The sequence below is a fragment of the Gimesia aquarii genome (assembly GCF_007748195.1).
Taxonomy (GTDB): domain Bacteria; phylum Planctomycetota; class Planctomycetia; order Planctomycetales; family Planctomycetaceae; genus Gimesia; species Gimesia aquarii.
In genome coordinates, this window is record NZ_CP037920.1 from 6,316,244 (window position 1) to 6,373,914 (window position 57,671).

Consider the following 57,671-nt stretch of genomic DNA (forward strand, 5'->3'; position numbering starts at 1 on the left):
TTCATATCAAAAACTCCTTTAGCTGAAATTAACGAATCATCACAACGATGAGTTTGGATTGCATGATTCTATAACCACTCGATCCAGCGGGCATGGCCATCGGTTTTCGCAAGGGGCAGATCAAGCAACTGACCATCACGATACGCTGACAGATGCAGGTGAGGTTGAGCAATATTATTAAAGAGATGGACTATATCGCGCTGTTTGCCAAGTCGTTGGATGGAACTCAAAAAGGCCTCCTGCTCCGTTTTCGAAATTTGATTTGCGACATGGGTGTGGTAGACGCAGAATAGAGATTCGGTAGGAATTTCTTCTGCGGTCTCGTCGAGCATGGCAAATCCGTCTCCCATCCTTAGATCGAGATCAGGCTGCATCTCGCCACGTTTTTCCAAAGCCGCATCCATGAGATCTCTTCTCTCATGATGTTCGGGCCACACGAGTGCACGCAGCCAGGCGACTTCGTCGGGATGCGATAAATCAATGATGTTTAAATCCGCGCCGATGCGGTGGGAAATCTCTGGGACAGGCTCAGAGAGAACGGAAGGCTTATTTCCACGAAATCTAGAACGGATCAAAACAGGCGACGAGGTGTCCCCATAAGTAGTGGAGTCACCATAGGAATACTGGTATTGATCCCAGAGAAGGTTCAATCCCGCGCTGGTCCCGATTTCAAGCAAGGCCAGAGGCTGGGGCTTGAATTGGCTGGCCGCAAATAAAAACGCCGGAAAAAGAAAAGCACATCGTCTCACTTCATTGGTTTGCACGAACCGTGATTGCAACAGGGAAACAATTATCTGACGATGAGAGTGCACAAAGTCTTTGAATTCTGGCCAGGCATCCAAAGAAGTTTCTACTTCTGGTGCGCAAGATGCATAAAACGCAGCCAGTGGATGCGAACTACCGGAAACCAAAAGATAATGCACGGCTGCAAAAAACAAATTCGGAACCGGCTGTCCCTTCTGAACCTGACCGGCAATCTCCAGAACATCGTTATCCTGTGCAATGGAATGTGATAAAATGTAATAGAGTGGGGAGGTTCCTTTGCACTCCCGCTCGGCAAAGTTTCGAAATTTCTCAGCAAGTCGGTGACTCATAATTTCCAAAATCGATGTAAGACACTCGCAAGAAAAGCAAATTACCGCATACGATCATGCATAAATTCAAACGCCTGTTGATAGGCAGCGACAATCAGTTTTGGATCGCCGCCTGCCAGACCATGTTCGCCGTTCGGGATTGTGACCAGTTCGTGCTCGACACCGTGCTTTTTGAATTGCTCTGCCATTAATGTCGACTGATTATAGGGAACGTCGGCGTCTTTAGTGCCATGTACCATGAGCGTTGGAGGATAATCTTTGGTCACATTCTTCAGCGTCATATATGGATAGAATTTTTCGGGCTCGCGATGGTGATCCCAGCCGGCGACTTCTTTCGGCCAGATGCCCTCTTGTCGACAGTATTGATAAAAGGCCCCACGATTTTTTTTGCTGTCCCGGGAATCCGCAATCGGTGGACCGCTGACCTGTTGATAGGCTTCTGTTTTTGTAAATTTGGTTTGATGACGATCATGAGGGCTCGGCTTTCCAATCCAGTCGCCGATCAGATCGCCATAACCCCAGAAAGGAACGAGTACGGTTGGTCGCGGCTTCGCACGATAGCCGGCTATCATGGTCAGGCACCCGCCTGCAGACCCGCCAGAAACTGCGACTTTGCTCGTATCAACATTGAACAACTCAGGGCCTTTTTGATGCAGCCAGGTAAATCCATCTTCCAGATCAGCGATAATTTCCGGCAGCTTAGTTTCGGGGGCCAAGCGATAATCAAACGAAACAACGGCATATCCGGCGTTCAACATATCTTTTAAGACACGACCACTCACACCACCTCGATGTCCAACGATGAGGGCACCGCCATGAAACCAGACCATCACAGGTCGGGTTTTATTATCATCGACCCGATGTACGTCCGCCTTGATTTCCAAATCGCCTACCGTCTTATAAGTAAATGTTTTGACTTTTGTTTTAGGCTGCCTGGCAGTAAGCATTGAAGGCAAACAGAAAGCAGACGCACCAGCGGCACAGACTCCCAACATCTCTCTGCGGTTCATCTTTGACAGCATGTTTCGCATTCTCCTGATGAAAAGATCTAAGTCTGATTACACAATATCAGAGAAGACCTCTTAGAAGCAAATATTATTGTATTATCGCGCGGAAAAGAGTTCCATTAGTACGATGAGAGAGATCAACAATACAAAAATTGTCCAGGCAGACTGGGCAGAAATTTGTTCTGGCTTTTGAATCAGTTCTTGAAAAGAGCCTAATTGATGCCACAAGAAAAAACCGGCAGGGATGGTCAATAAACCAAACAACCACATCATCCAGAGCGGTGTGCCTGAATGAAGCATCACCCCACAATCACCAATTCCTTCCCATGAACCGCCGGCAATATATGCACCATTGGCAATCAAGCAGAAGCCTGCAAAAAATTGAATGATCCTGAATTGAGACCAACCAAGTCCGCGTACAACAAAAAGCGATATTAAGGGAATCAAAACTCCCAGAAGTGGCCCTGCCCAAACGACAATCACCGGACAGGGATTATCAGTCAGATCAGTGCGAGAAATTGCCAATGGATGCAAAACCACTTGAGAAACTGAGCCGCCGGTTAAAATGGCACCGATCACGTGTCCCAATTCATGAATGCCCATCATCGCCAGCCAGAAAATCAGCGCTAAAGAAAGGTAAAACAGGAGCTGGTAAAATCGATTCACTGTTGGAGTTCTCACTAAAAAATATCCTGAAAACAAATAACATAAACTATTACATAATAAATACTTAAGAACATAATAATCGCAACCTATCGAATCCGTTTATAGAGACTGCATAAAAGTCACTTTTGTCGGATGACAGAGCCTTAAGTGGGTTGTTATGATGAAGAACCAGCCTTTTGTTAATTTCCTTTAGTTTTATCTACTAAGAAGTATCTCACAATGCTCAACAGAACCTTTCTGAAGCACACGCTCTATCTGTTCGCGTTCACCTGTGTCTGTGGATTTTCATTTCTATCGGTGACAGGCGAAGAAAAACAGCCTCCTTCGAAAGCCCAAACACCTGATGATCAACCCTTGATTGTATTTATGATTGGAGAGAAAGGGTACAAGACGTCTGAAAGTTTACCCGCCTTTGCAAAAGCGCACTTACAGCCTCTGGGATTTCGCACCGAGTTTATCTTTGCAGATAAAAAAGATTCGAATTCCTTCCCGGGGCTGGATGTCATTAAAGAAGCTGATTTACTGTTTCTGAGTGTCCGCCGGAAAACAATACCAACAGCTCAGATGAAATTAATTCGAGATTATCTTGCTGCAGGAAAGCCCCTGATGGCGTTGCGAACGTCGAGCCATGGATTTGCGCTTAGTAAAGGTGAACCAGCAAAAGGATACGTGGAATGGAAAGAATTTGATAAGGAGGTCCTGGGTGGTGAGTATGCAGGTGACTTCAACAACAAAACTCCGACTGATGTGACGACTCAATTACGAGCAGAACAGAACCCGATCATGGCCACAGTTCGCAATAAGTATTTTCGCAGCAAAGGTTCGATGTATAAAAGCATTAACCTCAAGGGTTCAACTAAAGTGTTGCTGCGTGGGCTCTCTCGCGTCGAAGGACAACCCGTACAGATGCCGGTTGCCTGGACGAACATGTATAAGAAATCACGTATTTTTTACACATCACTGGGCCATCCAGGCGATTTTAAAATCAATACCTTTACGCATACACTCGTCAATGCCGTCTACTGGTGTCTGAAAAAAGAGCCCCCACAAGTCGATGTTGCTGGAAAAATCAGCCGAGATCGATTCAAAAAAGATCTGGCTGGCAATGAACAAGTCGACAAAGTCATGAAATCATTTAAAGGTCGCGGTGAAGTCGGTGATGAATCTGATCCAACTCCACCCGAAGAAGCGGTGAAACTGTTTCAGGTTCACAAAGACTTTGTCATGGAAAGTATCGCGGCAGAACCGGAAGTGATGCAGCCACTCTATATGAGCTTCGACCATCGGGGGCGGATGTGGGTCGTGCAATATCTGCAGTATCCGTTTCCTGCTGGATTGAAAGTGGTCAAGTATGACCAGTATTTACGCGCTGTCTTTGATAAAGTTCCCCCACCGCCCCCAAATCATTTCAAAGGGGCGGACAAAATTTCGGTACTCGAAGATACCAACGGTGATGGTACATTTGACAAAGTGAAAGATGTCATTACAGGTTTGAATATTGTCTCTGCTGTCACAGTGGGCCGGGGTGGCATCTGGGTGTTGAATCCTCCTTACCTTTTGTTTTATCCCGATGCAAACAGCGATGATATTCCCGATGGCGATCCGGAAGTCCATCTCTCGGGTTTTGGGCTGGAAGATACACACTCTGTAGCCAACAGCTTAAAATGGGGACCGGACGGCTGGCTCTATGGAGCCAATGGCAGTACCACCACCGGTACAGTCAGTTCTGAAGCGACCAAACGTGTGCACTTCAAAGGACAGATGATCTGGCGCTACCACCCTGACAGCAAAGTCTTCGAAATTTTTGCGGAAGGGGGCGGCAATACATTCAGTGTCGAGATCGATTCCAAAGGGCGTGTCTTTTCCGGAACCAACAATGGTGGCACCCGGGGTATGCATTACGCGCAAGGTGGCTATGCCAAAAAGAACTGGGGGAAACATGGCCCACTGACGAACCCCTATGCCTTCGGTTTTTATGAGCATATGCGTCATAAAGGTTATCAGGAACGATTCAGCCAGACCTTTTCGATTTACGAAGGGGGCATATTTCCCGCCAAATACAATGGCGCCGTCTTTGCTGCCAACTCACTACATAATCGCGTGATGGCGAGCCAGTTGATTCCTGATACCTCTACTTACCGCACTGAAGATATGCCGCCGATCGTGTTAACACAAGATCGCTGGTTCCGTCCTGTCGACATCAAAGTGGGGCCTGATGGTTGTGTGTATCTGGCTGACTGGTATGACAGTCGTCTGACTCACGTCGACCCGCGTGACAATTGGCACAAAACCAGTGGCCGTATTTATCGACTCAAACCAACAAATTTTCAACCAATCAAACCATTTGATCTTGCGAAACAAACGAACACGAAACTCATCAAAACAATGGGGCATCCGAACAAATGGTTCCGTCAAAAAGCGGTTCAGGTGATTGGCGAACGCGGAGATCAGTCGATGATTCCCACACTGACAAAAATTGCGAAAAGCGAACAGGATGAACGCGCGCTGGAAGCGCTCTGGGCATTGAATTTACTTGGCGCCTTCAATGAACATCTCGCACTGGAATTATTAGGTCACCGTGATCAGCATATTCGTCGCTGGACCATCCGTCTGCTCGGCGATTCACATCAGATTTCGAAACAACTAACCAAAACATTGGTTGAACTGGCCAAGATCGAACCATATGCCGAAGTACGCTCACAACTGGCTTCTTCCGCCAAACGTTTTCCTGCGGAAGCGGGCCTGGAGATTACCTATCAACTATTAAAACGAGAAGAAGACCAAGCCGACTTGCATATTCCGTTGCTTCTGTGGTGGGCAATCGAGAGTAAAGCCACTTCCGACCGAAGTGCCGTTCTCACCCTATTCTCTAAACCAGATTTCTGGCAAGTGAAAATGGTACAAGATTACATTCTGGAACGGATCATGCAACGCTATGCCATGGCCGGCGGTCCGGAAAACTATGACATGTGTGCTAAGCTGCTCAAGCTGGCTCCTTCATCCGGGCATAAACAAAAATTGATGGTAGGTATGCTGGAAGCATTCCGGGGGCAGAAAATTGACAATCTCCCAAAAGAACTCAGCAAGGGTCTGGCCGAGTATCAAAAGACATTGGGCGAATCGGATCTTGCACTGGCATTACGTCTGGGAGACAAAGCGGCCACAACTCGCGCATTGAAAATCATTGCTGACAAAAATGCGGACCGCCCTACACGTTTAACTTATATGGAAATTTTTGGACAGCTAAAAACAAAACAGGCGATTGGCCCTCTGACGGCGATTCTCTCATCAAATGGGGCTGACACTCATTCTTTAAAACGAGTCGCGTTACAAGCATTGATGAATTTCGATAACCCCTCCATTGGCAAAAATATCCTGGCACGTTATCACAGTACGTTGCTCGATGAGCACGATGTTCGCAGCACTGCCCAACGTGTGCTTGCGAGTCGCAAAGCCTGGAGTAAGCAATTTCTGAATGAAGTGAATGCCTGGCGAATCAAAGCCAATACAATTCCTCTTGATGTTGTCCAACAGATGGCATTACACGATGACCCGGAGATCAAAGCCAGTATCAAAAAACACTGGGGTAAAGTGCGTGGATCCACACCTGCTGAGAAAAAACAAGAGATGTCGCGCGTCGCGAAATTGATCAAATCAAAAGAAGGCGATTTAGCATCTGGTAAGCTGCTGTTTAAAAAAACCTGTGCCGTCTGCCACACGCTCTTTGGTGAAGGTGGTAAGGCAGGACCTAAGCTAACCGGTTATGAACGTGATAATGTGGATTTCATGCTCCTTGCAGTCGTTGATCCGAGTGCCGCCATTCGTGAAGAGTTCACCAACTTTCTGGTGGTAACTGACGATGGTCGCACAGTGACAGGACTGATTGATGAACAGACCACGAAAACCCTCACATTGAAAGATGTGAAAGGTCAGTCTGTCCTCATCAATAAAGATGAGATCGAACTCCTCAAAGCATTGGATCTCTCATTAATGCCCGATGGGTTAACCAAAAACCTCAGTGATAAAGAGGTTCAAGACCTGTTCGCTTACTTAATGAGTCGTACGCCCAATCATGGGAAATAAATCGCAGGCTGGAACTCCACCAGCCTGCGTTTTTTACTTAATCGTATGTCTAAAGGTCTTGCCCTGAAGTTTTCTGCTGGTCAGCCCGCGCCTGTCTAAGCTGCGTCAACAAATCCACAATCGCGTTTTGGGCATGGTAGGTTTGGCTGATCACCAGTGATTTACTTTGCGGAAGCATCGAAATTGTGCCCCCATCATATTTGTAAGCATCCACTTTCACAGCACTCCCATAGGTCGTAATCGCAGGGCTGAGTCCAGAGATTCCACTCGGTTTCCATTCTGCTTCTGCCAAACGAGCATTTCGAATAACGGCCTCCAGCGCATTGTAGTCATCCGGAGTACTGCAAAAATCGCCTACGGGATAAACTCGTGTTTTCATCATCTCAGATGCTCGGTCTTTTGAAGTAATCAGAATCATCTCCCGATCCACAACAAATGTCAGCTCTAAGGGATCTAAAATTTGTAACAAAGCATTTTTTAAACTGATTTTGGAGAGTTCGACATCAACAGGCTCCTCAGCTGAGATACCTAAATTTTCCAGAGCTTTTGACTGAATTTTAATTGGTACATTATGCAAATCTGTAAAATAAGTCGTGACTTCTTTCAGCGGTATCTCCGGAAAATTAGCTTCGGTTTCTTGCTGTAAAGCACGCTGCAACTTCTCCTCTCGTTCGGTTAATGCAGGGTAAAATAACTGCCGGACCTTTTTGGTTTTAACCGATTTACTCGATTGATCACTTTTAGTAGCCGGCTTGTCTTCCGCATGAACCTGCGCTGTTATCCAATTTGCAGTTACAATCGAAACGGCAACTAGCACATATTTGCATCGATTAATATTACTCTGCATTGTCATATCCATCGTCGACTCCTTTATTTGTTTTTTATTATTTTAAATATACATAGATAACATCCAAACGAACTTTCATCGTATGTCAATAAAAACCATTAATCTAAGGCGCGTGCACGCCGGAGCTGTGTTAGTAATTCGACAATTGCAATGTGGTTGTGATAGGACGAGTTAACTACCAATGATTTACTTGAACTAATCAGAGAGATACTGTCGTCATAATACAAAACGGTTTTATGGATCATATCTATCAGTTCGAGATAGCCTTCGGGAGTGTTACCAAAATCACTTACTGGATAGACGCGCAGCATATATTCAAGCTCATCCTCTGCCTTGATTCGCGTGGTAATCTTAAGAACATCTTGATCGACTACATAAGTTAAATCGTTCGGTTCCAGCATCAGATCCAGCGCATTCTTGAGAGAGATTCCTTTGACGCTGAGACTGACTGGCTCATTCACGGTTAAACCTTCTTCCCCCAGATGATGAGGCATGACAAGAATCGTGATGCCATGTCGATCTGCTAGTAATTCCATTGCCTTAGAAAGGGGAGTCTCCGAAAAATCACAATCTGTTTCTGTATTGAGTGCCTCTTGAATTTTCAACTCGTGTTTCGTTAATTCAGGATAGGATATCGGCTTGATTTCATTCGCTGATCGTTTGGTTTCATCTGGTACTATCGATGGAGCTTGAACATTTTGATTTTTTTTGCTCTGCTTGTCCTCTGCATTGGCCGCCATCACCAACCAAACTGAAGTCAATACACAAACTGCAAGGATCATTTTTTTACGATCCCCAAACCTGCTTTTCGTTTTAGTTTCCATCATCGACTCCTGCTACCATTTTGTTCTTAAGAATATAGATCTTATACGAACGAAATTTGAATAATTGTCAAATAAATGTCATCAATCTAATGCGCGTATACGCCGAAGTTGTGTTAGTAATTCTACGATTTCATTGTGTGCATGATAGGTCTGACTGATCACCAAAGACTCACTGAGACGAACCAATGAGATGGTACCAGCATCTCTTTCTTCATAACGCCTTGGACGGAGACATCCCTCTGGAAAATTCGAATTACTGATCACTTGAAAGAAGCCAGAACCTTCAGCACCACCTTGAATACCCGGGAACGGATTGTAATGGATACCTTCGTACCAGAATCCCAGACTAAGATGCTTCGTAATCGTTGATCCCAGTTCAAGATAGACTTCAGGAGTGTTGCCAAAATCACCCACAGGATAGACGCGTGTTTGATAGATCTCACTTGCATCTATTCTGGTGGTAATCTTGAGTACCTCTCGATCGACCAGATAAGTCATATCTATCGGTTCCAGAATTAGTTCCAATACATTCTTGAGAGCAATTCCTTTGACGCTAAGACTGACAGGTTCATCTAATGAGATACCTTCTTCCTTCATCTTATTCTCCAGGAGAAGCAGCGTGATACCATGTCGATCTGCCAGGAATGCAACTACGTCAGAAAGTGGAGACTCCGAAAAATCACACTCCGTTTCTGTATTGAGCGCCTGTTGAATTTTTAATTCACTTTTCGTTAATTCAGGATAGAATATCGGCTTTGTTTCTCTGGCAGATTGTTTAGCTCCGAGCTTTGCTGCTGGCACGACAACCGGTGAAATCCCCGGCTGGGCCTCTTGCTTTTTCTTGCTCTTTTTATCCTCTGCGTTGACCGCCATCACCAACCAGCCTGCAGTCAAAACGCAAACAGCAACGATCGTATTTTTACGATTAAGATACTTGATTTTCATCCCAGGCTCCATCGTCAAGTCCCGTTTCAAATTTTCTTTATTTTAAATTGCTTTGATCTTATTCGAACTAACAATTAATGACTGTCAATAAAATGGCGTCAATCTAAGACTCGTGCCTGTCTGAGTTGGGTTAACAAATCAACAATCGCGTTGTGCGCATGGTAGGTTTGACTGATCACCAACGATCTACTTTGCGGTACCACAGAAATTGTGCCACCAGTTCCCTCTTCGTAAACCTGTGAACCAAATCCTGCACCATTAATGAATTGAAAGAAACCCTTACCACCAGTACCGCCGCCGAAACCACCACCAAGCCCCCCCGCTTGAACGGGTTGACTCGGCTTAGAAGATGAGACTCGACTACGCCATTCTCCCAGGCTGGCATTGATGATCGCTGACTCCAGTGCCTGATAGTCATCGGGACTCTTACATAAATCGCCCACAGGATAGACACGCGTTTTCAGCATCTCTTCTGCATTGTATTTCGTGGTAATCTGAACCACATCTCGATCAACGACATAGGTTAATCCTATGGGCTGCAAAATGAGTTCCAGTGCATTCTTGAGAGAAATGCCATGCAGGCTGATATTAACGGGTTCATCAGATGTTAATCCTTCTTCACCCAAATCGTTACTCAAAATCAGAATTGTAAGACCATGCTGATCCGCAAAAGTATTTATCACCTCAGAGAGTGGATTGTCAATAAAATTACATTCAGTCTCTGCATTGAGTGCTGCCTGAATCTTCTGTTCCTGTTTTGTCAAAACCGGAAAAAATGTTTGCTGTAATTCTCCGTTCTTCTGAGCGTCACCCGCCGGAGCTGCTAGTGGTGCCGCATCTTTGACCGTTGGCTTGTGTGCTTGCGAAGCTTTGGAATTCCGCTTCTCTTGCCCGCTCGCCACGATCGTCATCCAGCCAGCAGCCAGACAAAATATCGTTAAAACAACGAATCTTCGCTTCAAAAACCCACTCATGAACGACTCCTATTTTCTGTGAAATCTTAACATCTACAGCGGGCGAACATCCGTCCGACTGGTATTACTATTACTTCTTTTCAGTTGACAGGTCCTCTTGGTCTTTACGGACCTGTCTTAGCTGGCTTAACAAATCTGTAATTTTATTGTGTACGCGGTCTGTTTCATTCACCACAATCGCCTTACATTTGGGAACGATAGAAATTGTTGGATTTCTTTGAGGAATCGGTTGCGTGTTTGGACCTCCGATCACCAATCCAACTGCTGACCAGTTTTTCTGTCTAAGGTCCAAACAAGTATTTCGAATTACATTTTCCAATGCCTGGTAATCATCTGGTTTATCGCACAGGTCTGCGACAGGATAAATACGTACTATCAATGTTTGGTTTGCCTCTTCTTGAGAGGTAACCTTAAGCACTTCGTTATCAAACACATAATCCAATCCCAACGGATTCAAAACGATATTCAATGCAGATTTGAGAGAAATGCCATTCAGAGAAACATTGATTGGCTCGTCAGCTGTTAAGCCTTCTTGTTCAAGGGCCTGTGCATCAAGGTAAATATTGATGCCATGCTGCGCCTGAAAAAATTGAAGTACCTCAGAGAGCGGAACATTCGGAAAGTCACATTTCGTATCCGCACTAAGTGCCTTTTGCATTTCCTGGGTACGTTTTGTCAGTGCCGGATAAAATGGTTGCTTGATCTCTCTAGGCTGCAATGCAGTTGCTGCTGGTTCAGCCTGAAATGAAGTCTTGCTAATCAGTTTGTTCGCTTGAGCTTGTTTGGCACTCTGCTTGACTTCCGCGTTGGCAGCCATCACAAACCAGCCTGCAGCCAGAGAACAAATTGCTACTATCATCAATTTTGAACTTAAGATTGGATTCATGTTTGTCATCTTGTTTTTCATGATTATCTCCGAATTAAGATTCAGCTCTGATCTATTCAGTGTGTGAGTTTTGTCACTTTATTTGAAATCGAATTGAATTTTCTCTCTAGAAAGACTATCAGTAAAATATTTTTCTGTCAGTCATTGATAGAAGAACTACAAAGAAATGAATCCGCTCAACTAAGAAAGATTTGTGCTTCAGAAAAGACAAATCGCTGCCCACAACAACCTTATCAAAAGAATAAAAGACGCAATTTTCCGAATGAAATGAGAGAGGAAAATAACTAAAATTGTGAACTATTGAGCATAAATGAATAAGATGAAGATAATTTAATCGTAAAGCCCCTCACCTCAGATGTCAACTTTTTTCTGCCTGAGTCTCATGGAGCTGAAAAACAAGTAGATTTCAGTGACCTCCTAAGTCACCAGTGTAGCATTTGACAAATTCTTTTTATTTTGATGTCGCCGACTTCTTGTTGGGAAGATCAAAAAAAGCACCAGAAGTATTGTGTTGCTTTTTAATTGGTTTTGGACGAGGTTCAAAAAAACTAGGATTGAAAAAGTCATCAGATTTCGAGGGGAGTCGGCTTCTAAATTGAACTCCGCTCTTTAATTTCGCTGTCTTCTCTGTCAACGAAACAGAACCCAGGGCTTTGAGTAGCACACTGTCTTTGTCTTGGTATTGTATCTCGATTTGGGATGCTTCAATTTGAGTTGTCTTTGAACCATTACCTCTCGTGAGTGTCACATTTTTCCCTTCAGCTGCTTTAAGCATGAGTGACTTCGAACCAAAGTCGAAGGTCGCTTCAAGGGCTGTCGCATGAAGCCGGTCATGCTCGCTGATTATCTTAACGTTTCCTAAGAGGTTCAACATTAGATCTTTTTGCTTTAAGTACGTAGCGTCTATACTATCAGCAGATACACGTATGCCACCACAATTAATCCCAGCCTGACCTTCCAACTTGATCACATGTTTGCCATCACGCTGAATTTTAAAGTCGATTTCTTCAGCTTGGAGTTCTAAGGTTCCCAATGTGAGTGAATGGACCTCTGCAGGAGCCTTCGTAGCGGAAGCCGTTTTATTATCGTTCGCATTAGCAGTCACTGTAAAACAGAAAGAAGCGAGTGAAATCAGGCAGATTGAACGCGTTTTAAAGAACATCGATTTTCTCCATATTTCATCGAAAAGAATTCTATCTTTGTTTTGGCAGGTAGAAGTGTTCTAACAATCAGTTCTCTAGTAGTCCATACCAATTGCAATTGAATCGGCCACTTTGAGTGATCCAAGAATATCTTTGCTGATACCGTTTTCAAACTACTCGAAATGCGACATGATACTAAGAGTACTGTTAGCTGTTATTGTTTATGAAGTTACAACGCTCCTGATCTACACCTTCCTGCGAGAACCCCCTTATGCTTTTACAACAGAATCTTTTTGTCAAACTTTCTATCCTGCTGCTTCTGAATACGGTCTTCTTCCCTGCTCTGCTGCAAGCAGATGGGCCTGCTGATAACTTGCCTGATCAGGTTCGACGTATTCCCATGTTGGGAGTCGAAGTCCCTGATGAGCAGAAACAGCATCTCAAGCTAGGACTGGCAAAACTTCAAACTTCTCTGGATCAATTAAAAAATAGTAAAAACTCGCGGGTACAAGCATTGATTCCGGACGTGGAAATCTATCATCGTGCCGTGCGTTGTGCACTCGAATTTCAGGAGTTTTTTCACGAACGTGAAATTGGCAAAGGGTTGGAATTATTAAAACAGGGTCAGCAACGAGCTGATCAGCTATTAAAAGGAGAAGCGCCCTGGACACGCCAGACAGGATTGGTGGTACGCGGGTATGTCTCAAAGATCGACAACACAGTACAACCATATGGTCTGGTCATTCCCGATAACTATACATTTTCGGGTAAAAGCCGCTATCGTTGTGATCTCTGGTTTCATGGAAGAGGGGAACGGCTGAGTGAAGGCAACTTCATCAATCAGCGGCAATATTCTCGTGGGCAATATACTCCTGCCGACACAATTGTTTTACACCCCTATGGTCGCTATTCCAATGCGTTCAAGTTTGCCGGGGAAGTAGACGTACTGGAAGCACTGGAATCGACGAAACAACGCTATCGTATCGACGATGATCGTATTTCCGTACGCGGGTTTTCGATGGGAGGTGCTGCATGCTGGCAATTTGCCGTGCATTATGCTGATCGCTGGTTTGCCGCCAATCCGGGAGCCGGATTTTCAGAAACCCCCTTATTTCTAAAAGTGTTCCAGAAAGAAACTCTCAAACCAACCTGGTATGAGAAGAAATTATGGCAACTCTACGACTGTCCCGGTTATGCATTGAATCTCTATCAGTGCCCGACCATCGCCTACAGCGGCGAACTCGATAGTCAAAAACAGGCCGCGGATGTGATGGAAGAGGCTCTCAAAAAAGTCGGTATCGACATGGTGCATATTATTGGGCCTAAGATGGGGCATCGCATTCACATCGATTCTAAACGCATTATCGAAGCCAAGATGGATTCGCTCGCCAAGGTGGGACGTCAGACCATCCCACATACCGTACATCTGGTAGCGTATACTTTAAAGTATAACCGCATGAACTGGGTGACGCTGGACTCGATGGAAGAAGAATGGAAACAGGGCCAAATCGATGCCCGTTTGGTACCGAACAATCGTGTCAAAATCAAAACCGAAAATGTCACGGGATTCACATTGAAGATGAATGCGGGTGAATCACCATTTGATATGACCCGTCCGGTTATGATTCAGCTGGATGGAACTGAATACCAGGTTCCCGGTCCGCTCTCCGACCGTTCCTGGCATGTGACGTTTCATAAGACTAATGACTCCTGGGATGTAGGAGCAGCGATTCTGAAACCTGGGCAATTGGTCAAACGACATAACCTGCAGGGCCCCATTGATGATGCCTTTATGGATTCCTTCATTTTCGTTTCCCCAACCGGAAAAAGCGTTTCGGCAACAGTCGAAAAATGGGTTCAGTCAGAAATGAAACATGCGGTTGTCCATTGGCGTCAGCAGTTCCGTGGTGACGCGAGAGTGATGAAAGATACTCAGATTACAGATCAGGAAATTGCTTCCAGTAATCTTGTGTTGTGGGGAGATCCTGAGAGTAATCAACTCATTAAAAAGATTATCAGCAAATTACCCATTCAATGGAATCGCGAAGAAATCGTTGTCGGTCAAAAACACTTTCCAGCCGCGCATCATGCACCGATTCTGATTTTTCCAAACCCGCTAAATCCCACAAAATACGTTGTCTTAAACAGCGGCTTTACCTACCGTGAATATGCGTATTTAAATAATGCCAGGCAGGTTCCCATGCTGCCCGACTGGGCCATCATCGATTTACGCACTCCGGCAGGCAGTCAATATCCCGGAAAAGTAGTCGATGCTGATTTCTTTGACGAGAACTGGCAGTTAAAATAGAGCCGTATGGTTCCAGAGCGCCGATACTTTGGAAAGAATCAAAATTGATCCTCTAAGAATTGTTGACCCTGCTATGAAATACTTAATGAATTTACTGATCGCTGTTTTATTACTCGTAGTAACAGATGTGGTTACTGCAGAAGTCTCTTACTTGAAAAGTACTCCGCAATCAGAGTCGTCTCTCTGCGTGGTTGTGAAAGATACGGTGTTAGTCCACACTTCTCAGATTTTGCCCCTCAACCTCAAAGGAGGCCAAATTCCTTCTGCCAACGCCAGTGATCAGACTGCACTCGTGCTTAAGAACCTGAATTACCTGCTGAAAAAAGTAGACAGTAATCTGAATCGACTAGTCAAACTGAATATCTATGTCGCCCGTGAAGATCTGGTACAGCAAGTACAACAACGAATTAAAGAAGAACTGGAAGTCATCGCACAACCAGCCTGCACGTATGTGGTCACAAAACTTCCTGGTCCGAATGCTCTGGTCGCCATGGATGCGGTCGCGGCAACCAATTCCTCTAAGCAATTAGCGAAGGTTCAAATTTATAATGATGAAGTTTCAGGATTTAGTGCTTCACTCTTACCGGCAGGACGAACTGCATATATTTCGGGACAAGCGGTGAAAGCAGATACGTTAACGGAAGCAACACGCAAAACCATGGAAGAGCTCCATCAAACCCTGAAATACATTGGTGCATCCCCTTCAAATGTGATACACGTTAAAGCATTTATGACACCAATGAAAGAAGCCAATGATGTCGAGTTGGTGATTGACAGCTTTTTCCCCGAGGAGAGGCAACCTCCGGTGTCACTTGTGGAATGGTTTTCATCGTTACCTATTGAAATTGAGATGATTGTTGCCATGCCTGAAAATAAAGCGACTGTTCGACCTGCTGAAACGGTGGTCTATCAAACTCCGACCGGCATGAAAGCATCTCCCGTTTATAGTCGGGTTGCGATTGCTCAAGTCAGTGACCGGATTTATGTTTCGGGAATTCTCGCTAAAGAGAACAAAAATAATGACCAGCAGATTCGAAGTGTGTTCAATCAATTAAGAACTATTGTCGAAAAAGCAGGTAGTGACCTGAATCATCTGGCGAAAGCCACATATTATGTTTCAGATAACGCAGTCAGCGGTCCTTTCGGAAAAATTCGCACAGAATATTATAACCCTAAACGCCCCCCTGCCGCATCCAAAGCGACTGTCAAAAGCGTAGGGTTTCCGAACCGCACCCTGGTGATTGATATGATTGCGATACCCTCAAAGTGAGTTTGTTGTACTCACCCACTATTGGAAACAAAAACGCCCTGTAAGTACAGGGCGTTTTTTGATTCTCAGGTGAAGTTGCAAACTCGAACACAACCTATGCAATAATATCATGCACGATACGAGAAGGCTGCTTGTCGATTAATGTCTGTTCTGCACCATTGCGAGTGAATGTCAGTCGTTCTGGATCGAGTCCGAACAAATAGAGTAGTGTTTGATGATAGTCACTATGACTGACTTTGTTTTCAACAGCATGATGACCAAAATCATCTGTTTCACCATAGGCCATACCACCTTTGAGTCCACCACCGGCCAACCACATGCTGAAACCATACGTATTATGATCTCGTCCCTGCTTTGCCACGCCAGCATCATTCTGAATTACGGGCAGGCGTCCCATTTCGCCTCCCCAGTGCACGAGCGTCTCATCTAACAGACCTCTCATTTTGAGGTCTTTCACAAGACCTGCTGAAGGCACATCTACTCGTTTACAGGTGCGCGGCAGAGAAGTCCGCATGCTGGTATGATGATCCCAATGCTGATTCCCCGTCATTATTTGTACAAAACGCACACCACGTTCGATGAGTCGACGTGCAATGAGACAACGCTTGCCAAACTCGGCGGATTCGGAACGATCAATTCCATACATGGCTTGAGTCGCTTTGGTTTCCTTACTCAAGTCCAACGCTTCTGTCGCCGCGGTCTGCATTTTAGCAGCCAGTTCATAGCTGGCGATTCGAGCAGAAAGATCGTCTTCTCCCGGGTGCTGGTTGAGGTGTCTCTGATTCAGTTTTCCCAGGAAATCGAGATACTTTTCCTGTGCTTTCCCACTGAGGTGAGGAGGGGCATTCAAATTAAGAATTCTCGGTTCTTTAGGTCGAATCACAGTCCCCTGATATAAGGAAGGAAGCCAGCCATTGGTCCAGTTATCAACACCCAATACGGGTGCACCGCCGGGATCGACCATCGCGATGTAGGCAGGCAAATTTTCTGATTCACTACCTAAACCATAAGTTAACCAGCTTCCCAGTGTTGGCCGTCCGGGAAGAATACGACCACTGTGCATGGCATAAATCGACTGTCCATGGTTATTCACACCGGTGTGCATGGAACGGATCAGAGTGATATCGTCAACAACTTCGCTCAAACCCGGCAGTAATTCTGATAACTCAGTACCGCATTCACCATACTTACTGAATTTCCAGGGTGAACCCAGCACTTTTGAACTCGCCTGTGCTGCATTATCGTATTTAATGTCTCCGGGAAATTTTTTACCATCGTACTTCTGAAGCATTGGTTTGGGATCGAACATATCCAGATGACTGGGTCCTCCCTGCATGAACATTGAGATCATGGCTTTCGCCCGGGGAGGGTGATGGGTCGGCTTTAACTTCAAGTCAAAATGTTTTTTCAGCAGTTCAGGTCGAATCGCCGGATTCTTGGCCAGAGCCTGATCCTGATTCAACATCCAGGACAGCGCAAGAGAACCGATTCCCATCGAGCTTGCGGCCAGAAAGTGACGTCTGGAATGATCCGTTGAATCGGGTGCTTTATAATTCATAGTTTGATACCGTTTTAATCAACGTAAAGAAATTCGTTACTACTCAAAAGGGCCTGACAAAACGTTGCTAAAGCCAGTTGCTCAGGAGTTTTCCCGGAGCTCGCTTTTGTTGTATTAAATTGAGGAATTTGAGAGACGATGAATTCCACGGATTGTTTGACTTCGTCTGCTGTAGGAACTTTACCAAAAGCAAGCATCCAGGCGAGCTTGACCTGCTCCTGCTTATTTCCAGCGTGAGTTTTTTGTAACCGTTCCGCAAAATATGTGGAATGTTCTACCATAAAGCCGCTATTCATCATCAACAGTGATTGAGGCGCTACAGTCGAAGAAGAACGTTTTTCGCAATTTGGCTCCATTTTGGGAGCATCAAACATATCAAGTACTGCCAGCGGTTTACTTCGGCTGACCGTGATATAAACACTGCGGCGGAACTTGCGATCATCCATTTTGATTGCTTTTTTCTGGCGACCAGCTGAATCAACATTCGCTATGCCCACCACAATTTGCCCTACTTCGTCTTCTTTCACTGGAACCGGTTCGCCATACAAATCCGTTTTCAGTTTACCCGTGACAGCAATAACCGAGTCACGGATTGTCTCTGCTTCCAGTCGACGGACCGGCATGCGACCATAGAGCAGATTGTCTGGATCAATCACATCATAGTCGGCTGATCTCTGAGAACTTTGCATGTAAGCCGTTGAAGTCATCAGCATTTTATGCAGACGCTTGATTTTCCAACCATTTGAGACGAAGTCATGTGCCAGCCAGTCCAGCAATTCTAAATGCGTCGGTGGAATTCCTAACTTGCCAAAATCAGTGGGAGATGCCACGATCCCTTTACCAAAGTGATGTAGCCAGACGCGGTTCACAAAGACACGCGCCGTTAGAGGATGCTCTCCATTAGTGATATATTTGGCATAAGCTAAACGCCGCCCTGATGTTTGCAAATCATTGTTTTGAGCTGGAATTTCGATCGGTTTTTTCAGATTGCTCTTCACTACAGACAACCCAGCGGGAAGGAGTTCATGCTTGGGTTGCTCGAAGTCTCCGCGATTAAAGAAAAAAGTCTTCGGCACTTTACCGGGAACTTCCGTCAGTACACGTACAAACTCTTCTTTCGGTTTTTTCTCTCTGATCTTAGCTACTTTATCATTCAACTTATTCAAAATGCCCTGAGTCTTGAGTTCAGTCAACCGCTTGGCTTCGTCTTTAAAATGCTGTACTTGAGCGGCCCCTTTGGGATCAAATTTCTCGAGATTCGAAACAGAAACTAATAGACCTGGAAATTCTGCGATCAGTTTTTTCTGTTCTGGTGTTCTCTTTTTCTCAGCCGTTTTCTTGGCTGCTAACGCGATTTTCTTTTGTGCTTCAGGAATCCGACTCAACGTTTCTTTACTGATTTTTTCGACCAGCTCTTTAGCAAGTTGCTTCGCTTTGGTAGCGGCTTTTCCAGATTGTTCATGCAGGGTTCGATCGTAAAGGTACAGAGAACCTGCTGATAAACGATTGATACGCGGGTAATTTTTGAGGAGTGCCACCTGCTCTTTAGTGCGTTTTTTTCCGGTGGTTTTATAGGCAGTTCGAGTCAAGTCACGCTTGTCTTCCGGCACATCGAGGAGTTCCCGTTCCAATGTCCGATCGATGAATTGATTGACGAGAGCCGTTCGTTCTCCCAGGACTTTCTTCGCTTCGGCTTCCAGTTCATTGGCAATTTTGCGATCTGCATCTGACATTATAGAGATACGCCGGGAAGCCGGAGTTCGCCAGCTTTTCCAGTCCAATGCAGGCTCGAAAATAGCACGGAAACGATAATAATCGTTTTGTGGAATTGGATCGTATTTGTGGTCATGGCACTGTGCACAGGCAACTGTCATTCCCAGGACTGAAGAAGAAACGATATCGATCGTATCAGTGACTACCTGGTTCTTTGCTACTTCTTTTTCTGCCGGGTTACTCCCGGTTCCATCGGGGGCCATACGTAAAAATCCGGTAGCAACCAGTTTTTCCAGATCTTCAGGGCTCAAGTTTTTGTAAGGCGGCTTGATCATTTCATCTCCCGCTAATTGTTCGCGGAGGAATTGATCGTAGGGCTTGTCTTCATTGAATGCGCGGATGACATAATCACGATAACGAAAAGCCCAAAGACGTTCCCGGTCTTTGTTGTTGTAGCCTTCCGAGTCGGCATAGCCGGCCACATCCAGCCAGTGACGACCCCAGCGTTCTCCATAATGCTTTGAAGCTAAAAGTCGGTCGATCAGTTTTTCATAAGCATCGGGGCTTTTATCTTCGAGGTACTGTTTCAACTCTTCAGGTTGAGGAGGCAGGCCGATTAAATCGTAAAATGCACGACGTGCTAATGAGGTTTTCGAAGCCTGTGAAGAAAAAGAGAGTTTCTTTTCTTCCAGCTTTGCCAATAGAAACGCATCGACCGGCTGCCGCACCAGCTTGGGCTGTTTTACCTGTGGAACAGGAGAATTCTTAACGGGTTGAAAAGACCAGAAGGCCAGATCATCGGGAGCAATATAATCAGCGCCAATCTTTTCCGGTTCTGGTCGCAGGGTATGAGCCCCCTGATCAATCCATTGCTTTAGAATCTCGATCTCTGCTTCAGGCATGTGTTTGCCTTCAGGTGGCATTTCCTGCGCAACGACACGGGTAATTAACTCACTTTGATCACTTTTACCGGGAACGATGGCGGCCCCACTATCACCACCTTTCACCATAAAACGCTTGAGACGCAGATCGAGATTTCCCTCTTTTTCACCATTCTCACCATGGCAGTGCAGGCAGTGAACCTTCAGAATTTTGCGCACATCGTTTTCGAATGAGAGTGGAGTTTTCTTGTTCGCAGAGTCTGCGGCTTGAGCAACACTCAGACAACAGGAAACAAATAACAGACACACCAGGAAAAGTCGCTCGTTCATAGAAGAAGACTCTCTTGGAAATAGGTTTGGCGAGGGCGATCCAGTCTTCTGGATTGCATTTACGGAGGGTCAAAGCACTCAATAGTTTAAGTAATACTAAGAGTTACTTATATATTATTATCGTACCGCTTTTAAGCTGAAGTGCAAGAGAGGAATTTCAAACAAGCATTTTTCATGGAAAAGAATACAAAATTACTTGTCAGGTAAAAAATAGCGATTCAATGAACTCGAATGAGCCCGCTTTCGATTTATTGCCATAAACTCTTTATCAAAAATGAGTTACACACAAAACGCTTAGCCCGTCACCAGTTTTTCCATGAATTCTCCCTCGTTCAAAGTGGGTCGCTCCGGGCTCCCTTTATGACGGTATTCCAGTTTCATATTACTAAGGCCCAACAAATGATAAATGCTGGTATGAATGTCGCGAACATGCATTCGATCTTCGACGGCGTACAGTCCCATCTCATCGGTTCCGCCAATCGTTTGACCGCCTTTGACACCACCTCCGGCCATCCACATCGTGAATCCGGTTGGGTTATGATCTCGACCATCCCCCTTTTCGCTCATGGGCGTTCTTCCGAATTCTCCCCCCCAAACTACCAGGGTGGAATCCAACAGGCCGCGCTGCTTGAGATCTTTCAAGAGGCCGGCGACACATTTATCCATACCCTGGCAGAGCGCCGCATGGCGTTTTTCAATCCCGGAATGAGAGTCCCATTTACTACCGGCTCCATTATAAAGCTGAACGAAACGCACACCACGCTCCACCAGTCGACGTGCTAATAAACAATTGGTTCCATACACTTTCGTTTCTTTTTGGTCCATGCCATACAATTCGTAAGTTGCTTTGGTTTCCTGGGTCAAATCTACGGCTTCAGGAGCAGAAGCCTGCATACGAAATGCGAGTTCATAAGACTCGATTCTGGCATCAAGTTCAGACTGCTGTTTTCGAATTTTTGCATGCTGTTGATTGAGAGTCGCCAGTAAATCCAGCTTTCCTGCTTCTTGAGAGGGAAAGATTTCAGAGGGTCGGTATAAATTCGAAATGGGTTCTTTCCCCGTATTTAACCGAGTCCCCTGATAGACAGCAGGAATGAAGGCCGTTCCCCAATTTCGTGGCCCATTCACGACAGTGCCGTTATTGTCCTGAATCACAACGAAGGCTGGCAGACTTTCATTTTCTGTTCCCAGACCATAGGTAACCCAACTCCCTAAAGAGGGACGCCCGGCGAGAGGAATGCAGGTATTCATTTGGCAGACACCGCCAGCATGATTGATACCGTTCGTCCAACACCCGCGTAAAACAGCAATATCATCAACGCAAGAAGCAGTATGTGGCAACCAATCGGAAACCCAGGTTCCTGCTTCGCCATGTTGCTTCCATTTTCGTTGGGAAGCGAGCAGAGGTGAATTTACTTCTCCCATTGCCGTTATAGGACGTTTGAAACTATCAGGTAATTTTTTCCCCGCCATTTTTTGTAACTCCGGCTTGGGATCGAACAGGTCAATATGACTGGGGCCGCCCTCCATGAAGAGGAAGATAACACTCTTGGCGGTAGCCGGAAAATGCGTTTGCTTAGATGCTAAAGGCGAGAGCGGTTTGGCGCTAGATTTTACAGCTGCATTCGCTTGCTGAGCTAAAAGCGCGTTTAAAGCAATGCCACCAAAACCTGCACCAGCTTGAAACAAGAGTTCCCGTCGATTGATCACCAATTCAGGAAGTGCTTGCGAGTGTTCAATACTCATACGATTATCTTTCCGCAATGGATTTCATTGGTCACGATTTATTAATCCAGATAGAGAAATTGATTGGAATTAAATAGCACATGACATAAATCTGCTAAAGCCTGTTGAGGTGCATCACTAGGTCCCAGAGATGTTTGAGCTGGGGGAGCGATATGCAGCCTATTCGCTATACTGTTTTTCAAAAGTCCCGTTTGATGATTGAATTGCCAGAAACCAACCACAGACGCAAGCGTTTTGGCAGGTTGATGGATCTGTAACTCGTCCTGACTCAAAGCAGAACGGGATATCCTGATATTATCTAAAAGGCCGTTCCATCTACTTCCAGAAGACTTATCACGACCTCCAAAGACAAGATTATTTGTAGGACGGTAGTCACTAACGACATTGTGTTTCACAGAGACACGCTCTAATGGTTTTTCGGAGAAAAGCTCCTTTACATAAAACTGAATTCCCGATTCACCCGTTTCAGAAATCTTCACTGACACAGCCATATAATAAGGCTGATTAAGTTCCAAATGAACATTCGAAGGAATGACTTCATATGTCAGTTTGCCCTCAGGGTTTTTGCCAACCAACTGTAAGATGAGATTCCGCGGTTTGTAGGCTGACTTCTGGCTGGTGACGCCTAACGACCAACCTTGATGTTTTGTATTCCCCGTCCATTGAGAGGCAATCGTATTCACGGCCGCATTTTCATAGATCGACTCTAATTGGATCGAGGCTTCAATCGTGAAGTCTTGATCGGGAAATGATTTCGAAAAGGGAACATTCAGAGTCGTCAACGTAGACCCCTTACCGAGTTTGACCGACTCGTTAGAAGTTTGTGCGATTTGGCCGATAAAGGTCTGTTGTTGTTGTTCAGCTTCTCCCTGAATTCGTTTTTCTTGTGTTTTCAGGAATTCTGACAATAAGTCAACGTCTGCCTTTTCAGGTTTTTTGCCATAAACCATTTGATGTAGATAAGCGATCATTTCGCGATCATTGCTAAATGACTTCGTCTTCAATATCCGCGCGAGTGCATTGGATCGTTTGAGGAACCAATCACCATTGATCATCATCAAAGCCTGATTGGCTGTTGTCGTGACATCTCGTTGTGCAACACTTTTGATTCCCCCAGGAAGATCGAACGCTCCCAGGACAGGGTCTTGCACATTTCGCTTCATGATTGTGTAGATACTGCGACGAGGCTGGGTCCCTTTTACGCTGGGTCCTCCCAATTTGGGATCGAGCTCACCAGAAATGAACAGTGCAGAGTCCCGGATATCTTCCGCATTCAATCTGCGAATGTTGCCACGCCAATACAGCCGATTTTGAGGATCTTTGAGTTTTGCTTTTTCAGCAGTAGGATGAAAAGCAGAAAGACGGTATGTCGACGAATTCATAATTAACCGATGCAGATTTTTGATACTCCAACCATGTTCCACAAAATAAGTGGTCAGCCAATCCAGTAATTCCGGATGGCTGGGAGACTCTCCCATATGACCAAAGTCATTTGAGGTAGAAACAAGTCCCGTACCAAAATGATACTGCCATACACGATTGGTAATGACGCGCGTCGTCAATCGATTTTGTGGATTGACCATCCAATTTGCCAAAGCGGTACGACGCCCCGATGACTGAGGAGCCGTCGAAACCGGTATAATTTCTGCTTTGCCAGGCTTCAGGAGAGAAAGAAATCCGGGAACAATCGGTGTATGTTGCGGATCGTCAGGGATTGTTGTGACCGGTACTGCTCCCCGTGAATCGGTCACACTCATTCCCATGGGTAATGGTTTTGGTTTTAAATCATCAAATGCCGCCAATTCTTTGAGCAGTGTACGGTATGTTTCACCATTGTCTTTTTTACTTTTCTTGAGAGCAGCAAGTGCTGCTTCCTGCTTGCCTTTGACTTGCCTGAGAACAAGATCCGCTAATTGGTGTTCCAGCGCAGTGCGTTCGAATTCCGGTTTTTGCATGATTTCCTGAATGTCAGCAGGAAACATTTTAATTTGATTTTTTGCCGCTTTTTCCACTGATGCTTGAGTCAATTCTTCAATCTTGGCACGAATCTCGGCTGTCTTTTCTTCCCAGATATTGAGCTTACGGTTGTACTCTCCCAGCTCTTGCGGTGTGACAAAAGGCACATCATCGCGAGGCATCAGAGGCGCAAAAAATGCCTGTAACCGGTAATAATCCTGATGCGGAATCGGATCAAATTTATGATCATGGCAACGTGCACAGCCCATGCTCATTCCCATGAAGACGTCACCGGTCGCGTCAGTAATATTATCGAGTATGTCGTTCCACTGGGTCCGTGCATCACGCTGATTATACTCATAAAGATAATGTCTGAGAAAACCGGTTGCCGCTAATGCTTCTGGATCTTCGGGAGCAATTTCATCTCCGGCCAGTTGTTCTCTCACAAAACGTGAATAAGGCTTGTCATTATTGAAAGCACGAATCACGTAGTCACGATAACGCCAGATTTCTGGACGAAACGCATCCTGATTAAATCCGTCCGATTCAGCATAACGCACAACATCAAACCAGTGGCGAGCCCATTTTTCACCATAATGAGGATTCTTCAGAAGTTCCTCAATCAATCGAGACCAGGCATCCGGCGAGGAATCATTCACAAAAGCATTGATTTGCTCGACAGTGGGAGGCAGGCCGATTAAATCGTAGTATGCGCGTCGGATCAATGTAGTACGGTTGGCTTCACCAGCGGGGGTCAGTCCTTCTTTATGCAAACGTTCAATAACAAACGCATCAATGGGATTTTTTGACCATCGCCGTTGATCGACTTGTGGAACCTGAGCTTTCTTGACTGGTTGAAATACCCAAAAGTTACGATCTTCTTCTGTAAAAAATGTCTCCGTACCGCGCTGTTTGATCACATAATTGGGACCTTCGGGCCAATACGCGCCTGTATTAATCCAATGAGTCAGCGCAGAAATTTCTTTATCAGATAATTTTTTTTCTGGCGGCATCTCAAAAGATTCGTAATTGATTGCTTCCACCAGCAAACTTTCATTTGCTTTGCCGGGAACAATTGTCGGACCGCTTTCTCCTCCTTGCAGCATCGCCTTCAGGGAATCAAGACGCAGTTCCCCTTTCTGCTTTTTCTCGCTGTGACACTCCAGACAATGTTTGATCAAGAGAGGACGAATCTCTTTTTCAAAAAAATGATTCTGTTTCTTGTTCGTTGGAGAATTTACTGACTCTGTGTTTTCTGCCGCATTTACCATGCAAGTAGAAATCCAAAGGAGTAGACTTACGACAAAGAATCTCATCAAACAGGCCACTTTCGTAAAGAAATACTGAATCTCAACAGGTTTCAATATTCTGATTATATCAAATAATTACTTGGAATGCTCTAAAGGAGGGAATCCGCCTATAAAAACAGGATCTACCGAATCTCTATCTCCATCGAGATCCTGAATAAATAATCCTTCAACCGTTTCACCTTCCGGAACCCCCAGATCGGACAGGTCGATCCCCAAAGCTAATGCCTTGGCTCCCACAACATGCCACTTACCACCGTTTCCTTTCGCAGATTCTAACTCGGTTAGAGAACGAACTCCTGTTTTTTGATTAAAAATATGTAACCAGAACTTCTCTAACAGTTTTGCTTCAGGAGATGCCAGATCGATATCAAATTGCTTAATTTGATATGTTTTCCGATTCGAAGTAAACGGTAGAGGAGTGACAAAAAAAGTATCACCGCCTGTGGGATGTACGATGACATGCAGGTCAAACAGGACAATATCGGGACCGTGATCATTGACAACGGGCTCTCGAAACCGAATTGCCATCCCTGGAGTATTAGGCTGATCGGGGTCTTCAGACTCGTTCATCACGGGAGGCCTGGTTAATGGCTTCGTTGAACCAAACGGGTTAACAACCCCCGTCACTAAACTTCGGTCCTGTTCCAGCAGATGCCTGCGCAAGGTCGCAGGGTCTCCATCAGTAGCAGGATCAATGCCATCGTTTCTGGCAATGAAAGATTTCCCTTTGTAGTGAGTCAGCTCAATACCAATCAAATCTTCGACTGGGTATTGATATGCGTTTCCACCTCTTTGAACAGTCACACTCGTTAAGTCTTCTGCCCCCTGATTTGGGCCTAATGTCGTTGTATATGAAATAATTCGATCAGGTAATTGTGAAACATATTGTTTACCGTCAAACGGAATTTCATCGACGACAACCCCATTATTGGTTGTGAATCGCTGTGCCATTCCTTTTGTCAAACGCTTTGTTTTGACTTTGGACTTGAGATCAACTTCAATTGGTCGTACGTCCGTTTCACCTTCGATAACTTGAACGTCAGTATTACCTGTTTCTGTCACATTCACTGAAAACCGGGTGCCATAATCAACGACATTAGAGAGTGGTGTTTCTATAGTAAAACCTTCCGCTCCTTCGGGGGCAAAGACCGAACAGGAGCCATAACGGACTGCCAGATGTTCCGCGCCTTGACTTTCAAATACAGCAGGGCCGACCAGAATCACTTCAGCACCGTTATTAAATTTAAATTGGATTTGCCCTTGAGAAATTGCATATTCCTGAGCAATTTCTATCGGTGACCCCACCTTAAGAAACGGTGCACCTTCCGCAAAACGAATTGCTGCAGTCTGAGTGACTTCGGCGACTTGCGTTTTATTGGCTGTAGTCGGTCGATCAGGCTGACTGATCTGTGGCGGTTCAATTGGTTTTTGAATTAGAAACAGCATCCCCACTACGATGGTAACACAAACGATTGAGACTAATCCCCATAGTGCTTGGGACGATTTGAACGCATTGCTTGTAAATGGCTTCGTTTGCGAACTTTGGATTATGGGCGTTGATAGTTGAAAATCAATTTCTGCTTCAGGTCGTTCGTCGTGGAGCCGTTCAAGGTTCAAGTGCAGTTCCAGATAGTTAAAATAATGCTGCCTTGCCTCCGCATCTTCTGCCAGAAGGTTTTCCAATGTTTGATGCTGTTCTGCTGTAATCGTTTGATTACATAGTGCCCCTAAAAGATCAAACAATATCTCATTTTGATTGTTTTTCTGGTTCATTTTCCCTCTCCTGTATAGGACAAGGTACGTTCAATACATTGAGTTAATTGTCGCCGAATCTGGTTGAGCCTGTTGTATAATGTTTGAATAGCGGAACCGGCTGCTTCTGCCACATCTTTGATAGCTGTCTGATTGCGATACACCTGATCGACTAAATCTCGATCTTTGTCTCTTAATTTTTGAATACAGTCCTGCAAAGCAGTGGCTCTTTGATTCAACTTTTTCTGGGAGATACCTGCCTTTTCATCAGCCAGCTGTTGAATCACATCATCCCGAAATTGTAACCGCTTTCGTTGCGCAACTCGAATAAAGTTTTTCACTTCATAGAATGCCACGCCACAAGCCCAAGAAAAGAAACTGCTGGAGTCGTCATACTCTGGGAATTTTCTCCACAAAATCAGGCTGGTTCGCTGAAAGACATCCTCTGCATCGTCCCGATTGGGTAGCAATGAATAAATGTACGAGTAAAGCTGATTCCGATGCTGTGTAAATACATTCAGGAATTTGACATGGAGATCGTCAGGCAGGGAGGCATCTTCTTGATGATTGCGCATAAAACAAAGGGATTCATGTTGTTCAAAACGAAGCTGGATTTTGACTTTAATCACAACAATTAAAGCTGCTATTAAACTATCGTACAAAAACTTGCCGACTTACTCCCCCGATCTGTGAAATCCACTCACAAATCTACCTAGGACAGTAAGGTAAAACCTCACAACTTGGGTTCAACAGTCTGAAAATAAGCTCTACAAGCCAATAACACATGAACACTCACATCTAATCTGTTCCAGTAGATTTCACTTTCCTGGAAAAAAACAGGTAAATCCCTGCTTCTGCATACGACAGCTTATTTAGGAGAACTTTTTCCTCATTTCCTCCTTTTTTGAAATTTCTTAAATCAACTCGAATTAGAAAGACAGGAACGACTCAATGAAGAACCAAAGTCGCTCGGCTGATCGGCGGGGGTTTACCCTGATCGAACTGTTGGTAGTCATTGCCATCATAGCCATTTTAATTGCCTTATTGTTACCTGCCGTTCAACAAGCACGAGAAGCCGCCCGCAGAAGCACCTGTAAAAATAATTTGAAACAAATCGGGCTGGCAATGCACAATTACCATGAAACCTTTCGTACGTTTCCTCCCGGGTATGTAGAAGAAATTCTTCCATCCAATGGGGGAGTGGTTGTTGATAATGAGGGACACTGGGCCTGGAACGCCTTGTTACTGCCTTATCTTGATCAGGCACCTCTGTTTAATCAGCTCAATGTTGGTACGATTCCTGTTTCGACCGTATTAAATACTGCAAGCCTGCGAGACACCATGCAACAAACACTGCCTGTATTCCGTTGTCCTTCTGACACCGGTCCCCGTATTCATGATGAAGCCGGTCGTAGAATTAAAGCGACGGGCGGCTCAGAGTATGGTCTGGCTGTGACGAATTATATTGCCTCCAATAACTCATATGGTTTGAAGAAGGATCAAGGAACCAACCCTACCAATACTGCTAACGGGGCATTTTTCCGAAATAGCAATGTTCGTATGCGTGATTTCACAGATGGCAGCAGCAATGTGATTCTGGCCGGAGAACGGGCCTATTCACTCGGTTCTGTAAAAGCATTTGCCGGTGCCCTGTATGCAGCCCGCGACTTCAACGCCACTGGCCCCGCCATCAGCTCGGATGGATCTGGTTCCAATCAAGGATTGATCTCCATTTTTGGGGGTGGTGCAGCGCCCATCAATGCGAATGCGTCAACAGGACAGGGGCGGATCGCGTTCAGCAGCCGCCATGTAGGTGGAGCCCATTTCCTGTTTGGAGATGGTCGTATTCAATTCCTCAGTGAAAATATTGACCATAATGCCTCAACGATTCCAGCCGACAGTACTCTGGAATACCTGATTGGCATCAACGACGGGAATGTGGTTGGCGAGTTTTAAGAAATCGTCTTAACTCAAAGAAACGTGATGAAACGGGGCAAGTAGGCGCAAACTACTTGCCTCGTTTTCGTTAATTATTGATTCGAGTGCAAGATTTGAAAGCAAACTTGTGTTTCCACGCCTGCCCTTCTATTATCGTCGACCAATAAACATGATTTGATTTTATCTTTATTGTCAATATTTAATTTTAAGGAAACATCAATGAAACCAGCAACAACTTGGAGTATCGTCTTTCTTTTCAGTTTGATTTGCATCATCGGCTCAGGGTGTGGCAGCCAGGCAAGCGACCAACCCGATTTAGGATACGTAACGGGTACAGTCACCATGGATGGAACAGCACTTCCAGGAGTCATGGTCATCTTCAGTCCTGAAAAAGGCCGATCGTCCATGGGAACCACAGATTCTGAAGGGAAATACGAGTTGATTTATGTTGGGGATACAAAAGGAGCCAAACTGGGCAACCATAAAATCAGCATCACGACTGTTCAAGAGGGTAACTCGGAAGAATCAGGAGAAGAGGCAGCAACAGAATTCAAAGAAACGATTCCAGCAAATTACAATACCAAAACAACACTGACAGAAAGCGTGAAAGCCGGTGATAATGTGTTTGATTTCGATCTGACGTCGAAAAAATGAATCTTTATCACGTTTTCATTTTTTCAGATTCATCAAGTAAGCGATCAAGTCTGCCATCTCCTGGGCCTTGATTTTCTTTTCAAGGCCCTCCGGCATCAGTGATTTACCGGAACTCTTAATTTCATCAATATTCTTGCGTAGTATTGTGATCTCTTTGTTCTCTGCTTTTTTGAGCGTAATACTGGAAGGGGTCTCATTCACAATAATACCGGTTTCAATCAAACCGGCATCCGTCACCACAACATATTCGAGATAGTTCGGTGAAACTTCTTTGTTAGGATCCAGTACATGTACCAGAATTTCTGGAGCCGTCCTGTTTTTGATCGTGGCCAGATTGGGACCGACTTCGTAACCTTCGTTCCCCAATTTATGGCAGGTGAGACAATCCCGCTTGAAGACAATTTTTCCTCGGTTCAGATCGCTTTGCAAAGAGAGGGCTGGTTGATATTGTGCAATAATTTCTTTACGAGGACTGAGAATGTCTCCTTCAAAAAATTGAGCCGCCTGCTTTTTGATCTCTGGATTCGAACTTTTCATAAGAATAGTCCGTCTCACCTGTGGTATCTGACTGATGGCAACCGTTCTTTCTGAAATTGCAGCAAATAGTCTTAAAATCCAGTTCTGTCTCCTTAATAACCGATTGACGATCTCTGTTCTAACATTGGGAGTGAGAGAAGGATATCGCTTGAGTAACAGATCAGCAACTTTTGTGTCAGTAAAGCTGGTTAACGCTTCGACAACAGAGACTTGAATCGCTTGCGGCTCTCGTGCATCCAGTAGTGGCAAGAGCGTTGTCTCTGCCATTGTCAAATCGGTACAACTTAATAAATCAATCGCCTGTTGACGTACCTCAACAGTTTTGTCACGATCAGCGGCTCTCTGTTTCGACTGTCCGATCAAATGGCGAATGAGTCGTGCTGAATCTGAATTTTCAGCTTCAGTAAATTTGAGAAGTGTTTTTCCACCACGTTTTAATCCCTGGCCAATCGCCAGGACGGCTTGCGTTTGAACTTCTTCTGTACGCTGAATTTGATTTGGATATTGATAACTGGCAACGATTCCAAGAATCATATTTACTTCCGGTACCAGCTGTCTCGTGCCAATGACATTTGACAATTGATTTAAGAGTGGTTGTGCTTCAGGGCTGGCAGCAAATTCCACATCGGCCAATAGATTCTTTAAGAAAGGCGCAGTTGAATCAGACAAAGAACTCAGCACAGCGGTCCGAATCCAAAAGTCACTATGATCACGGCGCACGATTTGATACAAGGATTTTGCCGCTTGAGGATGATCAACTTCTCCAAGGGTAAAAGCAGTTTGAAAGCGAACTCGTGGATCTTTATCTGAAGCCAAGGCCAGGACACGGTCTCGCAGTTTTGTATTCTGATTTAACATTGGTTCGGCAAGACGAATGGCAGCACGTCTAATTTCTGGTTCTTTGTCGTTCAAAGCTCTCTGCAAGTTTTCCTCAGTTAAAGCGTTTAAACCTTGCAGGGACCAGAGAGCGTGGAGTCTCGCCAGAGCAGATGAACTATTCTTCAGCAACTTTCTGAGTGGTGGTACGGCCGACTGATCCTGTCGTTCAAAGATCAGTCGATGCGCAGTGTCGCGCCACCATACATTCGGATTCTCTAATTCGGCAACGAGTGTTTCAATATCTGCCGAACCAAGGCGTGGTAACCGAGGTTTTTGATAGTTTCCAGGATATTCTGGAGGAACCAGACGATAGATGCGACCTCGATCACGACCACTGGTCAAATCTAAATGCGCCTTGATATCATCGGGAATCGACCAGGGATGTTCGATATTTTCTCGGTACATATCTAACGCATGCAGTGTGCCATCAGGTGCATTCAGAAAGTTAACGGGGCGAAACCAGTTATCAGTGGAAGCAAGAAATTCCACGTCGTCGTGCGCCCGTCTGGCTTTGAATGTGACGCCATCTGGTGTCACCCGATAACGCATTACTAAATTTCCAGCGACTTCACCAATGAATGCATTTCCATAATACTCTTTTGGATAAGCGGTCCCTCGATAGATCGTCGCGCCAGCCGAAGAAGTTACAAAGCCTGTCGCGTTTTTTTCACTTCGTGGAGAGCGTGAATTGGGATCAGAAGCCAGACGTTGTGCATTGATGACTCTCCAGGGTTCGGCAGGGCTCACGCGAAAAACAGAAAGAGTATCGCCGGCTTCGGCAACGTCATTGATAGCAGATGCAACCGGTAAATACCGGTTGCGAACCAGATATTTTGTGGGTAGCACAATATGCATCAAGGGATTTCGGATGTTACAGATGAAACGATTTCCCCAGTCATCAAATGTATTTCCAAAACGCGCTCCCCCGGAAATGACTTCAAATGTCTCAGTTTCGGCATCAAATCGAAAATCACGCCGTCCCATATTAATCGGGTCTGTTTTAGTCAGCCCACTAGCCTGGATGCTTCCCCCGTTACTCCCACCTGCACCATAGATCTGATGGTCCAGCCCCCATTTCAGGTTATTCATCACAGCCTGCACATTAAACTTGCGAAATCCGGTAAAGACTTTGCGTTTGATATCCGCTTTGTGGTCACCATCAGTGTCTTTGAAGTACCAGACATCAGGAGTAGCAGAAACGTAGACTCCCCCTTTCCAGAACGCCAGTCCGGTAGGCCATGATAATTGGTCGGCAAAAATCGTCGAACGATCAAATTTACCGTCGCCGTCAACATCTTCTAACACGCGTACTTTGCCAATGGCCGCCGATTTCTGTTCGGCCCAGGCTTCATCTTTAGACTTATCCGTATAAGGATAATCATTCATCTCGATGACATATGCCAAACCATTTTCGTCATACTGCATCGCCACCGGATCAGTCACCAATGGTTCTGCCGCCAGCAACTCCATTTTAAAACCATTTTGTAATCGAAAAGTTTTCAAGGCATTTTTAGCAGTCGTGGGCTCTAAACGTGGTAGTTCATCAGCCAGAGATTGCGGTTTCGCATTCTTTTTTTCAGCGGAGTTGAGTCGTGTTGAGGAAGAAACAAGAAATCCGAGAGCAACCACAGCCAAAATGAATCTTGTCTGTCTGACAACCAGATTTCTCATAAGAAAACTCCTCAGTATTTTTTATTTAAAACTTTTGCAGAAAATGCGACTACCAATCAGCTCAGTGCTAGCTGCCACTTTAAGTAAGAATGTTAAATAATTGTAAACGAGGGGACAAACACATCACAAGCGAGAATCGAGAAATACAGAAAGATCGGAGTTTGCGCAAGTCATAAAAAAACTCTCTTCACCGCAATAATGAAGAGAGTTGAGTCACATGATTCAAACCAGTGATCAGACAGCAGGCTGACCGGTAAAATATTCTGGCTCTTTGCCTTCCTGCCATTTAATATTACAGCCAATGCTGGGTTTTTGGTCCGTAGTAACAGGGGCACCAGCGAGAACAGCATCGCAGGCCGCACGTAAATCTGCTCCGCTAATTGGTTTCTCATTTCCAGGGCGGCTATCATCAAACTGTCCTCGATAGACGAGTTTTTTCTCCTGATCGAACAGAAAGAAGTCAGGAGTACAAGCAGCTTTGTATGCTTTTGCGACTTCTTGAGTGGGATCATATAAATAGGCGAAGTGGTAGCCAGCTGCTGCGGCCTCTTCAACCATTTTTTCCGGGCTATCATCTGGATGCGTAGAAACATCATTGGAGCTGATACCCACAACTCCCAACCCCTTCGCCATGTATTCATCAGCAAATGAAGCCAATGCTTCTCGAAGATGAACGACAAAAGGGCAATGATTACACATAAAAATAACCAGTAAACCTTTGGAATCCTGATAATCGTTGAGGGACACAGTTTGCCCATCAACGTTTTTCAATGAAAACTCAGGGGCTTCAGTTCCTAATGGCAACATCGTCGAAGCAGTTTTTACCATCGATAGTTCTCCTTATTCAATCTACAAACAAAGCAGATGCAGATCTTTACTTTAAGTGTTTGAATTAAATTTTTCCAGTAACGGACTGACTACCAGCTTGGGGACGAAGTCGTTTAATTTTTCTTCAGCAACATCCCCGCCCAGTTGAGCGATCTGTTTGATCAAAGAACTGGAAATATGAGTATATTTTTCACTGGCCATCAAAAAGACGGTTTCAATTTCCGGTGCTAAAGTCCGGTTCGCCAGCGACATCGTAAATTCCGCTTCCACATCTGTCAGAGTCCGGAACCCTCTGAGCATCACCCCACCGCCGCATTCTTGTACAAAGTTGACAGCCAAACCCTGAAAATATTTGACTTCAACATTGGGTAAAGGCGCAAGAAGTTCGTTCAGCATCTGCTGGCGTTCTTCAGGTGAGAATAAGGGTTTCTTGCCTGGGTTGATTCCAATGCCTACAGTGACTTTTGTGTAAATCCGGGCACCGCGCTCAAGAATATCGAGATGCCCCAATGTGGGCGGATCAAAACTGCCAACATACACAGCATGATGTGGATCGAGCATGTTCGTCACAAAACGGCCTTTCTCTCATAATTCCTGCCAGATTCTGAATTTATTGTAACTGGATTCATGGTCGATCCAAACGGACAGAATCGAATTTCTTACACGAATCGAAAGATTTGAGAGAGATGCATACAGTCAATTGCAAATCTACCTTAATCGGAGTGTAATGGATCATTAAGAGTATCCTGACACTGGTGCTCTATTTAATTCAGACTACTCATTCCACCAAGTGAAATCCTATTTCAGGGGTATTATAAAATGTGTTTCTCTCCTTGTCGCTCAATCATTCACATCGCATCGTGGGGCATGATGCTGATATTGACTGCCAATTTCGCCCTGGCGGCCCCCAAAAAACTCGAAGAGATTTCCAAGCTCCTGAAAGAACCGAAAAATAAAAAAAATCAGAAACAGGTTCTCGACTTCTTTCAGAAACGCTACCAAAAGGAAAAAGATCTCACTAAGGGGACCCATCGCCACTTAATCGAAAGAACTAGTGACGGCGGTGGATTTGCCGGTTGGTTTTTGAAAGCAGATCCGAATGCTGAAGTGATTATCTATGCGGAAAATCACCGCCAATGGCCCATGATTGCTTTAGGCGATTCAGGCTATTTTGCCCGTGTGGAACGATTTCCGAATTTTTCTGCTGCCCATTACCGATATAGCGTTAACGGCCGCCGCTTACCTGCAGGAAGGTACAGTCGATTTGGATTTGAAAGTTATGAATGGAAACCCGAAAGCCTTCGCCAGCCTGGAGTTCCACAAGGCAAACTTATTCAAATGCCTCCTTTTAAAAGCACCAAACATTATCCGGGAACAGTCAGGGACTGGTGGGTGTATGTGCCTGCTCAGTATTCAAAATCAAACGCCCCTGCCAAATTGATGGTCTTCACAGATGGTCGCGGGTATTGCCACGGCGATGGGAACGCGACAATCGTACTCGACAACCTGATTCATGCCCAAAAAATTCCAGTATCTATTACAGTCTTCATTAATCCCGGAGTGATTCCTGCCAGTACGAAAGGGAAACCGGATGTCAGAAACCGCAGCAATGAATACGACACCTGCACTGGTCAATATGCCACCTTTTTAGACGAGGAAATGCTCCCTCTGATTCGCAAACAATATCATATTTCAGACAAACCGGAAGACCATGTGATTTGTGGTGCCTCATCAGGAGGTAGCTGCGCGTTCACAGCTGCCTGGCACCGGACCGATTTATTTCAGAAGGTCATTTCCTTTGTAGGTAGTTTTTGTGATTTCCGCCGAATTGAAGATTATCCCTCCCGAGAAAAGAACGTCATTCCTCTCAATCAATTTGGACCATGGAAAACAGCCCACGATTATCCTGGCCTCATTCGCAAGCAAGATCCCCCCAAACCCATCAAAGTATTTTTGCAAGACGGAGATAATGATCTAGATAATAAACTGGGAAACTGGTTTCTGAATAACGAACGGATGGCCGCCGCGCTGGCGTATAGTGGATATGACTACTGGTTTGTAACCGGGCATGGTATCCACAGTAGTAGACATGGCAAAGCTGTACTTCCTGATGCGCTGGTCTGGATCTGGAATTCAAAACAGAGCAAGTAATAGGATACTCGTTCACAAACTAGGTTTTTCTTGCGAAATGAAACATTCATTGTGATTTTTATTTGACGATCGCGGTGTTGGTCGATAAATTTACATTATTAAAAATAGAATGAGTAGATAGGAATTTCTTCTTTGAGCGACAGGAACCTCAATTAAGTGATTTGCTTCGTGATGGGAGTAAGAGTTTTAAAGCTCTCTCACTAAAAAATTAGAATAACATGAAATGGATTTGTGTTCTGCGTCGAGCGGAACGATGTTAGTCGTTTGTTGATCAAGAGTCTACAACTTCAGATTTACCCGCCTTGAATACTACGACGAGTCAGATTGCTAACGCTGGCTGGAACACAAGTGATTGTCTGTCGGTACATTTACCAATTTCAAGGAGGATCGCTTATGACTGTAGAGACCTATGCCCAAAAGGCAAAGAAACTTTCTCAAAAGATTGAAAACACAATTGCCACACGAACCGGAAGTCAGGTCCAGGCATTAAAAGTGGATATTTTTGGGGAAATCGTTGTACTTTCTGGACGCACAGACTCTTTTTACCATAAGCAATTGGCAACCCATGCTGCTTTAAGTGAAATTGACCAGTACGCACTTACGAATAACATTCGAGTCGAATCTTAATTTGAATCACTCTTCCTGTACGAAGCAGGAATCTCGAAAGCAAAAACTTATTATTTAATTCATAGCCAGCGATTTGATCATGATGATCTCATCGGGCTGGCTTAAAAAAACAGAAACCGCACGAGATGCTCGTTCAGAATCCTGGATAAGGTTACGAAGCGTTATTCTGTTTGATCTGGTACATGATCAGACAGATTTGTTTCTGCCTGTTTTTGTTTGCCAAATTGAAATTTCTTTTCTTCACCCCGCATGATCCGCCCCAGATTGCTCCAGTGACGTACGATAATTAATACCGGAACGGCAATACTGAATGCAGCGAGACTCCATTTTTCTGATGAAAACGCAAGTGATCCCAGTTGAACGAATTGAGCAATTCCAAATGCGGTCGCAGCAATCAGTGAACTCAGAGCGACAATCCGCGAAATCAGAAAAGTCAAAATAAAAGCGGCCACAGCAATCAACGTAGACCAGGGCCCCAACACCAAGATCACCCCCAAACTGGTAGCCACTCCTTTTCCACCTCGAAAACCGAGCCAGACTGGAAACATATGACCGAGAATTGTGGCGACTCCGCTTAAGACACGTACGTGGTCAAAGTCGGAGGAATCTGTTGCCACAAAGAGTGATGGAATGAATAAAACGGGCAATAACCCCTTTAATGCATCCAACACGAGAACCAAAATTCCCCATTTGGCTCCCAGAGTCCGCGCCACATTTGTGGCACCGATATTGCCGCTACCCACTTTGCGAATATCCGTGTCTGTTACTAATTTCGCTACTAACAGACCGAAGGGTATGGAACCTGCCAGATAAGAGGTGAAAGCAATAAAAATCCAAAAATAGTCTGTAAACATCGCTTAGAGAATTTCGTATAATCTAATGTAAGCCATTCCAGTTGAGAAAACGACTTCGATGATACTCGACTGTGGCTGAAAAACACAGTAATCAGCTAAGATAGCAATGAAAGATTCAGTAGACTGAATCAATACAATGCATCACCGATTCTGAAACTCTATTTCTGCAAAGTTAGAATGTTTCGACTGACTGATGACCCTCACCATAGAGATGGGTTATCTTGATCTCTGAGGGCACAATGCCCTCTTTTTATCTCTGTTTTATGTTTTGCTTTAGCGATGACAGAAAAAAAACTTCCCGTTCTCCCAACGACTCAACCACAACATCCTGACATGGAAGAAGGGCTTTATCCTGCGCGCTGGTGGCATCAGACAGGTGAGAAAATTCTCTGTGATTTATGCCCCCGTGCTTGTTCGTTAGCGGAAGGCGATCGAGGCTTTTGTTTCGTCCGCCAGAATGTTGGTGGCCAGATGGCTTTGACCACCTATGGTCGTAGTACCGGGTTCTGTGTCGACCCGATCGAAAAAAAACCGCTGAATCATTTTTATCCTGGTTCAAGTGTACTTTCCTTTGGGACAGCTGGTTGCAATCTGGGTTGTAAGTTCTGCCAGAACTGGGACATTTCCAAATCGCGTGAAATCGAACGCCTGAGTGCCCGCGCTCTGCCAGAAGAAATTGCTGAGGTGGCGTCAGAATTGGGATGCCAGAGTGTCGCCTTCACGTATAACGACCCCATCATTTGGGCTGAATATGCAATTGAGACTTCCAAAGCCTGTCATGCTAAAGGTATCAAAACCGTTGCCGTGACAGCCGGCTATATCACGGAAACAGCCCGCGCGGATTTTTTTGAACATATTGATGCCGCCAACATCGATTTGAAAGCATTCACAGAAGAGTTTTACTATCGTATCACACTTTCTCATCTTCAACCGGTATTGGATACATTGCGCTGGCTTAAACAGGAAACTGATGTCTGGTTCGAAATCACCAATCTGGTCATTCCCCAGGCCAACGATGGTGACAACGAATTTCAACAGATGTGTGACTGGATTCTCAAGGAAATTGGCGATGACGTTCCCCTTCACTTTTCAGCCTTTCATCCCGATTTCCGCATGCTCGACCGAGGAGCGACTCCTCCTGAAACGCTGGTCCGCGCCAGAGAGATCGCGCTGAAAGCAGGCCTCAAATATGTCTATACCGGAAATGTGAATGATGTCACACGACAGAGTACCTATTGTCCAAACTGCCAACAAACTTTAATCGAACGCAACTGGTACCAGTTAGGAAAATATGCCATTAATCAAGGGTGTTGTGGTTATTGTGGTACTCAGATTGCCGGTCACTTTGACGACCAACCAGGGACCTGGGGACAAAAGCGGCTGCCCGTTAACATCCAAGAGGTTTTGAAAAAGAATTCCCACACTCACTCTCAAAAAGTGAATCTTCAGAAAGGTTCTTCTACGATGTCGGCTCCTAGATCGTCCCAGAATATTGAACTCACACCTGAGCACGAGCAGAAACTACTACAGAAAGCAACTTCCATTGTGGTGAGTACTGCCACGAACGGCAGGTCCGAAGAGATCTCCCTGGGTGAATTAGAACAGACAGTTGTCAACGGCGCCTTTGTGAGTTTAAAGCGACAAGGACAACTGCGTTCCTGTTGTGGAAATTTTGGACAACCAACGCCACTGGGACAGGCGTTGCAACAAGCGGCAGAACGCGCCGCCAAGGATGACCCCCGTTTTCCTCCGATTTCCGCGACTGAATTATCTCAACTTGATGTGGAAGTCTGGCTGTTATCCGAACTGGAAGAAGTGCAGGAACAAGGGTCAGACCGTATCGATGCGGTCACTGTTGGTCTGCATGGCTTGCAGATTCATGCGCAGGGACGCAGTGGTTTATTATTGCCTGGTGTTCCCATCGACCATGGATGGGAAGCTGAAGAATTTCTGAGTCAGACCTGTATTAAAGCAGGTCTCCCCCCTACCTCATGGAAAGAACAGGGAACCAGATTATTTCGGTATCAGGGAGTATCCTGCTCTGCAAAGTTAGCAGAAATTGCTTCAGAACCAGTCGAAACGACGACACAACAAATTCTAGGCCCTCGCGAATTTGCTCAATATCTTCAATACGTACAATCGACAATCGAAGCCTTGATGAAGGGCCAGGTCCCCTCCTACTACTGTGCCGCCGTTTCCGATGCGAATATTCAAGGAGTTGCACTGTTGATTACAAGAACAGATTCTGAAGAGGAACTCGTTTTATCGAAATGGACCCTAAAACAATCGTTTCCGATGCAATCAACGGTCTTCTCGCTCTGTCAACAGCTGGCCCAAATTGTGGCACAACAAAATCTGCGTGTGGGTGAATTTCAGGTCAAACTGGTTCTAGGCACAGATCCAGCAATGCATGGAAATATTGAAAAGGTGGATCTCTCGAATTTTGATTCAAAGAATCGTAGTCTGTTGCTGATACAAGGGCAGAAAACGGGCTGGTTCTTCGAACGCGAATTGGAAGCATTACTCACAGTAGCACAAGCACAGCAGGCGATGGGATTGATTCAACCAGAATCTGCTCAGGTCTTTAGCCTCGCGGTACAGACGGCTGCAACTCGTTTTCAAATCGTCAATCAGCCACGTGCAGAATTGGGTCCGGAGGTCAGGCCGCCCGGCGTCGCCGGTGCATTTTATCCAGCGGACCCTGGTACTGTCGAAGCGCAACTGGATGACTTGTTCGATGAAGCAGAATCGCCAGAACGTTGGGCGGCAGCAATGGTTCCGCACGCGGGTTGGATGTATTCCGGAAAAATCGCCGCCGATGTATTAAAACGAATTCAATTACCATCCACAATTATTGTAATTGGTCCGAAACATACCCGTGCAGGAGTCGAATGGGCGGTCGCCCCTCATCAGGTATGGGAATTGCCGAATGGAAATCTGAAATCAGACGCCGATCTGGCTAAAAAGCTGGTTGAAAAGATTCCCGGTCTGGAACTGGATGCAGCCGCTCATCAAAAAGAACACGCGATTGAGGTTGAATTACCGCTGATTAAACGACTGGCCCCCGACGCTCATGTTGTGGGAATCGCCATCGGTAGTGGTAACTTGAAACGCTGCGAACAATTTGCTGAGGGTTTAGCTGATGTCATTCAGGAATTAGAGGAACCACCTCTCTTATTGATTTCCAGCGATATGAACCACTTTGCAACGGATTCAGAAAACCGCAGATTAGATGAACTGGCCTTAGAGAAGATGGTCGCTCTCGATCCTGATGGACTACTCAAAATAGTGAATGAGCAACATATTTCTATGTGTGGAGTCCTGCCTGCGATGATCGTGATGAAAACATTGCAAAAAATGGGCAATTTAAACCAGATAGAGCAAGTTGGATATGCTACATCTGGCGATATTACAGGAGATCGATCCCGTGTCGTAGGTTATGCAGGCCTTTTGATAAACTAATTGACGACATTGTTGAACGTCAGATTCATTTCGTGGGATTCATGAAAATTGATGATGACCAATTCCTATGTTTTCTACTAAAATCCCGACTCTGTCAGTTTTTAGTTATTTAAAGTATGCGTGCCAGCGGAATCGGAGCCTTGTGATATGTCTATTGGTCGAATCTCATTTTTAACAGTCTTCGCACTTCTTATTTCAATTTCCGACTCGTTGTCGGCAGCAGATGCTCCCTCTGTGGAATTGGCGTTAACATTCAAGCCGATTCAGAAAGACGTCGAAATTGAAATCCCGGCAAAGTCGGATTATAGCCGTTGTAAGGTCGAAGTGGAGCAAGGCAAAAAGAGTTCGGGATGGGTCGTTTATGGTCCGAACGGGCAGATACTAAGACGTTTTGTTGATACAAACGGCGACAATGTTGTCGATCAATGGCGATATTATAATCGCGGCCTGGAAGTATACCGCGATATCGATTCGAACTTTAATAATAAAGTAGATAGCTCGCGCTGGATGAATCTGGCAGGAACTCGCTGGGGCATTGACAGTGATGAAAATGGCGAGATTGATGAATGGAAAATGATCTCTGCCGAAGAAGTGACCAGGGTCGCAGTGGCAGCTTTAGCAAAAAATGACGCGCGTGCATTCAAGACGCTGATGATCACTGATGAAGAGCTTGCCCAATCAGGAATTAAAAATCCTTTTTCAGATAAGATTCGTGAATCCGTGAAGGGGGCCAAACAAGGCCTTTCCACGATGCTTTCCAAAACCAAAATGATTACTCCTGATACGGTTTGGGTTCGCTTTGATGGTTCCATGCCCGGACTGGTCCCTGCCGACGATATTAAAACGGATAAAGATTTACATGTCTTTGAAAATGTAATGGCCATCGTGGATACCAAGGGAAAAAGTGGCTTGATTCAATTTGGCGAGCTGATCCGAGTCGGAAACAACTGGAGGCTGACTCAGGTTCCCCTGCCAATCGAAGGGGAATCGATGCAGGTCACCGAAGGGGGAGTCCTGATGCAACCTGTCGCCGGGAATGCTGCTCTGCCCACCAATACGACAGTCGGTCTTTCCAAAGAAATGCAATCCTTATTGGATCAACTACAGAAACTGGACCAAAACAGTCCCACACCAGACAAAGGTCCCAAAGCAATTGCAAAATACAACGCGGATCGAGTTGTGATCATTGAGAAGCTGATTGCCGCTGCCAAAAATGAGGACGAACGAGCACAATGGATCCGGCAGATGGTCGATGGATTAGCGGCAGCCGTCCAGACCGTTGGTTATCGAGATGGTTTAAAACAGTTACAGAAAATCAGAGACGAGCTACAGAAAAATTCACAGGACCAGGATCTGGTCGCTTATGTTACATACCGTACTTTGCTGGCTGATTACAGTTCGCAGTTGCAATCAACACAAAGTGACAAACTCCGCGATGTGCAAGGTTGGTGGCTGACTCAGTTAGAAAACTTTATCAAGAAGTATCCGAACTCGGATGATTCTGCAGAAGCCATGTTACAATTGGCTGTCACACAGGAATTCAGTGGGAAAGTCGCTGAATCTAAAAAGTGGTATACAAAACTGGTAGAAAATCATGGCAGTTCGGAGGCGGGTACACGGGGCGCAGGAGCACTGCGTCGAATGAACCTGGCTGGCAAAGAACTCGAATTAGCGGGAACCTCTCTGGCAGGCGGTAGCATTAATGCCAAGCAATATCGAGGCAAAGCGCTGCTGGTCATCTTCTGGTCGAGTTGGTGTAAACCATGCACAGAAGACCTGCCACAAATTCAAGAACTTTATAAAAAATACCACAGCCAGGGTTTTGATGTGTTGGGAATTAATCTTGATGCGACATCAGATCTGGCGGAAGCCTACATCAAACAGCACAAAATTACCTGGGCTCAGATTCATGAACAGGGTGGACTGGAAAGCGCTCCCGCGCGTGACTTTGGAGTCATCTCACTGCCAACAATGTTCCTGGTCGATAAATCTGGTAAGGTTGTTAACCGAAGTGCGACAGTATCTGATCTCAAAAAAGCACTCCCTGATTTACTGAAATAGGGATTCATTAAATCAGTGAAAGAACTGCTTCTCTGTCGATTCGACCATCGTGTAGCGCAGACGCAACCAGAACCGCATCCGCGTCAAGTTTGGCCTGCGCCATGAGATCGTTACAGTTTTGAATCCCACCACCGGTAATCAATCGCAATTCCGGGTAGCGACTGCGTAATATGTAGCAGAGCTCTTCTGTTCCCGTCCCCTTCCCCGTGCCAACTTGTGCCAGATCCAACAAGATCATCTGCTGAATTCCCTGACTGAGACTCAACTCTGCGATTTTCAACGGATCTTTGATCAATGCATATTCGTTATGAGGCACATCGCTAACAAGGGGCTGTCCCTGTTTGAGATCGAGACTAAAGACAGTCTGCTGCGAACCCCACTGCTCGACCAATTGTCCCAACTCTTGAGGCCCGGCCAATGTTTCCAAACCAGCCACAACCGAAATTCCCGGTAGAGAAGTGAGCGGTTGGCTATCAGCGGCATATCGCAGGCCACAGTCCAGTAGAAATGTGAATTCGTGATCAAGTAAATTCTGATAAAGATCCAAATTGAGTTTACCATGAACGATTGCATCTAGGTCAGCAACATAGAACTCTGAGATTTGAAATTCATCTCGTAAGGCGCGAGCGATATCAAGGGGCTGATTGGACTCTGTCAAACGACTTTGAATCGGCTGATAAGTATCACGTTGGCCGGCAACCCCGCGAACAACCTTTTGATTGAGAATGTCTAGGACAGGCAGAATTTTCATTGATCGATTTTCAGTTTAAACTCAAATTTAAATTATGTGTGCGTGCAGAAATAAAAGCGACTTTGACTGTCTTTGGAACGAGTGACTCCCTTATTTCTAATTCACTGACTAAAATAACAGTTTCAGAACAGAATTTTGATCTCACACACAGAGATTTTCTTGATTCAAGCATAAAGACAAGCTGATGAAATTATTCGAAGCAGATCTGACAAACGCACAACATGCCAATGCGGTCGTTTTTTTGTTAAACAGTTATGCCAGTAGTCCTGAAGGAGGCGGCAAACCACTACCCGACGAGGTACAGGAAAATCTTGCCAACGCATTGCAAAAACGGCCTGAAGCGGTCGTGGTATTAGCATTTGAAGACGAAGAGCCTGTCGGACTGGTAATTTGCATGGAAGGTTTTTCAACATTCTCGTGTAAACCACTCATGAATATTCATGATGTTTTTGTGGCAGCGACATTTCGTGGACAAGGTGTATCAAGACGACTATTTGAACGAGTCGAAGACATTGCCAAAGCGCGGGGATGCTGTAAACTGACTTTAGAAGTTTTAGAAGGAAATCAGGTTGCTCAAGCCGCTTATTCGAAATTCGGATTCTCTGGCTACGAACTCGACCCTCAAATGGGAAGGGCACTGTTCTGGGAAAAGAAGCTATAAAGTAAGACCTGGTATTACTCGAAATTAAGAGTCGATTTTATGAAGCATGATGTTGTCGGGGTGGGTACCGTTGTCGTCGATCACCTGGTTCTTTTATCTCAACATCCCGAGCAGGATGCCAAAACAAATATTATCAGCGACGCCTATCAGATAGGTGGTCCTGTACCAACGGCACAGGTTCTGTTATCACGCTTCGGAAAAGCGTGTGCCTTCATAGGCAGTTGGGGCGATGATCAATATGGCCCCCTCATCGAGCGAAATCTGGCTGCGGAAAATCTCAATTTGGAAGCCAGTCGGATGTTAGCAGGAACCCGCTCAGGTTATGCGCAAGTCTGGATTGACGAACAGGCGGGAACACGCACGATTGCCTGCTATCGCCCCCAGTCCTGTCTACAACCAGATGAGCTGGATCTAAAGCTCATCCAACAGGCCAGAGCAATCCATCTGGATGGTTGGCCAGAAGAAACCTGCTTCGCTGCTGCGAAGGTAGCAAGGCAGGCAGGCGTCAAAGTTTGTCTGGATGCAGGTTCTTTAAAACCGGGTATGGAACAGTTGATTCCTTATTTGAACGTTATGAATTGCCCTCGTCGGTTTTTGACTGAGTATCTGCAAACCGATGATATTCACACAGGGGGGAAAGCGCTCCTCGAACAGGGACCAGAACTAGTCACGATTACCGATGGTACTCAAGGTGCGTGGCTCTTCACAAAAGAAGTGTGCTTACACTGTGCAGCACTGCCTGTTCTCTCACTCGATACAACCGGTGCGGGAGATGTATTCTCCGGTGCTTTGATCTATGGCATCTTGGAAGCGTGGCCCTTGGATCGTACCTTGAAGTTTGCCTGTATCACTGCGGCACTCAAATGCGAGCGGCTGGGAAATCGAGATGCACTACCCAAGCTAGCCGAAATTGAAGCCGTTTTGCAAACTAGGGACTTGCCTCTTTCACGATGGGATTGATGAGGGTTCCAATCCCGTTGATTTCGATAGAAACAATGTCACGGTCTTCAAGAGTGAATTCATCTGGGGGTACAATCCCGGTACCAGTTAATAAAATCGCACCTAGAGGAAACTCATTTTCTTTGCCTAGCCATTCAATTAAATCTTCAAGTCCACGCGCCATTTCCTCAATGGAAGTAGTACCCTGAAACACTTCTTCCCCACCGCGTTCAATGACGAGTGTGATTTTGGTTTCCTCGCGTGGTAGAGGCTCCTCATGCAACAGGATACACGGACCAAGTCCGCAACACTGCTTGTAGAGTTTTGCCTGGGGAAGATAAAGCGGGTTTTCTCCCTCGATATCTCTGGCAGACATGTCGTTGCCGATGGTATAGCCCACTAACTTTAAATCGGGTGAGACTACCAAAGCTAACTCGGGTTCTGGTACGGACCATTGGCTATCATAACGCACACGCACCGGTTGATTCGGTCCGCAGACGCGGCTGGGGGTCGCTTTGAAAAAGAGTTCGGGGCGATCTGCTGTGTAAACCTGATCGTAGTGTGAAGCAGCAGCTTCCGATTCTTCCATTCGTGCTACCTGACTGCGTTTATACGTCACCCCGGCGGCCCAGACTTCCTGATGATCAAGGGGCGCCAGAAATTCCAGTTGGTTAAGTGGTACTGGAGGTAGCTCGGTGTCGATCAGAAAATTTGCGAGTCCTGCGGGATCAGGAGCATACAAAATATCCGATAGTCGATGACAGTTTTCTACCTGAGTGAGATCCAGAAGTCGAACCTGATTCTCTTCCACGATGGCAACGTGCCGTTCTCCGCTTGACAATAAAACTTTAGCGAGTTTCATCTTCATTCGTCCTTCTGGTATTGGTCTAACGCAGCGAGTGTAAGTTCCATGTCTTCAGGTAATGGTGCCTCAAACGTCATTGGTTTTCCACTCTGTGGGTGGTTAAATTCCAAACAAAATGCATGCAGCGCCTGGCGGCTGATTAACAAATCGTTTTCGCCTGCTTCTGCATCTACTTCAGCATGGACATTCAGATCATTGATTTTTAAAGCAGTGCGACCTCCATAAACACGGTCAGCAACGATTGAGTGACCGATATGCTGCATATGAACTCGCAACTGATGAGTGCGCCCCGTACGTGGTTTAAGCCGGACATAAGAAAACGCTTTATAACGCCTGATGGTTTCATAATACGTAAACGCATCACGGGCATTACCACCTTCGTCACAAACAATCATTTTTTCCCGGTGACGTGGATGCACACATATAAAGGTTTCGATGAAATCGCTGTCAAATTCGAGGCGCCCCCAGACGATTGCCCGGTATTCCTTCTGTACTTCGCGTTTCTCAAATTGCGTACTCAATCGTGCATGTACCTGATTATCTTTCGCGACCACCAGCAAACCACTGGTATTCCGATCCAGCCGATGGACAATTCCCGGACGAAACTGACCGGCAACATCACTTAATTGATCGAAATGGTGTTGCAGTGCTCCCGCCAACGTCCCTGCATAATTCCCTTTTCCCGGATGCACAATCATATCAGACGGTTTATTGATGACGGCAATCGCTTCATCTTCATAGACGATGTCGAGAGGAATATCTTCCGGCGGCAACTGATTATCGGGCATTTCCGGCAAGCGGATCGAAACACGATCATTGACGCGCATCCGCCGTGCCGCTTTCACAGGTAAGCCATTGACGAGAACGGCCTCCTGTTTGATAGCTTTCTGAAATAAGACACGCGTGTAATTCGGATACAGGCGACTTAGATAATGGTCTATCCGCCAACCATGAGCGCGTGCCTCAACTGTAATTTCAATCGGCTCACTCGAGAGTTCGGGAGGTGACGAAATTTCGTCAGACATCATGGTTTCTTTTCAGTCGCTGGTTCCGACTTCGGCTTCTCTTGTGAAGGCTCTGCAGGTTTGTCAGTGTCCTTAGGAGTAGCCGGTTTGTCAGCAGACTCAGGTTTTTCTTTCGCAGGCGTCGTTGAGTCCGGTGATTTTTTATCATCCGATTCTGAAGTCAGAGGCTCAGGCAGCCCGGGAATATTCAGAGGAGGTAGCTTCGGCAATCCGGAAGAATCCTTCTTGGCATTCCCGCCACTTCCGGGATTCGTACCAGGCATCGGCAAATTAAAACCGGGTCTCTGTCGATCTCCGGGTTTGGGATCTTGTGCATGAAACCATTTATAAAATTTCTGAGTATTCTCATTCTCTAACACGGCTACTTTTTCACCTTTAACCGGCTTGACGCGTTGCTCAGCCAATTTTCGGAAGATGGAATCAGGAAATTCCTGGATTAATTTTTTATAAAGTTCGGTTGCATTTTTGAGGTCACCGTCCGACGTAGATTCCTCTGTCCTGGCCAGTCCAAAGAGCGCCCTTTCACGAATGGCGGGTATTGTGGAAGACGAGTCCAACAGTTGCTGAAATTGCTCTTTCGCATCTTCCAACTCTCGGTTACCAGCCTTGCGATCCGTAAACATATTTCGAATCCCGGATTGCAGGTCACCTTCAGCCGCATTAACCAGAGCCCATTCTGCAACTTCCGTTCCTGCAAATTCATCGACCACATTTTTATAATCTGCCGTTGTCGCACAGGCGGCTAAACGGGTCCAACCTTCTGCATTTTGGGAAGTCGCGCTGGCAGACCAGGCAAAGTATCCGATGACCAACACGAGAACAGCACCCACAGCCACGGCGATTTTCATTCCATACTTTTCCATAAATGGCTCTGCCTGAGCCATTAATTTACCGAGGTCGTTCGTTTGCAGTTCGTGTCTATGTTCGCTCTTCATGAGAGTCTCTCGCAGTTAATATGAAATCGTTCAAAACTTATTCGCTCACAACGAGATAAATAAGTCCAAGCGCGAGTATATTGCCCCTGTATTTATGCGTCAAGCTGATCCCCCGGCTGGGACATGGATCAGTGTAAAGAAATTCAGATTTTCGATTCGAAAACAAGAAATCAAGCAAAAACGGCCAGAAAACACACCAAACACAAACTCACATACAAAAGATAAGGATTATTCCAGTTGCCCCTGTATCGTTTCCAGCGTTTTAACATTCGCTTGAAATTGTTCAGGTGTTGCTGCTTTGGACAGAGTTGTTGACCCTAATGCTTTTGGAATGTCTGTGGTAGAATCGATCTGTAATAATAAATCAGGATGACTAAACTCTAACGATCTAGTGTTCTTTCTTTCTTCTTCAGTTAGTTCATATTTTTCATATGCAAAAACACGTATCACTAATGCTGCACCTGATTCGTTTCGTAGCACATTCGTAAAACACATTGATTTACTTTGAGGATTTGTCTGCAAATTAATGCTACTCCAATGATACAGACCTGTTTGAAAGATTTTTGAGGGCGCTTCAATTTGTTCCTTTGTCGCGACAGGTGGCGCCTCCGCAAAACGCTTCAATATTTCGGAAGATGTTTTGTTTGAAAAAAAAGAAACACTGCCATCAGCAAATAGTAAATGTCCTCCACTCCAGGGAAGACATCCATAACTGTTAGGACCATCGCAGAGTTTGGCACCTAGTGCACGCCAGTTAAAAGGATAGCTCCAGGGCTGATAGTTTCCTGCCACTTCACCCGACATCCAAGTATGTGCGGCTCCATTCTGCATTTGATCAAATTGAATAAAACTATTCTGGTAGAACAAATTAAGATTCCCCAGATAATGTGTTAATCCATAACCAGTCGCTGTATAATGATCTACCACACTTGGATTCAGGAAATAAGAACGTGTGCTTTCAAAGATGCTGACATTAATAGGGCTCTCCCAAGACTCATTTAAATCAATAGCGTTATAGTCAGGGCTAGCATCTATAAACGGCATGATCATCGTAAGCCAGCCATTCATGGCGATGTTGTCTGACCGAATGATCCCCCCTGGTGGTAAGCACCGATATGCATCGTTGTAATTCTGGAGTGCCAATCCGATTTGCTTCAAGTTATATTTAGAAATCGTCCTACGTGCATCTTCTCTAGTTTGCTGAATAGCCGGCATGACTAAGGCGAACACCAAAAGTAAAATGCACAAGATGATTCCAACAGTAATCCAGCGTTGCCATGCCATCATCAAAACTCCTCTCGCTGAATCTGTTGAGCAATCAAATCGATCTTATCTTCAAGCATATTTCCAATGGCCTTCCCATTTGTCGGTCCACAGAAATTGTGCGGCGAGATGGCCGTTGCGTCTTAGTTGTAGCCAGTCAAGATGTTCGATTCGGCATACGACTACTGCAAAATTTTCATATCCCAGTTGAGCTTCTTCGTCGTTCGGCAATCTGTCGAAGAGATAATCGGGAAGGTTAGGAACGGCACTTTCCGCTTTCGTTCCTGGTGCGGAAATTGTAATATATCCACGACGATGCTCAGGGCTGCTCTCACGCCAATGTTGTTCGGAGCAGGCATCATTAGTATGAATTGAAGCGACGCCTCTTAACCGGATTTGCACGCGCGTCACCGAGTCGTATGCCATCCACTCGACCCGGGGAGATGCTTTGATCTCGTTCACCTTGTCAGACCTTTGATCGGTATAACAGGTCAGTTCCCGCGCTTCTGTCTGTACGTCACGCAGAACCACTGAGCGAACCCGTGGCCGATCTTCTGACAGGGTTGCTAAATTACCCAGCCGCCAGGGATGTGTCTCGCTCTCTGCGGCCTCTTTTAGTTGTCGCCAGGACTCATCTAAAATTGTGTTGACATTTGTGGGATTAAACTGGAATTCTCTGCTCATTGCGACTCAGTACTTGATTTCAATGGGACTAGTTATTTAACTCTATATTCATTCTGTTCGATCTCAGCCGACGGTCAAGCAAAAGTTTAAAACTTCAGGGACTCTCGTGTGCTAATGCTTCATCCTTAGGGTGATAGAATAATGCGATGGGAAGAATCACGAGTGCCAGTGCCAGAAAGACCTGGCTCATCGGCCAGTGAAACAGGTTGCAAATGACCGTAAAAATTTGGAAGAACAACGCGGAAATGACAATGCCGATCCAGTTGATTAAATTCATCGCACCGATCATCCGCCCTTTTTGTGACTTGGGTGGTCTGGTCTGTAATTCGACCTGAAGTGGAACCACAAAGAGACCGGCGAAAAAACCCATCAATGTGAGAACCGAGCGTGCGGCCCATTCAAGCGCACTTTCGGGAATAAACGAATTCCAGAGCGAGGAATCAGTCTCTTTCAGGCGTTCCAAGCTCTCAGCAGGCCACCACCAGCCAAAGCTGAACATGGCAAGTAAGGTAATCACAATGCCCCATGCCCCCACAGTAACCAATGTAAAATTGACTCGCTTCCGTGAAATGCGTCCTGCTAAAATGCAGCCGAACGAGATACCAACTCCCATGCAAGCCGCCATTAAACTGGTGCGGCTTTCACTTAAATGCAGTTGTCCGATCCCGAAGATATTTACCAAGGGCTGAATAATTCCCCCTACAAACCAGAACACTGAAGAGACGAGCAGCACATTTAATAACTGCCGATCTTTCAGTAGCAAGGATCTCGTTTCAGAATCAATTCCCATCGTCGACCAGCGAAACGAGAGCCCCGGTTGTGCAATGGGTGTCTTTCGTACCCACAAGGAAGCTATCGTCCCGATCACGGCAATCGCAATACAAAAGTAGCTGGTTTTCCAGAGCTCTCCCGGGAAGGCCTGTTTAACAAAGCCGGCTGATGCCATTCCAAAAATGATCGCGACAAAGGTCGTCATTTGAATCACACCGTTTGCTTGTGGTAAATCATCATCGCGGAGCATTTCGGGTAGAATGCCATACTTTGCTGGTCCGAAGATAGCACTTTGAGTGCTTAATAATCCCAGTACCACAAGCAATGGTAATAAGTGACCTGTAAAAAATGCCGCCATCGCCAATAAGGCGATGACAATTTCGGCCACTTTACAGCCAATGATAATGTTACGTTTGCTGTTTCGATCAGAGAACCAACCCGCCAGCCCGGAGAAAAACACAAACGGTAGCGCAAATACGGCTAAAGCAATTGGTTGTTTATCATTCGTCTGTTCCAGCAAAACCTGTTGCGCACAAACTAACAATACGAGTTGTTTATAGAGATTATCATTGAACGCACCCCAGAATTGTGTGACCGTCATACCCCAGAATGAGGAATCATGATAGAGAGGAGGGAGTTCTTTTTTCGGAGTCAATTCCATTTCCGTCACTGCGGTACAATCCTTGTAGAGGGGTCATCGATTCGGCCTTAATTCCGATCAGAAATTTCTCTCATGCAGTTCTAGAAGTTCAATTCCACAGACGCCTCATGAGCAGATAAACCATAGTAACTGACTGCCATTCTTACAATGTTGATTGCGTCAATCCTCTGATTATGAACCGAAGTTCATTTAAAAGCACTGAATGTAAGACGTTTGAGTAACCATTCCTTTATTCAGTAGGTTTTGCCGCCTCTTTATTTGATTCCTGAGGTACCCGCGCGTTCTTGATTCGAATGACTTTGAACTCCTGCGCACGCTTTTTGCGCGCTAATGCAATGATTAAGTCCTGGTTTCCTGTTTCACCGTAAATCCATAATTCGTTGATTTCTCCTCCGGAAATACTACGGCTGATTTGATTCGGCGCGCCTAAAACCTTTTTTATCTGGTTACGATTCATGCCAATGGTCACCGTCCCGTTTCGAATTGCCTTTCGAATCGGGTCATTTCGAAATTCCATGACTTCTTTCGGATTCAGCCATTTCTTCCCTTGTAACATAAAACCAAGACGGCCGAGCAAAGTCGCTGCTTCTGAAGACTTGGGATTGAGTTCCCACGCTTCCAACAGTACTTTGGTTGCCCCCGCCTTGTCATTGGTCAGATCAATCATATCGCGGGCCAGACGAACGCGCCCGTCTGCATCGCTGACATCCAGTTTTTTCCGACGAGAATCAATCCAATTTGTCAGGGTTTGTTCTGCTTTGACTTTATTTTTGCGTCTCAGAAATTCCTGTGAGAGATCAAGCACATATTGGCGCGGCAATTCGTCAACTCGATTAAAGTCAAACTCGAGTTGCTCATTTTGATATTGGGTCACCAGATCAGTGCGTTCCGGTAATTGTTTTGCAATTTGTTCTGCGACCTCGAAACCATTGCTACCCCCTGACTCCAGATTCTTCAGGATGCCTTCTAAAATCAACTGGGAATAGAACCAACGAATCAGTCGCAGTCGTGTATGTTGATCAGCTTGCTGAAAAACTTCAACTTGATTTTTTAGATACTGATTCCGCTCTTTAGGAACATCTTTTTTTTGTGGGGTTTTAGCTGTAGGAAAATATTTCAGAATAGAAGTGAGCAACGGTTTTAAATCTGAGTCTTTCTGCTTACTCAGGTTTTGCCTCTCAAGCACGAATGCTTCATGCCTGAAGGCATCATACAAAAGCGGATCGAGTTGATATTGTTGTGCACGATCAGCCAACTTCAGCAGTGACTCTGGTTGTTTGACCAAAAGTTGACGGTACTCGGTATTGATTCCCATTTTATAAGCAGAGAGTGCTTTTTGCGTCAGTTCCTTATCATCATAAAAAGTTGCTCGCTGTTTGGCCCAGTCAGCCAGGGAATACCATTCTCGTGGCCTTGAGCGGTCAATTTTTGTTTCCTCGACCACAAAATATTCCATGTCAGATGGTATTTTTTTCAGCGACTCGACGTTAAATAACAAACGTCCATTTTCTCGCGCCAATTCTCCCGTGACTTCTACATTTTTAAAGCTTGTATCCAACTTGGGAATGCTACCGACAAAATGAAAGGGGATGGGACAATTTCGGAAACGAAGCGATATTGAACTGAATGTAGAGAGACGCCCTTCTAATGTTTGGGTGACACCAATCAGCTTTTTCCATTGTTCGCGCTGACTGACAAAGTGTTGGATACTCCGATCAGCAGCAAAAACCACGCTCTGACAAAGCATCAACACCATGAATGAAAATAGCCATTTGCAGTGGCGATTCTGTTTTTTCATTTCGACATCCCCAAATATTGGGTTTGTTGATTGAGAATTCCTTCAATTTGATCCCGGTTATGGAACTCATCAAACTCAATTCCAAGCTGTTCATACAGGTTTAGATGTGACCATAGAAAAGCAGTCTTACCATTGAGCAGAATAATTCCAGTACCAGGCTGCTCGGCATCCTGATGGAAACTATCGATTTGAGCAGCAAAGATAAGCGGCTGCCCAGGATGCTGTTTGAGATATTCGCTGAAACTCGGTGCAGTCAGTTCAAGATTAAGCTGATATTCGTCGAGAATGATTGGTAAATTGAGACGAAAGCGAGGAGGTTCCGCTTCACTTTCGACCGCAACGGGAGTCAAAGTCGTCTCAAAGATCATCCATGTATCTGCATAACGGACATCGAAGAGAGCGGCCCAGCTATCGACATCACTTTGTTTGATCTGGGAAGCAGCTTCCTCGGCAATTTCAAACACAGGTGAAACAGCTTGAGAAGTAATCGATTGCAGTTCGCGGGATGTTTGACGAATTTCGTTGGCACGTTGATCAGTGCGCCCTAAAATTTCGAGTGCTTCGAACGCTTCCAGGTAAGCTGAATTCGCGGCTATTAAGTCACCCTGTTTTAAAAACGTTTCGCCAGCCTCTGTTGCAGTTTTCAATGTATCAGTTGCCCGCTCTAAATTGCGGCTATGTATGATCCCGTATCCAGTGAGGCCAATGATCAATACGATGCCTGACAGAACAGCTCTAAAGGGGGTAATCAGTCTGGAGCTTGGAGTAGGTAGCTCAAACGGCGAAAGTTTCGGACTGGCAGCGACTTCAGGTCGTACATCCTGTTGTTTTCGGGACGCTTGCTTCTGCTTTCTTTTTTCTCTCAGTTGCGTCACAAAAGATGTGTTCAGAAAGTATTCTGAAACCTGTTTTTGTGTAGGTAGTTGCTTCTTCTTTTTTTTGGCTTTCGGCGCGGGATAGCTGTTCCGAGGAAGAATGAAATAGATCTCATCACATTGTTGGCAGGCGTGACGATAAGGAGTTTTTCGCCGATAACCTGAAAGCCCCACTCCACAGACACACACAATCTCGTACGGCTCGGGAACGTCCTCCATTTGACGTTTTTGTTTCGACGGAATTTTCAGCCAGCGAGCCATAAAATCAGTACCGTTTTCGAGCCAAGTCAGCTTGAGATTGAGAGTAAATCGACCAGATGATTGAACAAAAAGTGACCTTTTACATTATAGGCATCCCGGCCGCTGATGTCATTGAGCTCTCCTTTCTGGAGGGTTTCCATGAGCATTTTTGTCTGAATTTGACTCAAAACGAGTAAAAACAACAGACTTTTAATCATTACAACCATTATTTCCCTGATCAATAACCAAAACTTTTTTTTTAAGACAAAACCCTCCACACCTGCAAGACCAATAGTTTGACCAGTGGTACTTTCAAAGCTATATGCAGGTAGGAAATAGAATGTTGATTTCCGTAATCATCAAGTTTGAAAACACATTGTTTTGAACCACAACAGACATTTTACTACTGAATTAAAATTCATCATCGCGCTTTTGGGAGTATCAGGATGTTAACCACATCATCCCTTCATTCAGAGATGGCACAGAAATCCGGGGAATTTCAACTCCAGGTTTCTCTCCTGCCTTTGACACACGCAATCACGCCTGTCGAATTAACAACAGGAGAGTATCAAGTCGGGTCTTCTCCCGATTGTCCAATTCGGATTGAAGTTCCGGGAATCGCAGAATTACATTGTATCATTATTGTTGGTGAACAAGAGGCTTCAGTTAAAGCGGTCGACCCTCGCGTCTGGGTCAATGATCGGCCTGTCAGACAAATTTCGTTAACACCAGGAATAAAATTTTTCGTAGGCCCCATAGGTATCATGGTAGAGTCTGTCACACAAGTTGCAGTTGAATCAAATGATGACCACAACCAACGCAAAGATACTCTGGCAACAGATCAACAAATTGAGAACCCTGGCGAGTTGCAGGAAGTGGTAAAGTACCAGAAAATGCTTGAGGAACGTCAGCAGATGCTGACAAAAATCGAAGCGGAGCAAGTCGAGCTACAAAAGGAGATGCAACAACAGGAAGCTGAACTTGCTAAATTACACCAACGTTTTCAACTTGACCCAACAGCACAAAGTACGACCTCAGTTGAACAAAACCAAGTTCTAGAATCACAAAGCCAACAACGAACTTTCGATGAAGCGATTCTCGAACTGGATCATAAGCTGAATCAGTTAGATTTACTTCAACAGGAAGTTTCAAGTGAACAGGAACAAATACTCGCTCAACAGAATGAGATAAGAACGCAGAAACAAAAGTTGGCTCAATTCGAGACGTCTCTCAAACAAGAACAGAATCTACTGACGGAGCAGCAACGAAATTTGATACATGGATGGCTCGACCTGGAACATCACCAGGCAATTGGACAGACAGAACAAGAGACCGAACGGGCATTTCTGGAAGTACTCAAGTCAGAACATGAAACGCGTCAAACCGCCGACTCATTGTCAGAACAATCATTAGCAGAATATGAACGTGATTTGAGCGAAGAACGCAGTCGCCTGGAATCCTGGTCAGAAGATTTGGAAAAACAACAGAATTCACTGCGGAATCAGCAGGCTACTCTAGCAGAACGAGAGCAAACGCTTGAATCAAACTTAGAATCTAAAGCAGACCAGGAAGACTTACAACAAGAGTTGCAACAACAAAGAGAACAGCTGCAACAAGAACATGAGCAGCTGGAAACTACACGCCAGCAATTGGAAGAACAACAGTCGCAATTACAAGATCAAACTGAGGAACTAAATCAACAGCAACGAGAAACCGAAGCCCTAAAAGCAGATTTCGATCAAAAAAACTCTACCTTGATCGACCTGGAAAATGAACTCTCTCAACGACAAGATAAGCTGGAAAAACAGCAGACAATTCTCGATGAACAGCAAGAAAATCTTGAAATAAAACAATCTGATCTGAAAGCAGAGCACCAGACACTCGAAACAAAACGTGAAGAATATATGGCCCAAATTGCTCAACTCGAAGAACAAAAAAGTGCTTTCGAAACAGAGAAATCAGAGTGGAACCTTTCACGCACCACTTTCGAACAAGATCAAATTGAGTTAGATCAGCAGAAACAGGAGATCGAAGAACGGCAGAAATCGCTATTAGAACGCGAAGAGCAACTGACAACCAAAGAACAGGAATTGAACGAACGAGAAACTGCCACTCAAGTCGAACCGTCTACTTTAAATGACGAACAAAACGAGCTTGACCGTGCTCATGCATTGTTAGAGGCTGATCTTGAAAAACTTGAAGTACGCGAACGAGCACTTACTGCACGCGAACAAGAACTGGAAACATCGCTCGAAGAATTCAAAGAACAACAGGCTCAGTCTCAGACAGATCAGACATCCAATGCAGCTGCACAAGAAGAACTTGACCGCGCTCTTGAATCGTTAGAAGCAGATCACGAAAAACTTGAAGAACGCGAGCATGCTCTTACTGCACGCGAACAAGAACTGGAAACACTACTCGAAGAATTGGAAGAACAACAAGCACAGTCTCAAACGGATCAGACATCCAATGCAGCTGCACAAGAAGAACTTGACCGTGCTCTTGAATCGTTAGAAGCAGATCGCGAAAAACTTGAAGAACGCGAGCAAGCATTTACTGCACGCGAACAAGAACTGGAATCGTTACGCGAAGAATTCAAAGAACAACAGGCACAGTCTCAAACAGATCAGACATCCAATGCGGCTGCACAGGAAGAACTTGACCGTGCTCATGCATTGTTAGACGCTGATCGCGAAAAACTTAAAGAACGCGAGCAAGCACTTACTGCACGCGAAGAACAATTGGCAGCCAGAGAGAGCGAGACAGATGAGTTAAACACTGATCACGATTCTGTAAACAGTGATCAAGCAGATTTATCCGGAGAACGGGAAGCACTGGAGCGGCTCAAAGCGGAGTTGGAGCAACAGGAAACAGACCTGAAAAACCGCGAAGAAACTCTAACGATCCGCGAGCAAGAATTAACTGAGGCAACACCAGAGGGTGCAGATCAGCAAGAGAAGATTGATGAATTGACAAGAGAACAAGAAAAGTTGTCTCTGAATCATGATCAACTGCTGATTGACCGGGAAGAGATCAATCGACAAAGAGAGCATCTGGAATCACAGCGATTACAAATTCAAAAGAGCCAGGGAGAATTGGAAGATCGTGAGCGAATCGTTCAGATCCGCGAACAACAATTGGATGAGCGGGAACAATTTATTGCTGAAATCGGGTTAAAACCGGTTGATTGTGATGCGGATGTCACTGGTGGCTCAGAAGTTGAAGATACTCCTGTATTCGATCAAGAAG

41 protein-coding genes and 1 pseudogene (2 of these 42 running past the window's edge) are annotated in these 57,671 nt (G+C 45.3%); 13 read left to right on the top strand and 29 right to left on the bottom strand.

Translation table 11 applies throughout. The features are described from left to right. The 4 genes from V144x_RS24155 to V144x_RS24170 all read right to left on the bottom strand — a co-directional run. Positions 1 to 5, bottom strand: the beginning of a protein-coding gene (locus V144x_RS24155) for a hypothetical protein (RefSeq protein ID WP_144989063.1). 376 nt of this gene lie to the left of the window's left edge; the window shows 5 of its 381 coding nt (coding positions 1-5); its start codon is at positions 3 to 5; its stop codon lies beyond the left edge, outside the window. A 63-nt stretch (positions 6 to 68) separates the two neighbouring features. Beyond that, positions 69 to 1,094 carry a DUF2332 domain-containing protein gene (locus V144x_RS24160; RefSeq protein ID WP_144989065.1) on the bottom strand — a complete coding sequence of 342 codons (1,026 nt, stop codon included), beginning with the start codon at positions 1,092 to 1,094 and terminating at the stop codon, positions 69 to 71. Between the two features lie 41 nt (positions 1,095 to 1,135). Beyond that, positions 1,136 to 2,116, bottom strand: a complete 981-nt coding sequence (locus V144x_RS24165) for an alpha/beta hydrolase (RefSeq protein ID WP_197998615.1) — start codon at positions 2,114 to 2,116, stop codon at positions 1,136 to 1,138. Positions 2,117 to 2,197: 81 nt separating this feature from the next. Next, positions 2,198 to 2,782, bottom strand: a complete 585-nt coding sequence (locus tag V144x_RS24170) for a M50 family metallopeptidase (RefSeq protein WP_232102626.1) — start codon at positions 2,780 to 2,782, stop codon at positions 2,198 to 2,200. A 204-nt stretch (positions 2,783 to 2,986) separates the two neighbouring features. Here V144x_RS24170 and V144x_RS24175 point away from each other — a divergent pair, with 204 nt between their 5' ends. After that, positions 2,987 to 6,850, top strand: a complete 3,864-nt coding sequence (locus V144x_RS24175; protein ID WP_144989069.1) for a PVC-type heme-binding CxxCH protein — start codon at positions 2,987 to 2,989, stop codon at positions 6,848 to 6,850. A gap of 49 nt (positions 6,851 to 6,899) precedes the next feature. Here V144x_RS24175 and V144x_RS24180 read toward each other — a convergent pair whose 3' ends face one another. From V144x_RS24180 to V144x_RS24205, 6 genes are all read right to left on the bottom strand, one after another. Beyond that, a complete protein-coding gene (locus tag V144x_RS24180; protein WP_144989071.1) occupies positions 6,900 to 7,709 on the bottom strand; it encodes a hypothetical protein in 810 nt (269 codons plus the stop codon). 86 nt (positions 7,710 to 7,795) lie between these two features. Next, positions 7,796 to 8,479: an STN domain-containing protein gene (locus V144x_RS24185; RefSeq protein ID WP_144989073.1), complete on the bottom strand. Its 684-nt coding sequence runs from the start codon at positions 8,477 to 8,479 to the stop codon at positions 7,796 to 7,798. Between the two features lie 123 nt (positions 8,480 to 8,602). After that, positions 8,603 to 9,466 carry a hypothetical protein gene (locus V144x_RS24190; RefSeq protein ID WP_144989075.1) on the bottom strand — a complete coding sequence of 288 codons (864 nt, stop codon included), beginning with the start codon at positions 9,464 to 9,466 and terminating at the stop codon, positions 8,603 to 8,605. 98 nt (positions 9,467 to 9,564) lie between these two features. After that, positions 9,565 to 10,440: a hypothetical protein gene (locus V144x_RS24195; protein WP_144989077.1), complete on the bottom strand. Its 876-nt coding sequence runs from the start codon at positions 10,438 to 10,440 to the stop codon at positions 9,565 to 9,567. 70 nt (positions 10,441 to 10,510) lie between these two features. Further along, positions 10,511 to 11,326, bottom strand: coding sequence for a hypothetical protein (locus tag V144x_RS24200; protein ID WP_144989079.1), 816 nt, complete (start codon positions 11,324 to 11,326; stop codon positions 10,511 to 10,513). A gap of 451 nt (positions 11,327 to 11,777) precedes the next feature. Beyond that, positions 11,778 to 12,488, bottom strand: coding sequence for a hypothetical protein (locus V144x_RS24205; protein WP_144989081.1), 711 nt, complete (start codon positions 12,486 to 12,488; stop codon positions 11,778 to 11,780). A gap of 251 nt (positions 12,489 to 12,739) precedes the next feature. On the opposite strand from V144x_RS24205, the gene V144x_RS24210 reads away from it, so the two are divergent. Both V144x_RS24210 and V144x_RS24215 read left to right on the top strand, forming a co-directional pair. Beyond that, positions 12,740 to 14,776 (top strand): prolyl oligopeptidase family serine peptidase, encoded by a 2,037-nt coding sequence (locus V144x_RS24210; RefSeq protein WP_144989083.1) that lies wholly within the window; start codon positions 12,740 to 12,742, stop codon positions 14,774 to 14,776. Positions 14,777 to 14,861: 85 nt separating this feature from the next. After that, positions 14,862 to 16,046 (top strand): RidA family protein, encoded by a 1,185-nt coding sequence (locus V144x_RS24215; protein WP_197998617.1) that lies wholly within the window; start codon positions 14,862 to 14,864, stop codon positions 16,044 to 16,046. Positions 16,047 to 16,140: 94 nt separating this feature from the next. Here the strand turns inward: V144x_RS24215 and V144x_RS24220 are convergent, their stop codons facing one another. The 6 genes from V144x_RS24220 to V144x_RS24245 form a co-directional block, all read right to left on the bottom strand. Further along, positions 16,141 to 17,604 (bottom strand): DUF1501 domain-containing protein, encoded by a 1,464-nt coding sequence (locus V144x_RS24220; protein WP_144989087.1) that lies wholly within the window; start codon positions 17,602 to 17,604, stop codon positions 16,141 to 16,143. A 14-nt stretch (positions 17,605 to 17,618) separates the two neighbouring features. Further along, the gene (locus tag V144x_RS24225; RefSeq protein WP_144989089.1) at positions 17,619 to 20,528 is read right to left on the bottom strand and encodes a DUF1553 domain-containing protein; all 2,910 of its coding nucleotides are present in this window, start codon (positions 20,526 to 20,528) and stop codon (positions 17,619 to 17,621) included. 294 nt (positions 20,529 to 20,822) lie between these two features. After that, positions 20,823 to 22,274 (bottom strand): DUF1501 domain-containing protein, encoded by a 1,452-nt coding sequence (locus tag V144x_RS24230; protein ID WP_144989091.1) that lies wholly within the window; start codon positions 22,272 to 22,274, stop codon positions 20,823 to 20,825. A gap of 41 nt (positions 22,275 to 22,315) precedes the next feature. Next, on the bottom strand, positions 22,316 to 25,501 hold the full coding sequence (locus V144x_RS24235) for a DUF1549 domain-containing protein (protein ID WP_197998618.1): 3,186 nt from the start codon (positions 25,499 to 25,501) through the stop codon (positions 22,316 to 22,318). 114 nt (positions 25,502 to 25,615) lie between these two features. Then, entirely contained in the window at positions 25,616 to 27,313 is a 1,698-nt protein-coding gene (locus V144x_RS24240) for a FecR family protein (protein WP_144989095.1), read from the bottom strand. After that, the gene (locus tag V144x_RS24245; protein ID WP_144989097.1) at positions 27,310 to 27,867 is read right to left on the bottom strand and encodes a sigma-70 family RNA polymerase sigma factor; all 558 of its coding nucleotides are present in this window, start codon (positions 27,865 to 27,867) and stop codon (positions 27,310 to 27,312) included. Before V144x_RS24245 ends, V144x_RS24240 begins: the two co-directional genes overlap by 4 nt. 376 nt (positions 27,868 to 28,243) lie before the next feature. Between V144x_RS24245 and V144x_RS24250 the strand changes: the two genes are divergently transcribed. After that, the gene (locus tag V144x_RS24250; RefSeq protein WP_144989099.1) at positions 28,244 to 29,248 is read left to right on the top strand and encodes a DUF1559 domain-containing protein; all 1,005 of its coding nucleotides are present in this window, start codon (positions 28,244 to 28,246) and stop codon (positions 29,246 to 29,248) included. A gap of 201 nt (positions 29,249 to 29,449) precedes the next feature. Continuing rightward, on the top strand, positions 29,450 to 29,884 hold the full coding sequence (locus V144x_RS24255) for a hypothetical protein (protein ID WP_144989101.1): 435 nt from the start codon (positions 29,450 to 29,452) through the stop codon (positions 29,882 to 29,884). Positions 29,885 to 29,899: 15 nt separating this feature from the next. Here V144x_RS24255 and V144x_RS24260 read toward each other — a convergent pair whose 3' ends face one another. From V144x_RS24260 to coaD, 3 genes are all read right to left on the bottom strand, one after another. Beyond that, positions 29,900 to 32,971: a PVC-type heme-binding CxxCH protein gene (locus tag V144x_RS24260; RefSeq protein WP_144989103.1), complete on the bottom strand. Its 3,072-nt coding sequence runs from the start codon at positions 32,969 to 32,971 to the stop codon at positions 29,900 to 29,902. A 234-nt stretch (positions 32,972 to 33,205) separates the two neighbouring features. Continuing rightward, positions 33,206 to 33,799 (bottom strand): thioredoxin family protein, encoded by a 594-nt coding sequence (locus V144x_RS24265; protein ID WP_144989105.1) that lies wholly within the window; start codon positions 33,797 to 33,799, stop codon positions 33,206 to 33,208. A 51-nt stretch (positions 33,800 to 33,850) separates the two neighbouring features. After that, positions 33,851 to 34,360 carry a pantetheine-phosphate adenylyltransferase gene (gene coaD, locus V144x_RS24270; protein ID WP_232102858.1) on the bottom strand — a complete coding sequence of 170 codons (510 nt, stop codon included), beginning with the start codon at positions 34,358 to 34,360 and terminating at the stop codon, positions 33,851 to 33,853. Positions 34,361 to 34,618: 258 nt separating this feature from the next. Between coaD and V144x_RS24275 the strand changes: the two genes are divergently transcribed. Further along, entirely contained in the window at positions 34,619 to 35,950 is a 1,332-nt protein-coding gene (locus V144x_RS24275; RefSeq protein ID WP_197998619.1) for an alpha/beta hydrolase, read from the top strand. 393 nt (positions 35,951 to 36,343) lie between these two features. Continuing rightward, positions 36,344 to 36,577, top strand: a complete 234-nt coding sequence (locus V144x_RS24280; RefSeq protein WP_144989109.1) for a BON domain-containing protein — start codon at positions 36,344 to 36,346, stop codon at positions 36,575 to 36,577. Between the two features lie 161 nt (positions 36,578 to 36,738). On the opposite strand, the gene plsY is transcribed toward V144x_RS24280, so the two are convergent. Beyond that, entirely contained in the window at positions 36,739 to 37,431 is a 693-nt protein-coding gene (gene plsY, locus V144x_RS24285) for a glycerol-3-phosphate 1-O-acyltransferase PlsY (protein ID WP_144989111.1), read from the bottom strand. Between the two features lie 333 nt (positions 37,432 to 37,764). Between plsY and amrS the strand changes: the two are divergent. The 3 genes and pseudogenes from amrS to V144x_RS24295 all read left to right on the top strand — a co-directional run. Further along, positions 37,765 to 38,832, top strand: a pseudogene (amrS, locus tag V144x_RS29070) (AmmeMemoRadiSam system radical SAM enzyme); the annotation flags it as partial. 63 nt (positions 38,833 to 38,895) lie between these two features. Beyond that, positions 38,896 to 40,893: an AmmeMemoRadiSam system protein B gene (gene amrB / locus V144x_RS29075; RefSeq protein WP_390620821.1), complete on the top strand. Its 1,998-nt coding sequence runs from the start codon at positions 38,896 to 38,898 to the stop codon at positions 40,891 to 40,893. 147 nt (positions 40,894 to 41,040) lie between these two features. Continuing rightward, positions 41,041 to 42,954: a redoxin domain-containing protein gene (locus tag V144x_RS24295; RefSeq protein WP_144989115.1), complete on the top strand. Its 1,914-nt coding sequence runs from the start codon at positions 41,041 to 41,043 to the stop codon at positions 42,952 to 42,954. A 7-nt stretch (positions 42,955 to 42,961) separates the two neighbouring features. On the opposite strand, the gene V144x_RS24300 is transcribed toward V144x_RS24295, so the two are convergent. Next, the gene (locus V144x_RS24300) at positions 42,962 to 43,705 is read right to left on the bottom strand and encodes a HisA/HisF-related TIM barrel protein (RefSeq protein WP_144989117.1); all 744 of its coding nucleotides are present in this window, start codon (positions 43,703 to 43,705) and stop codon (positions 42,962 to 42,964) included. Between the two features lie 181 nt (positions 43,706 to 43,886). On the opposite strand from V144x_RS24300, the gene V144x_RS24305 reads away from it, so the two are divergent. After that, positions 43,887 to 44,366 carry a GNAT family N-acetyltransferase gene (locus V144x_RS24305; protein WP_144989119.1) on the top strand — a complete coding sequence of 160 codons (480 nt, stop codon included), beginning with the start codon at positions 43,887 to 43,889 and terminating at the stop codon, positions 44,364 to 44,366. A gap of 39 nt (positions 44,367 to 44,405) precedes the next feature. Continuing rightward, positions 44,406 to 45,326 carry a carbohydrate kinase family protein gene (locus V144x_RS24310; protein ID WP_144989121.1) on the top strand — a complete coding sequence of 307 codons (921 nt, stop codon included), beginning with the start codon at positions 44,406 to 44,408 and terminating at the stop codon, positions 45,324 to 45,326. On the opposite strand, the gene V144x_RS24315 is transcribed toward V144x_RS24310, so the two are convergent. From V144x_RS24315 to V144x_RS24350, 8 genes are all read right to left on the bottom strand, one after another. Next, on the bottom strand, positions 45,295 to 46,167 hold the full coding sequence (locus V144x_RS24315) for a fumarylacetoacetate hydrolase family protein (RefSeq protein WP_144989123.1): 873 nt from the start codon (positions 46,165 to 46,167) through the stop codon (positions 45,295 to 45,297). The genes V144x_RS24310 and V144x_RS24315 overlap by 32 nt on opposite strands. A 2-nt stretch (positions 46,168 to 46,169) precedes the next feature. Then, positions 46,170 to 47,198 carry an RluA family pseudouridine synthase gene (locus tag V144x_RS24320; protein ID WP_232102627.1) on the bottom strand — a complete coding sequence of 343 codons (1,029 nt, stop codon included), beginning with the start codon at positions 47,196 to 47,198 and terminating at the stop codon, positions 46,170 to 46,172. Beyond that, positions 47,195 to 48,130, bottom strand: coding sequence for a hypothetical protein (locus V144x_RS24325; RefSeq protein WP_144989125.1), 936 nt, complete (start codon positions 48,128 to 48,130; stop codon positions 47,195 to 47,197). Before V144x_RS24325 ends, V144x_RS24320 begins: the two co-directional genes overlap by 4 nt. A gap of 228 nt (positions 48,131 to 48,358) precedes the next feature. Beyond that, a complete protein-coding gene (locus V144x_RS24330; protein WP_144989127.1) occupies positions 48,359 to 49,417 on the bottom strand; it encodes a DUF1559 family PulG-like putative transporter in 1,059 nt (352 codons plus the stop codon). A gap of 48 nt (positions 49,418 to 49,465) precedes the next feature. Continuing rightward, the gene (locus V144x_RS24335) at positions 49,466 to 50,077 is read right to left on the bottom strand and encodes a pyridoxamine 5'-phosphate oxidase family protein (RefSeq protein WP_144989129.1); all 612 of its coding nucleotides are present in this window, start codon (positions 50,075 to 50,077) and stop codon (positions 49,466 to 49,468) included. A gap of 94 nt (positions 50,078 to 50,171) precedes the next feature. Further along, positions 50,172 to 51,509, bottom strand: a complete 1,338-nt coding sequence (locus tag V144x_RS24340) for an MFS transporter (RefSeq protein ID WP_232102859.1) — start codon at positions 51,507 to 51,509, stop codon at positions 50,172 to 50,174. A gap of 229 nt (positions 51,510 to 51,738) precedes the next feature. After that, positions 51,739 to 53,307 carry a hypothetical protein gene (locus V144x_RS24345; protein ID WP_144989133.1) on the bottom strand — a complete coding sequence of 523 codons (1,569 nt, stop codon included), beginning with the start codon at positions 53,305 to 53,307 and terminating at the stop codon, positions 51,739 to 51,741. Next, positions 53,304 to 54,443 (bottom strand): hypothetical protein, encoded by a 1,140-nt coding sequence (locus tag V144x_RS24350; protein ID WP_144989135.1) that lies wholly within the window; start codon positions 54,441 to 54,443, stop codon positions 53,304 to 53,306. Before V144x_RS24350 ends, V144x_RS24345 begins: the two co-directional genes overlap by 4 nt. Before the next feature lie 425 nt (positions 54,444 to 54,868). Between V144x_RS24350 and V144x_RS24355 the strand changes: the two genes are divergently transcribed. Continuing rightward, a protein-coding gene (locus V144x_RS24355) for an FHA domain-containing protein (RefSeq protein WP_144989137.1) crosses the window boundary here: on the top strand, positions 54,869 to 57,671 show its 5' portion. 1,106 nt of this gene lie beyond the right edge of the window; the window shows 2,803 of its 3,909 coding nt (coding positions 1-2,803); it begins with the start codon at positions 54,869 to 54,871; its stop codon lies off the right edge, out of view.

What these genes read in the sequence shown, in the direction of transcription:
- V144x_RS24160 (WP_144989065.1), bottom strand. Translation starts at nt 1,094, where the DNA reads ATGAGTCACCGACTTGCTGAGAAATTTCGAAACTTTGCCGAGCGGGAG.
- V144x_RS24165 (WP_197998615.1), bottom strand. Translation starts at nt 2,116, where the DNA reads ATGCTGTCAAAGATGAACCGCAGAGAGATGTTGGGAGTCTGTGCCGCT.
- V144x_RS24175 (WP_144989069.1), top strand. Translation starts at nt 2,987, where the DNA reads ATGCTCAACAGAACCTTTCTGAAGCACACGCTCTATCTGTTCGCGTTC.
- V144x_RS24180 (WP_144989071.1), bottom strand. Translation starts at nt 7,709, where the DNA reads ATGGATATGACAATGCAGAGTAATATTAATCGATGCAAATATGTGCTA.
- V144x_RS24185 (WP_144989073.1), bottom strand. Translation starts at nt 8,479, where the DNA reads ATGATCCTTGCAGTTTGTGTATTGACTTCAGTTTGGTTGGTGATGGCG.
- V144x_RS24190 (WP_144989075.1), bottom strand. Translation starts at nt 9,466, where the DNA reads ATGAAAATCAAGTATCTTAATCGTAAAAATACGATCGTTGCTGTTTGC.
- V144x_RS24195 (WP_144989077.1), bottom strand. Translation starts at nt 10,440, where the DNA reads ATGAGTGGGTTTTTGAAGCGAAGATTCGTTGTTTTAACGATATTTTGT.
- V144x_RS24200 (WP_144989079.1), bottom strand. Translation starts at nt 11,326, where the DNA reads ATGAATCCAATCTTAAGTTCAAAATTGATGATAGTAGCAATTTGTTCT.
- V144x_RS24205 (WP_144989081.1), bottom strand. Translation starts at nt 12,488, where the DNA reads ATGTTCTTTAAAACGCGTTCAATCTGCCTGATTTCACTCGCTTCTTTC.
- V144x_RS24210 (WP_144989083.1), top strand. Translation starts at nt 12,740, where the DNA reads ATGCTTTTACAACAGAATCTTTTTGTCAAACTTTCTATCCTGCTGCTT.
- V144x_RS24215 (WP_197998617.1), top strand. Translation starts at nt 14,862, where the DNA reads ATGAATTTACTGATCGCTGTTTTATTACTCGTAGTAACAGATGTGGTT.
- V144x_RS24220 (WP_144989087.1), bottom strand. Translation starts at nt 17,604, where the DNA reads ATGAATTATAAAGCACCCGATTCAACGGATCATTCCAGACGTCACTTT.
- V144x_RS24225 (WP_144989089.1), bottom strand. Translation starts at nt 20,528, where the DNA reads ATGAACGAGCGACTTTTCCTGGTGTGTCTGTTATTTGTTTCCTGTTGT.
- V144x_RS24230 (WP_144989091.1), bottom strand. Translation starts at nt 22,274, where the DNA reads ATGAGTATTGAACACTCGCAAGCACTTCCTGAATTGGTGATCAATCGA.
- V144x_RS24235 (WP_197998618.1), bottom strand. Translation starts at nt 25,501, where the DNA reads ATGGTAAATGCGGCAGAAAACACAGAGTCAGTAAATTCTCCAACGAAC.
- V144x_RS24240 (WP_144989095.1), bottom strand. Translation starts at nt 27,313, where the DNA reads ATGAACCAGAAAAACAATCAAAATGAGATATTGTTTGATCTTTTAGGG.
- V144x_RS24245 (WP_144989097.1), bottom strand. Translation starts at nt 27,867, where the DNA reads ATGCGCAATCATCAAGAAGATGCCTCCCTGCCTGACGATCTCCATGTC.
- V144x_RS24250 (WP_144989099.1), top strand. Translation starts at nt 28,244, where the DNA reads ATGAAGAACCAAAGTCGCTCGGCTGATCGGCGGGGGTTTACCCTGATC.
- V144x_RS24255 (WP_144989101.1), top strand. Translation starts at nt 29,450, where the DNA reads ATGAAACCAGCAACAACTTGGAGTATCGTCTTTCTTTTCAGTTTGATT.
- V144x_RS24260 (WP_144989103.1), bottom strand. Translation starts at nt 32,971, where the DNA reads ATGAGAAATCTGGTTGTCAGACAGACAAGATTCATTTTGGCTGTGGTT.
- V144x_RS24265 (WP_144989105.1), bottom strand. Translation starts at nt 33,799, where the DNA reads ATGGTAAAAACTGCTTCGACGATGTTGCCATTAGGAACTGAAGCCCCT.
- coaD (WP_232102858.1), bottom strand. Translation starts at nt 34,360, where the DNA reads ATGCTCGATCCACATCATGCTGTGTATGTTGGCAGTTTTGATCCGCCC.
- V144x_RS24275 (WP_197998619.1), top strand. Translation starts at nt 34,619, where the DNA reads ATGTGTTTCTCTCCTTGTCGCTCAATCATTCACATCGCATCGTGGGGC.
- V144x_RS24280 (WP_144989109.1), top strand. Translation starts at nt 36,344, where the DNA reads ATGACTGTAGAGACCTATGCCCAAAAGGCAAAGAAACTTTCTCAAAAG.
- plsY (WP_144989111.1), bottom strand. Translation starts at nt 37,431, where the DNA reads ATGTTTACAGACTATTTTTGGATTTTTATTGCTTTCACCTCTTATCTG.
- amrB (WP_390620821.1), top strand. Translation starts at nt 38,896, where the DNA reads ATGTCGGCTCCTAGATCGTCCCAGAATATTGAACTCACACCTGAGCAC.
- V144x_RS24295 (WP_144989115.1), top strand. Translation starts at nt 41,041, where the DNA reads ATGTCTATTGGTCGAATCTCATTTTTAACAGTCTTCGCACTTCTTATT.
- V144x_RS24300 (WP_144989117.1), bottom strand. Translation starts at nt 43,705, where the DNA reads ATGAAAATTCTGCCTGTCCTAGACATTCTCAATCAAAAGGTTGTTCGC.
- V144x_RS24310 (WP_144989121.1), top strand. Translation starts at nt 44,406, where the DNA reads ATGAAGCATGATGTTGTCGGGGTGGGTACCGTTGTCGTCGATCACCTG.
- V144x_RS24315 (WP_144989123.1), bottom strand. Translation starts at nt 46,167, where the DNA reads ATGAAACTCGCTAAAGTTTTATTGTCAAGCGGAGAACGGCACGTTGCC.
- V144x_RS24320 (WP_232102627.1), bottom strand. Translation starts at nt 47,198, where the DNA reads ATGATGTCTGACGAAATTTCGTCACCTCCCGAACTCTCGAGTGAGCCG.
- V144x_RS24325 (WP_144989125.1), bottom strand. Translation starts at nt 48,130, where the DNA reads ATGAAGAGCGAACATAGACACGAACTGCAAACGAACGACCTCGGTAAA.
- V144x_RS24330 (WP_144989127.1), bottom strand. Translation starts at nt 49,417, where the DNA reads ATGATGGCATGGCAACGCTGGATTACTGTTGGAATCATCTTGTGCATT.
- V144x_RS24335 (WP_144989129.1), bottom strand. Translation starts at nt 50,077, where the DNA reads ATGAGCAGAGAATTCCAGTTTAATCCCACAAATGTCAACACAATTTTA.
- V144x_RS24340 (WP_232102859.1), bottom strand. Translation starts at nt 51,509, where the DNA reads ATGGAATTGACTCCGAAAAAAGAACTCCCTCCTCTCTATCATGATTCC.
- V144x_RS24345 (WP_144989133.1), bottom strand. Translation starts at nt 53,307, where the DNA reads ATGAAAAAACAGAATCGCCACTGCAAATGGCTATTTTCATTCATGGTG.
- V144x_RS24350 (WP_144989135.1), bottom strand. Translation starts at nt 54,443, where the DNA reads ATGGCTCGCTGGCTGAAAATTCCGTCGAAACAAAAACGTCAAATGGAG.